Annotated in this window: 55 protein-coding genes (2 of these 55 only partly in view); 22 read left to right on the top strand and 33 right to left on the bottom strand. The window is 62.0% G+C overall.

Going from position 1 to position 56,577, the window contains the following annotated elements; genetic code table 11:
* From EB809_RS01915 to EB809_RS01900, 4 genes are all read right to left on the bottom strand, one after another.
* Positions 1–81 carry the 5' end (the start) of a hypothetical protein gene (locus EB809_RS01915; RefSeq protein ID WP_123632975.1) on the bottom strand. The gene continues 117 nt to the left of window position 1, outside the view, so 81 of the gene's 198 nt are visible here — the first part of the coding sequence; its start codon is at positions 79–81; the stop codon falls past the left edge of the window.
* A 25-nt stretch (positions 82–106) separates the two neighbouring features.
* Complete coding sequence (locus EB809_RS01910; protein WP_123632973.1) at positions 107–400, bottom strand: hypothetical protein; 294 nt, start codon at positions 398–400, stop codon at positions 107–109.
* Between the two features lie 217 nt (positions 401–617).
* Complete coding sequence (locus EB809_RS01905; RefSeq protein WP_123632971.1) at positions 618–1,124, bottom strand: DUF2244 domain-containing protein; 507 nt, start codon at positions 1,122–1,124, stop codon at positions 618–620.
* Between the two features lie 136 nt (positions 1,125–1,260).
* A complete protein-coding gene (locus tag EB809_RS01900; RefSeq protein WP_123632969.1) occupies positions 1,261–1,716 on the bottom strand; it encodes an aminoacyl-tRNA deacylase in 456 nt (151 codons plus the stop codon).
* A 257-nt stretch (positions 1,717–1,973) separates the two neighbouring features.
* Between EB809_RS01900 and EB809_RS01895 the strand changes: the two genes are divergently transcribed.
* The 3 genes from EB809_RS01895 to EB809_RS01885 all read left to right on the top strand — a co-directional run bounded on the left by EB809_RS01895 (position 1,974) and on the right by EB809_RS01885 (position 5,331).
* The gene (locus tag EB809_RS01895; RefSeq protein WP_123632968.1) at positions 1,974–2,861 is read left to right on the top strand and encodes a chemotaxis protein; all 888 of its coding nucleotides are present in this window, start codon (positions 1,974–1,976) and stop codon (positions 2,859–2,861) included.
* Between the two features lie 133 nt (positions 2,862–2,994).
* Complete coding sequence (locus EB809_RS01890; RefSeq protein ID WP_123632966.1) at positions 2,995–4,059, top strand: hypothetical protein; 1,065 nt, start codon at positions 2,995–2,997, stop codon at positions 4,057–4,059.
* A 207-nt stretch (positions 4,060–4,266) separates the two neighbouring features.
* The gene (locus EB809_RS01885; RefSeq protein WP_223807767.1) at positions 4,267–5,331 is read left to right on the top strand and encodes a hypothetical protein; all 1,065 of its coding nucleotides are present in this window, start codon (positions 4,267–4,269) and stop codon (positions 5,329–5,331) included.
* Positions 5,332–5,374: 43 nt separating this feature from the next.
* Here EB809_RS01885 and EB809_RS01880 read toward each other — a convergent pair whose 3' ends face one another.
* Both EB809_RS01880 and EB809_RS01875 read right to left on the bottom strand, forming a co-directional pair.
* On the bottom strand, positions 5,375–5,665 hold the full coding sequence (locus tag EB809_RS01880) for a DUF6482 family protein (RefSeq protein ID WP_123632964.1): 291 nt from the start codon (positions 5,663–5,665) through the stop codon (positions 5,375–5,377).
* Between the two features lie 176 nt (positions 5,666–5,841).
* Positions 5,842–6,459: a LysE family translocator gene (locus tag EB809_RS01875; protein ID WP_123632962.1), complete on the bottom strand. Its 618-nt coding sequence runs from the start codon at positions 6,457–6,459 to the stop codon at positions 5,842–5,844.
* A 146-nt stretch (positions 6,460–6,605) separates the two neighbouring features.
* On the opposite strand from EB809_RS01875, the gene EB809_RS01870 reads away from it, so the two are divergent.
* Positions 6,606–7,730: a patatin-like phospholipase family protein gene (locus EB809_RS01870; protein WP_123632960.1), complete on the top strand. Its 1,125-nt coding sequence runs from the start codon at positions 6,606–6,608 to the stop codon at positions 7,728–7,730.
* Between the two features lie 3 nt (positions 7,731–7,733).
* Here the strand turns inward: EB809_RS01870 and EB809_RS01865 are convergent, their stop codons facing one another.
* Both EB809_RS01865 and EB809_RS01860 read right to left on the bottom strand, forming a co-directional pair.
* Positions 7,734–8,363: a LysE family translocator gene (locus tag EB809_RS01865; RefSeq protein WP_223807766.1), complete on the bottom strand. Its 630-nt coding sequence runs from the start codon at positions 8,361–8,363 to the stop codon at positions 7,734–7,736.
* Positions 8,364–8,478: 115 nt separating this feature from the next.
* Positions 8,479–9,780, bottom strand: a complete 1,302-nt coding sequence (locus EB809_RS01860; protein ID WP_123632958.1) for an MFS transporter — start codon at positions 9,778–9,780, stop codon at positions 8,479–8,481.
* A gap of 116 nt (positions 9,781–9,896) precedes the next feature.
* On the opposite strand from EB809_RS01860, the gene EB809_RS01855 reads away from it, so the two are divergent.
* Positions 9,897–10,379: a hypothetical protein gene (locus EB809_RS01855; RefSeq protein ID WP_123632956.1), complete on the top strand. Its 483-nt coding sequence runs from the start codon at positions 9,897–9,899 to the stop codon at positions 10,377–10,379.
* On the opposite strand, the gene EB809_RS01850 is transcribed toward EB809_RS01855, so the two are convergent.
* The 5 genes from EB809_RS01850 to EB809_RS01830 form a co-directional block, all read right to left on the bottom strand.
* Complete coding sequence (locus EB809_RS01850; protein WP_123632954.1) at positions 10,368–11,132, bottom strand: carbon-nitrogen hydrolase family protein; 765 nt, start codon at positions 11,130–11,132, stop codon at positions 10,368–10,370. The two genes, EB809_RS01855 and EB809_RS01850, sit on opposite strands and share 12 nt — an antisense overlap.
* Positions 11,133–11,222: 90 nt before the next feature.
* Entirely contained in the window at positions 11,223–11,732 is a 510-nt protein-coding gene (locus tag EB809_RS01845) for a GNAT family N-acetyltransferase (RefSeq protein WP_123632952.1), read from the bottom strand.
* Between the two features lie 228 nt (positions 11,733–11,960).
* Positions 11,961–12,314, bottom strand: coding sequence for a n-acetylglutamate synthase (locus EB809_RS01840; RefSeq protein WP_223807765.1), 354 nt, complete (start codon positions 12,312–12,314; stop codon positions 11,961–11,963).
* A gap of 177 nt (positions 12,315–12,491) precedes the next feature.
* Positions 12,492–12,794 carry a type II toxin-antitoxin system RelE/ParE family toxin gene (locus tag EB809_RS01835; protein ID WP_123632950.1) on the bottom strand — a complete coding sequence of 101 codons (303 nt, stop codon included), beginning with the start codon at positions 12,792–12,794 and terminating at the stop codon, positions 12,492–12,494.
* Entirely contained in the window at positions 12,782–13,039 is a 258-nt protein-coding gene (locus tag EB809_RS01830; protein WP_123632948.1) for a type II toxin-antitoxin system Phd/YefM family antitoxin, read from the bottom strand. The genes EB809_RS01835 and EB809_RS01830 overlap by 13 nt, the downstream gene beginning before the upstream one ends.
* A gap of 245 nt (positions 13,040–13,284) precedes the next feature.
* Here EB809_RS01830 and EB809_RS01825 point away from each other — a divergent pair, with 245 nt between their 5' ends.
* The 5 genes from EB809_RS01825 to EB809_RS01805 all read left to right on the top strand — a co-directional run bounded on the left by EB809_RS01825 (position 13,285) and on the right by EB809_RS01805 (position 24,512).
* Positions 13,285–14,061, top strand: coding sequence for a CLCA_X family protein (locus EB809_RS01825; protein ID WP_123632946.1), 777 nt, complete (start codon positions 13,285–13,287; stop codon positions 14,059–14,061).
* A 353-nt stretch (positions 14,062–14,414) separates the two neighbouring features.
* Complete coding sequence (locus EB809_RS01820) at positions 14,415–17,741, top strand: alkaline phosphatase family protein (RefSeq protein WP_190294804.1); 3,327 nt, start codon at positions 14,415–14,417, stop codon at positions 17,739–17,741.
* A 117-nt stretch (positions 17,742–17,858) separates the two neighbouring features.
* Entirely contained in the window at positions 17,859–18,671 is an 813-nt protein-coding gene (locus EB809_RS01815; RefSeq protein WP_123632942.1) for a gamma-glutamylcyclotransferase family protein, read from the top strand.
* Positions 18,672–18,720: 49 nt separating this feature from the next.
* A complete protein-coding gene (locus tag EB809_RS01810) occupies positions 18,721–19,434 on the top strand; it encodes a hypothetical protein (protein WP_123632940.1) in 714 nt (237 codons plus the stop codon).
* Between the two features lie 32 nt (positions 19,435–19,466).
* A complete protein-coding gene (locus EB809_RS01805) occupies positions 19,467–24,512 on the top strand; it encodes a diguanylate cyclase domain-containing protein (RefSeq protein ID WP_123632938.1) in 5,046 nt (1,681 codons plus the stop codon).
* A gap of 29 nt (positions 24,513–24,541) precedes the next feature.
* Here EB809_RS01805 and EB809_RS01800 read toward each other — a convergent pair whose 3' ends face one another.
* Positions 24,542–25,036 (bottom strand): MarR family winged helix-turn-helix transcriptional regulator, encoded by a 495-nt coding sequence (locus tag EB809_RS01800; RefSeq protein ID WP_190294803.1) that lies wholly within the window; start codon positions 25,034–25,036, stop codon positions 24,542–24,544.
* Positions 25,037–25,297: 261 nt separating this feature from the next.
* Here EB809_RS01800 and EB809_RS01795 point away from each other — a divergent pair, with 261 nt between their 5' ends.
* Genes EB809_RS01795 through EB809_RS01785 form a run of 3 tightly spaced genes read left to right on the top strand, consistent with a single transcriptional unit; the run spans position 25,298 to position 28,606 of the window.
* Positions 25,298–26,863 (top strand): DHA2 family efflux MFS transporter permease subunit, encoded by a 1,566-nt coding sequence (locus EB809_RS01795; RefSeq protein ID WP_123632934.1) that lies wholly within the window; start codon positions 25,298–25,300, stop codon positions 26,861–26,863.
* A gap of 46 nt (positions 26,864–26,909) precedes the next feature.
* On the top strand, positions 26,910–28,115 hold the full coding sequence (locus EB809_RS01790; protein ID WP_223807764.1) for an HlyD family secretion protein: 1,206 nt from the start codon (positions 26,910–26,912) through the stop codon (positions 28,113–28,115).
* A gap of 56 nt (positions 28,116–28,171) precedes the next feature.
* Positions 28,172–28,606: a universal stress protein gene (locus EB809_RS01785; RefSeq protein WP_123632933.1), complete on the top strand. Its 435-nt coding sequence runs from the start codon at positions 28,172–28,174 to the stop codon at positions 28,604–28,606.
* Positions 28,607–28,648: 42 nt separating this feature from the next.
* Here EB809_RS01785 and EB809_RS01780 read toward each other — a convergent pair whose 3' ends face one another.
* Together EB809_RS01780 and EB809_RS01775 are read right to left on the bottom strand one after the other, a co-directional pair.
* Positions 28,649–29,860 (bottom strand): MFS transporter, encoded by a 1,212-nt coding sequence (locus EB809_RS01780; RefSeq protein ID WP_123632930.1) that lies wholly within the window; start codon positions 29,858–29,860, stop codon positions 28,649–28,651.
* Positions 29,861–30,037: 177 nt separating this feature from the next.
* Positions 30,038–32,473, bottom strand: a complete 2,436-nt coding sequence (locus EB809_RS01775) for a response regulator (protein WP_123632928.1) — start codon at positions 32,471–32,473, stop codon at positions 30,038–30,040.
* A gap of 186 nt (positions 32,474–32,659) precedes the next feature.
* Between EB809_RS01775 and EB809_RS21155 the strand changes: the two genes are divergently transcribed.
* Complete coding sequence (locus EB809_RS21155; protein WP_263316956.1) at positions 32,660–32,794, top strand: hypothetical protein; 135 nt, start codon at positions 32,660–32,662, stop codon at positions 32,792–32,794.
* 6 nt (positions 32,795–32,800) lie between these two features.
* Here EB809_RS21155 and EB809_RS01770 read toward each other — a convergent pair whose 3' ends face one another.
* Entirely contained in the window at positions 32,801–33,586 is a 786-nt protein-coding gene (locus EB809_RS01770) for a ZIP family metal transporter (RefSeq protein WP_123632926.1), read from the bottom strand.
* A gap of 290 nt (positions 33,587–33,876) precedes the next feature.
* Between EB809_RS01770 and EB809_RS01765 the strand changes: the two genes are divergently transcribed.
* Together EB809_RS01765 and EB809_RS01760 are read left to right on the top strand one after the other, a co-directional pair.
* A complete protein-coding gene (locus EB809_RS01765) occupies positions 33,877–34,542 on the top strand; it encodes a hypothetical protein (RefSeq protein WP_123632924.1) in 666 nt (221 codons plus the stop codon).
* A gap of 102 nt (positions 34,543–34,644) precedes the next feature.
* Entirely contained in the window at positions 34,645–35,304 is a 660-nt protein-coding gene (locus EB809_RS01760; protein ID WP_123632922.1) for a hypothetical protein, read from the top strand.
* A 6-nt stretch (positions 35,305–35,310) separates the two neighbouring features.
* Here the strand turns inward: EB809_RS01760 and EB809_RS01755 are convergent, their stop codons facing one another.
* From EB809_RS01755 to EB809_RS01745, 3 genes are all read right to left on the bottom strand, one after another.
* The gene (locus EB809_RS01755) at positions 35,311–36,129 is read right to left on the bottom strand and encodes a RimK family alpha-L-glutamate ligase (RefSeq protein ID WP_123632920.1); all 819 of its coding nucleotides are present in this window, start codon (positions 36,127–36,129) and stop codon (positions 35,311–35,313) included.
* An 83-nt stretch (positions 36,130–36,212) separates the two neighbouring features.
* On the bottom strand, positions 36,213–36,623 hold the full coding sequence (locus tag EB809_RS01750; RefSeq protein ID WP_123632918.1) for a DUF2721 domain-containing protein: 411 nt from the start codon (positions 36,621–36,623) through the stop codon (positions 36,213–36,215).
* A 75-nt stretch (positions 36,624–36,698) separates the two neighbouring features.
* Entirely contained in the window at positions 36,699–37,598 is a 900-nt protein-coding gene (locus EB809_RS01745; RefSeq protein ID WP_123632917.1) for a metal-dependent hydrolase, read from the bottom strand.
* Between the two features lie 138 nt (positions 37,599–37,736).
* Between EB809_RS01745 and EB809_RS01740 the strand changes: the two genes are divergently transcribed.
* Positions 37,737–38,201: a DUF1772 domain-containing protein gene (locus tag EB809_RS01740; protein ID WP_223807763.1), complete on the top strand. Its 465-nt coding sequence runs from the start codon at positions 37,737–37,739 to the stop codon at positions 38,199–38,201.
* Between the two features lie 360 nt (positions 38,202–38,561).
* On the opposite strand, the gene EB809_RS01735 is transcribed toward EB809_RS01740, so the two are convergent.
* Positions 38,562–39,356 (bottom strand): SDR family NAD(P)-dependent oxidoreductase, encoded by a 795-nt coding sequence (locus EB809_RS01735; RefSeq protein WP_123632915.1) that lies wholly within the window; start codon positions 39,354–39,356, stop codon positions 38,562–38,564.
* A 41-nt stretch (positions 39,357–39,397) separates the two neighbouring features.
* Positions 39,398–40,624 carry an MFS transporter gene (locus EB809_RS01730; protein WP_223807762.1) on the bottom strand — a complete coding sequence of 409 codons (1,227 nt, stop codon included), beginning with the start codon at positions 40,622–40,624 and terminating at the stop codon, positions 39,398–39,400.
* 117 nt (positions 40,625–40,741) lie between these two features.
* Here EB809_RS01730 and EB809_RS01725 point away from each other — a divergent pair, with 117 nt between their 5' ends.
* Entirely contained in the window at positions 40,742–41,653 is a 912-nt protein-coding gene (locus tag EB809_RS01725) for a LysR family transcriptional regulator (protein ID WP_123632913.1), read from the top strand.
* Between the two features lie 25 nt (positions 41,654–41,678).
* On the opposite strand, the gene alr is transcribed toward EB809_RS01725, so the two are convergent.
* From alr to EB809_RS01710, 3 genes are all read right to left on the bottom strand, one after another.
* A complete protein-coding gene (gene alr, locus EB809_RS01720; RefSeq protein WP_123632911.1) occupies positions 41,679–42,767 on the bottom strand; it encodes an alanine racemase in 1,089 nt (362 codons plus the stop codon).
* A gap of 42 nt (positions 42,768–42,809) precedes the next feature.
* Positions 42,810–44,069: a D-amino acid dehydrogenase gene (locus EB809_RS01715; protein WP_123632909.1), complete on the bottom strand. Its 1,260-nt coding sequence runs from the start codon at positions 44,067–44,069 to the stop codon at positions 42,810–42,812.
* A gap of 239 nt (positions 44,070–44,308) precedes the next feature.
* Positions 44,309–44,665, bottom strand: coding sequence for a RidA family protein (locus EB809_RS01710; RefSeq protein WP_123632907.1), 357 nt, complete (start codon positions 44,663–44,665; stop codon positions 44,309–44,311).
* A gap of 182 nt (positions 44,666–44,847) precedes the next feature.
* Here EB809_RS01710 and EB809_RS01705 point away from each other — a divergent pair, with 182 nt between their 5' ends.
* On the top strand, positions 44,848–45,336 hold the full coding sequence (locus EB809_RS01705) for a winged helix-turn-helix transcriptional regulator (protein WP_263316955.1): 489 nt from the start codon (positions 44,848–44,850) through the stop codon (positions 45,334–45,336).
* A 17-nt stretch (positions 45,337–45,353) separates the two neighbouring features.
* Here EB809_RS01705 and EB809_RS01700 read toward each other — a convergent pair whose 3' ends face one another.
* The 6 genes from EB809_RS01700 to egtB all read right to left on the bottom strand — a co-directional run bounded on the left by EB809_RS01700 (position 45,354) and on the right by egtB (position 52,343).
* Positions 45,354–46,397, bottom strand: coding sequence for an MBL fold metallo-hydrolase (locus EB809_RS01700; RefSeq protein WP_123632903.1), 1,044 nt, complete (start codon positions 46,395–46,397; stop codon positions 45,354–45,356).
* 103 nt (positions 46,398–46,500) lie between these two features.
* A complete protein-coding gene (locus EB809_RS01695) occupies positions 46,501–48,750 on the bottom strand; it encodes a hypothetical protein (protein ID WP_123632901.1) in 2,250 nt (749 codons plus the stop codon).
* On the bottom strand, positions 48,747–49,499 hold the full coding sequence (locus EB809_RS01690; protein WP_123632899.1) for a TVP38/TMEM64 family protein: 753 nt from the start codon (positions 49,497–49,499) through the stop codon (positions 48,747–48,749). Before EB809_RS01690 ends, EB809_RS01695 begins: the two co-directional genes overlap by 4 nt.
* 46 nt (positions 49,500–49,545) lie before the next feature.
* Entirely contained in the window at positions 49,546–49,890 is a 345-nt protein-coding gene (locus tag EB809_RS01685) for an EF-hand domain-containing protein (protein ID WP_190294802.1), read from the bottom strand.
* A gap of 170 nt (positions 49,891–50,060) precedes the next feature.
* Entirely contained in the window at positions 50,061–51,044 is a 984-nt protein-coding gene (gene egtD / locus EB809_RS01680) for an L-histidine N(alpha)-methyltransferase (protein WP_123632896.1), read from the bottom strand.
* Positions 51,045–51,047: 3 nt separating this feature from the next.
* Positions 51,048–52,343 (bottom strand): ergothioneine biosynthesis protein EgtB, encoded by a 1,296-nt coding sequence (egtB, locus tag EB809_RS01675; protein ID WP_123632894.1) that lies wholly within the window; start codon positions 52,341–52,343, stop codon positions 51,048–51,050.
* A gap of 225 nt (positions 52,344–52,568) precedes the next feature.
* On the opposite strand from egtB, the gene EB809_RS20905 reads away from it, so the two are divergent.
* Complete coding sequence (locus tag EB809_RS20905; RefSeq protein ID WP_190294801.1) at positions 52,569–52,739, top strand: hypothetical protein; 171 nt, start codon at positions 52,569–52,571, stop codon at positions 52,737–52,739.
* A gap of 8 nt (positions 52,740–52,747) precedes the next feature.
* Here the strand turns inward: EB809_RS20905 and EB809_RS01670 are convergent, their stop codons facing one another.
* Positions 52,748–53,839 (bottom strand): DUF2156 domain-containing protein, encoded by a 1,092-nt coding sequence (locus EB809_RS01670; protein WP_123632892.1) that lies wholly within the window; start codon positions 53,837–53,839, stop codon positions 52,748–52,750.
* A gap of 300 nt (positions 53,840–54,139) precedes the next feature.
* Here EB809_RS01670 and EB809_RS01665 point away from each other — a divergent pair, with 300 nt between their 5' ends.
* Both EB809_RS01665 and EB809_RS01660 read left to right on the top strand, forming a co-directional pair.
* Positions 54,140–54,772, top strand: coding sequence for a hypothetical protein (locus EB809_RS01665; protein WP_123632890.1), 633 nt, complete (start codon positions 54,140–54,142; stop codon positions 54,770–54,772).
* Positions 54,721–55,794, top strand: a complete 1,074-nt coding sequence (locus EB809_RS01660; RefSeq protein ID WP_123632887.1) for a murein L,D-transpeptidase — start codon at positions 54,721–54,723, stop codon at positions 55,792–55,794. The genes EB809_RS01665 and EB809_RS01660 overlap by 52 nt, the downstream gene beginning before the upstream one ends.
* 12 nt (positions 55,795–55,806) lie before the next feature.
* Here EB809_RS01660 and EB809_RS01655 read toward each other — a convergent pair whose 3' ends face one another.
* Positions 55,807–56,577, bottom strand: partial view of an MFS transporter gene (locus tag EB809_RS01655; RefSeq protein ID WP_123632885.1) — the 3' portion only. 435 nt of this gene lie beyond the right edge of the window; only the last 771 of its 1,206 coding nucleotides appear in the window; its start codon lies beyond the right edge, outside the window; the stop codon is at positions 55,807–55,809.

Genomic DNA, 56,577 nt, shown 5'->3' with positions numbered 1-56,577 from the left:
TTCCGTGTGCGGCCCGGTGTGCTTGGCCATCCAAAGTCCCTTGGCTGGCTTGATCTTGATCATCGATTGCGAAGTATCCAAAAGATCTCCTCTGGTTGGTTGAACGTCAATGAACCTCGTGATCGGCGGTTCGCAGATGCCCCATGGTCCAGATCGAGCTGGCAAACAGGACAACGATGCTGGTCGGTAACAACCACAGCTTGTGTTCGTAAGGCAGCGGCTGACCGAGATGCTGTGCCAGACCCGGCAGGATGTCCTGCAGGTTGAGCATGACGAGCACGGCAGCCGACAGGCAGGCCGTTGTGATGCCCGTGGCTATCGCCAGATTGTCCGGATAGACGGGGCGTGAGGGGGAGGCTGGGAAATAGTCCTCCGCATCCGCGGCTTCGAAACGTTCCATGATTTCATCCTCTTCCGTGAGTTTTTGGTGTACACAAAAAATCAGGTACAGAATGCTCTTGAAACCCATGCGGTTATGAGGCGTCGACCGCATTGTTTCTCGATATGGGGACGAACTGAGCAAATTCAACCGTTTCCCCACTCTTGAATGGTTGCGTCCTATCTGTACGCAACCCTATGGGAGCTGGATCACTGCATCGTTATCATCGACACCCGCCTCAGAACCACACGCCCTGATCCGGTTGCCGCCGTTCGGCGCAGAGACCCTGGCCTTCCAGGATGTCCACCAGAAGTCGGGTGTCATCCATATTCAGGAAAGGCGCCAGTGCGATTTCCAGCTCCTGGTGCAACAGGAACAGCCGGGGCGGCGTCCAGGGGTGCCGGGCCGCCACCAGGTGAATGCGGGTGGCACGACGAGGCAGGGTCCACTCCGTCTCCTTGTGGAAAATGCCTTTCTCCAGCCGCAACAGTTCCGGTGCGATCAACAACAGCTCCTGACGCCGACACTGGCGGGCGGTCAGGTAGAACCCGAGGGCCAGGGCCGCCAGTTCCAGTCCGGCAAACGGCAGGATAACCCAGGCGCCGGCGAGCCACATGCCGGTGTTGATGCCGGCCATAATGATCAGCAACCCCAGCCAGACATGGATATTGCCACGCCAGCTCAGGGAACGGTTGGGCGACAGCCGCAGCTGGTTGCCCTGGTCATTCACGAGGTGTTCCACCATGGCCATGGTCGGATGCGAGAGCTGTCAGGATTGAGTATAGATCATCCGTCAACGTGGCAAGTGGCTGCGGTGGTAGCGCATAGGGGATGAAAAGGAGGGCCGGTGCTGCAGCCGGGCACCGGCCCCGGACGGTGCATCAGAAGTGCAGGACGTGAGGCCGAACCAGTCGGTCGTAGTCCTGATAGCTCATATGCATGACCTCGTCATGACTGCCGGCGTTGAAGGCGATGTGATCGTCTTCCCGCAGGTGCTCGCTGACAAAGACATCCATATCGTAGAGATTCCCGAAAGGCGGCATGGCGCCCAGTTCGCAGTCCGGGAAGGCTTTGGTGATGTCGTCTTCGCTGGCCAGCTCCATGTCCAGGGTGCCCATGGCCTGTTTCAGCTGATCCAGGTGGACCTGGTCGGTGGACGGCAGAACCGTCATGAACAGGCGGCCACCGGATTTGATGACGACGGTCTTGGCGAATTCCCGGCCGCGGACATGCGCCGATTGGGCCGTACGGGACGAACCGATGGTCGGTTCGTGCAACTGGGTGCGGTAATGCACCGAATTGCTCTCAAGGTAGTTGCGGAGTTTGTCACTGATCATGGCGTTAACCTCCTTCACCGAAGTGAACGTTCCATGATGCTCCCGATCGGGAGACCCGGTGTCCGGCAGGACCGTTCCGGGTGACCGTATTTTACCACGGACGTTGATGCAGGACGTGACGAGACACAAACGGAAATTGAACCATTCGTCCTGGCGGTTTAAGTTCAACAGTATTCATTAACGATAGGTTGACCCGCTGCCGACGGCCCACGCCGTCCGCAGCCGGACCACACGCTGACCAGGGATCGCTGAACACGATGTCCAATCCAAGCCATCAAGCCCAGAAACTGTTGTTGTTCGGCCTGTCCGGCCAGAAATCGTTTGCCATCGGTACCCTGAAGATCCGGGAAATCATGCCGTTGCCGCAGCTCACCAAGCTGCCTCACAGTCATCCGTCGGTGATCGGCACCACCACGTTTCGCGGGTCCGCCGTCCCGGTCATCGACATGGGCGCGGCGGTGGGCTATCCGCCCCTGACGCGCGAGGAATTGCAGCAGAGCTCCGTGATCGTGACCGATATCCAGCGCAAGGAAATCGGCTTCGTGGTGCGCAGCGTGCGCAAGATCATCGAAGCGGACTGGAAGCAGGTGAAGACCCCGCCCTCGGCCCTGGGCAAGCGGGCGTTCGTCACGGGACTGCTGGACATCGAGGGCGAGGTCATCCAGTTGATGGATGTGGAGTTGCTGCTGTCGATGGTCTACCCCAGCGCGGTGGCCGCGGACGAGGTCGTGCTGACCGATGTCCAGCGGGAGACCCTGAAGTCCCTCAATATCCTGCTGGTGGACGATTCCCAGGTGGCGCGCAAACAGCTGTCCGACGTGCTCGACAGCAAGGACATTCCCTATTTCGTGACCACCAACGGCGACGAGGCGCTGCAGATCCTGCTCAACGCCGGTACCGAGGGGCGGCCCATCGATATCCTGGTGAGCGACATCGAGATGCCCGGTCTGGACGGCTACGAACTGGCGTTCCAGGTCCGTGACAACGGTTCCCTCAGGCAGCCCTACATTATTCTCCACACGTCGCTGAACAGCGAAATGAGTGTCAGCTACGCCAACCAGGTGGGCGCCAACGAGGCCCTGACCAAGTTTGATGCCGAAGAGCTGCTGCAAGCGATGCTGCGGGGGGCCGAGCAGAGTCAGTGAATGTGACGGCCATCACAGGCAATTCGACAACTGGGGCTGCAAATTGAACAGTAACGGTTTGTAAGCCAATCCGTGGGTGTGTACGTTTTAACCAATAACAACAAGACAACGAGACACATCAACGGAGTGGTCAATGCACTGGCGTGGCCCGCTTTTCATTCTGGCCTGTGTCGGCACCGCGGCCGGCATTGGCTTTGCCTTGTCACAGGTCCCCGATGACGGAGACCCGCGCGCCCTTGCGGCTGTAACCGCGCAGGCCAAGGCGACACCCCAGGCGCAGACCGTCCCCCGGCCGGCGCCAGCGCAGCGCTCGACGCCCAAGCCACCCGCGGGCGACAGTCCCATCCGTTTCATGCTGGCGCAGGTGGCCGACCAGTACGAGGCGGCGTCTCGCTATCCCGCTTATTCCGTACCCATCTCGCCCGATCAGGCGAAAGCCTACGCGGGCAATCAATACCAGGCGGTCACCCTGCCGCTGGCCGATGACGGGCGCTTCACCGTCAACCTGGAAAAGTACCGCTTTACCCGCGGCGAAACGATCCTGGTGGTCGCCAGCCTGGAAGGGCCGATGGTAGTCGGCCAGCGGGTCGAAGCCCGTCTCGAAGCGACGGGGGAGCAATCGGGCACGCAGACCGGCACCACGCTGACCCGAACCCCGGAAGGGATCTACCAGGGCGAGCTGGACAGCGACCGCGAGCCCGGCGAATACCGGCTGATCGTGTCCGCCCGGGTGGACGGCCAGACCGTGCGCCATGTCTCGACCCTCTCGATCGAACCCCATCTGGGCGATTTCGGTGGCGTGGGCACGACTCGCATCGAGAACAACAATCTGGTGATCCCGGTCGAGTTCGAGCCCGACGAAGCCGGCTTCTATGCCTTGAGCGCCAATCTCTACGTCAATGGCCAGCCGGTGGCGCATCTGAGCCACGAGCAGCGCCTGGATGGCTCCAAAGCTGATATTGAACTGCGGGCCCACGGCTCTGTGATGGCCGGCCGCCGTGGCACGCTCCAGCTCAAGGGGCTTCAGATCCGACGCTTGCCCGCGCGACCGGGTGACCGGACCGATTACGCCTTCGGCCCTGAGGACGGCTTTGATGTCGACGCCTCGGGGCTGGATCGCCTGGAAGACATCCCCGCGAGGGATCCCGAATCAGAGCAACGGGCCGCAATATTGAGAAAGATGGCAACCGGAGCCTGATCGACCGTCGAGTCCGCCCTGAGGTCGCACCGCCTGAAGGTGCAGTGGCGCAGTGGCCCGCCGGACGAGACCGGAGTGATACCCGGTCAACGCAACCTTCCCGTATCAGAGGCCGTTGTCTGTCGACGGTGGCACCGTCATGTCTGAAGGCGGTTCGGGAAGGCGCAGTGAGGAAAAACAACAACATCGACTCACACGGAGCACATCATGAAGAAAACAACGATAGCGGTCGCCCTGATGGCCGCAACCTGCTCGACAGGCGCGCTGGCGCAGCTGGCCGGACACAACGTCATCCTGGTTCACGGCTTCCAGCAGGAAGACCTGGCGTCGCCACCGGCGGATATGGATGCGGTCAAAGCCAACGGCGAGGATTACTGGCGCACCTTCTGGCTCTCCCGGTCCGAAGCCCGGATCGACTGGGCCAGTGATGGCCGCGTCGAAGGCAAGATCGCCCAGCAGGCCTACCAGCAAGTGAAGGCGATTGCCCAGGAAGGGCTGTGCAACGATTACTGCATCGTCGTTTCCCATTCCACCGGCGACCTGGTGACCCGTTACCTGCTGGACAACCAGGCCCGCTGGCTCGCAGCAGACGGCCTGCCGCCGCTGAAAATACTGGCTTCGCTGGACTTCTCCGGCGCCGGTGGCGGCACGGACCTGGCGGATCTGGCGGTGAGCGTGGCCTACAACGACAGCTGGTATCTGGCGCCGGTCAAGGCGGCCGTGAAGCTGTTCACCGGCATTGACCCGCAGCCCGGCAAACTGGGCGTGGTCAACGACCTGCAAACCAACGTGGCGCGCAACCTGGCCGTCAGCCCCAACCGCATTCCTCGCCTGCGATTCGTGGCGGGCGGTGCGTCCTACGGCGGCGTCACCAAACCGTTTATCGACGGCACGGACGATGGCGTGGTGCCGACCCATTCGTCCTGCGGTTCGGCGTCATCCAATGCCATCGACTCCTGCGTGTCCAACCTGAGCCTGGCCGGCAAGGTCTCCAGCCAGGACGCGCCCTCGAGTCTCTACTACAATCACTACCCGATCCTGATGAACGAGGGCGCCACCCACAGTGGCGTACTGGGTAGCGAAGTGGGGAACATTTCGGTACCGGTGGTGAACAACACCGCGCTCAACGGCCTGCTGGTGGACTTCGCCAGCCGCACCTACAACAAACGCGCGTGGTGGCAGCTGTGGGGCAGTGGGGATCGGTACATCGAGGTGCCGGGCTCCGACAATACCGATATGTCCACGCTCGTTTACACTACCCTCAACGACTGACCGCCCGGGCCCCGGCCATCCGTCGGGGCCCATTCCACACCGTCTAAAACCGTACCCGCATTTCCGTCACCGAATCGCTGGTCATGCCGACCATTTCGTCAGTTCCAGACGGCGGGATGATCTCGATCTGATGGATGTGGAAGTGGTGGAATGCGTCCCGGGCGTCACACGTGCTGGTGAAGAGCACCGGTCGTTGCTCCCGATTGACGAGAATGAAGGCGTCCTCGCCAATATAAAAGCGCGCCATGTAGTAGCGCCCTTCCATGGAAACGAGTTCGAGCAGGTCGATGTGGGTTTCCGGTCTGAGACGGGCCTCGGTCATGGTGATGTTCATTGCCGTTCTCCAGTGAGGATCACGAAAATGGATACGACCGCACGGGTATGGGGGATTCTTTTTTGTCGATCCCTGCTGCAGCATAGGCGGGATCGGTCATCAAAGGAAAGAGGTGGGTGGTAATCCGAATCTTCCGGGGCGATACGCCTGCCACTCGCCCCGGGCCGGTGTCGATGTCAGTGGCGCAGTATACCCAGGACCAGCCGACCCGCCAGCCCCACCAGGATGGCGCCGAACAGGCGCTCGAACCAGACGGTGTGGTGCTGCAACCGGGACAGCCAGCGCGGGTTGGAAAACAGCCAGGCGACGATCAGGTACCAGCCGCCGTCAATCACCATCGCCGTGGCGGCGTAACCGAGTTTGGCCACGAAGGAGGTGTCCACGCCCACCACCTGACTGAACAGGGCGATGAAGAACACCGCAATCTTGGGGTTCAGGAATACCACCAGAAAGCCATCCCGCGCCGCACTGGAGGTGGTCGGAACCTCCGGCAGATTGCCGTTCTCACGGCGTTTTGAGGTGAGGCCTTTCATCCCCAGCCAGGCCAGGTAGAGCGCGCCACCCCATTGCAGCAGCCCGAAGGCTACCGGCGACGCCTTGATCACGGCCGCCAGGCCGATGATGCTCAGCAGCGCATACAACCCCACGCCCAGACCGTGCAGCAGGGCCGCGGCCACACCGTTGCGCCGGCCACCGGCCAGGGTCTGCTTGAGCACCACCGCCAGTGACGGCCCCGGCGACATGGCGCCCAGAACACAGATGGTGACAACCGTTAGCCAGGTGGCGAGCGTCATAGTGAATTCCCGGAATCAGAAGGGTGAGCAGAGGCGCCCCAGTTTAGCGTCGGAGGTGGCCTGAGTCATCCGGTCGCCGGAACCGCCAAGGGCTTCGACTATCCTATGGGAACGGTTAACCGATTCGGGCGGAACAGGAGTGGGTGATGCAGACGGGCGTGGTCCTCACCGGTGGCGGCGCGCGGGCCGCCTATCAGGTCGGCGTGCTGAAGGCGATATCGGAGATGTATCCGGACTGGGCGCACCCTTTCCGGGTCATTACCGGCACGTCGGCCGGCGCTATCAATGCGGTGGCCATTGCCAGCGGTGGCGGCGTGTTCCGGCATAACATCGCGCGCCTGGAAGGCATCTGGTCCGAGTTGACGATCGACCAGATCTACAAGAGCCACAGTTATGACATCCTGCGAAACGTCAGCGACGTCGCACGACGGCTGATCACCGACAGCACCGGTGAAAAACCCATGTCATTGCTCAACAACAGCCCGCTGCGTGCCTTGCTGGAAAAAGAGGTGGATTTCGGTGCCCTGAAAACGGCGATCGACGAGGATCGACTCAGCGCCGTGGGCATCAACGCCTGCGGCTATACGACCGGGCAGAACGTGTGTTTTTTCCAGGCGGGCAAGGACAAGGCCAATTGGACCACAGGGCAGCGGGCCGGAGCGCGGACCAATCTGACGCTGGACCACATCATGGCGTCATCGGCGATTCCTACCGTGTTTCGCCCCGTGAAGATCAACCGCGAGTACTTCGGGGATGGCGTCACCCGGCAGATGGCCCATATCAGCCCGGCGCTGCGCCTGGGGGCGGAACGGGTGATTGTGGTGGGGGTCAGTGCCAACCACGTGTGTTTTCCCGGTCGCCCCAAGCAGCCACCGATGCCGGGGTTCAGTCAGGTGCTGGCCCACGTTTTTAATGGCATGTTCCTGGACACGTTGGACTACGACATCGACCGGCTGCGGCTGATCAACCAACTGCTGGAACTGGTGCCGAAGAAAAAGCTGGAAGAGTCCGGACTGGACCTGCGCCCGGTGCATCTGCTGGAAATTTCCCCCAGCGAGGACATTGGCGAAATCGCCACCCGTCACCTGGACAACATGCCGCTGGTGTTGCGGAAACTGGCGGGCGCGAGCAGCGAGGCGTACACGCCCGGCTCCAGTCTGGCGAGTTACCTGATGTTCGATCACCGCTTCTGCCGGGAGTTGATCAGCCTGGGCTACAAGGACGCGCAGACCCAGGCCAGACAGATCGAACAGTTCTTTCGGGAGGCATGAAGATCAGCCCAGTGCCAGCCAGGCGGCCACGCCCATCATCAGGGTGCCCGCCACGCGATTGACCGTGCGCACGCCGCCACCGCGACGTAGCGCCTGGCTCAGCTTGCGACCGCCGTGGGCGTAGATCTGAAGGCAGATGAATTCCAGACCCAGGATAATCAGGATCAGCGTCGTCAGCTGCGGTGCCATGGGCAGCTTGCTGTCGATAAATGGGGGCAGCAGGGCAATAAAGAACGCCCAGCCCTTGGGATTGGCAATCGCCGTCACGAAACCCTGCGTCGCCAGCTGCCAGGGGGAAGCCGCCGGTGCCGGCTTATCCTGATCCCCGAGCGCCAGCTTGCCGCGCGAGCGCCACATCTGGATGCCCAGCCAGGCCAGATAGACGCCCCCCGCATACTTGAACAGGGCAAACGCGGTCGGGTACTCGAGCATAAATGTCGCCACACCCACCGCGGCCGCCGTCGCCACCAGACCCACGCCCAGCAGCTCGCCCACCATCATCCACATCGCACGGCGCACGCCGATGGTAATCCCCAACGACAGGGACAACGTCATGCACATTCCCGGCGTCAGCGACACTAGGAAAAAGGTGGGAATAAAGGCGGAGAGCAGATGCATGTTCAGTGACGCCACGGTATACGTCTCACGTTAATCGTACGGAACCGTCCATCATAGAACGGTGTCTACGGGCTGAACACCCACAGGCCGATCCGTATAAACACGTAGCAAAACCGGCGGGCGCAATGGCCTAGCCGGCCTCGCGCCGCTCGCCGGATTCCTCCTCGACCGGTTCCTCGGTCGTTTCGGCCGGGTGCTCCTCGAAATCTGGATTCCGCGGATCGAGGTCCGCCATCGCGATGGCCACCTCAGGCGTGGTCATGTAGTAGTCTTCCTGCTCCTCCACACTCGGATGCTTGCGGCGTCCGGGGCCGACCACCATGAACAGCATCAGCAGGCCCAGAATGGTGGCGTTGCTGACAAACAGCCCCGCCGGGCCCATCAGTTCCATCGCTGCCGCGCTGACCACAGGCCCGATGCAGCTGCCGATCCCATAGCTGAGGAGCAGGGCGGTACTGGCGGCGGTGATCTGGTGGCTGTCCATCAGGTCGTTACTGATGGCCACGGCGATCGGGTAGAGCGTCGCGCTGATGCCCATGTACAGTCCCACGAAAAGCACCAGCACCCAGGCACTCATGCCCCCAATAAAGGCCGCTGCCAGACTGCAGCCAGCGGCGATCAGCGCCGTCACCACCATCACGCGATAGCGGTCGAACCGGTCGCACAAACGGCCCACCGGCCACGCCATGATCATCGCGGCGATGATGGCGGAGGCCATGAAGTTAGAGACCTGGCCCACATCCAATCCAATGCGGTTGGCATACACCGGCCCCATGGCATAGAAGGCGCTGATCAGCAGCCCGGCCACCAGTGAGCCCAGGGTGCCGACCGGCGACTTGCCATACAGGCGGCGCAACGACATGCGTTCGCCCTGGACGATGGTTGGCGATTCACGGCGGGTCAGCGACAGCGGCACCACCGCAAGCGCGACCAGGATGGCCGCCAGGGAGAACGGAATGTAGCCGGCCGGATCCCCCAGCCGGATCAGGACTTGGCCGCCGGCGGTCGAGAGGAAGAACACGATCTGGTAGATCGCGAACAGGCTGGCCCGGTTCTGGTTGTCCGCCTTGCTGCTGAACCAGCTCTCCATGACGATCATCAGACCGGCCATCACAAAGCCACCGACCGCGCGCAATCCACCCCACAGGCCGGCCTGCACCGCCATCGGATAGATCAGGATGGACGCCGCCAGGATGGCCGCGAACACGGCAAACGCACGGATGTGCCCAACCCGCTCGATGATGCGCCCGGCGAAGAGCGTCCCGGCCACGAAGCCGAAGGAATAGAACACCAGGATCCAGCCGATGACGCCCGGACTGACGCCCTCGATACTCAGTCGCAGGCCCAGTAGAGTCATCAGGAAGGCATTGCCGCCGATCAGCAGGATGATGCTGAAAATGAGCGAAGACAGCGTCTTTGCGGTTCGGGTCATGAGCGTCTCCCGGCCAGATTCGATGAGTGTCCTCTTTCAATGATTCCAGTATGGTAAAGACTTAACGCCCTGCCACAGCAATCCGCAATAACTGGTATATCGACACGGAGACATTAATGACGATCGCACGCACGACTTCCAAAACGCCCCGGTTGCGACACCTGATGCTGGTTGCCCTGCTGGGCGTCGTACCCGTGGCAGCAAGCGCCGATGAGGCCCAGCAGCCACCCACCATGGAAGAGCTGAAACACGACACCGAGAACCTGATCGACAAGCTGGGCAACTACTCTGCCGAGCAACGGGACGAAGCTGCCGCATCGATCAAGGAATCGCTGGACGAGCTCGATCAGCGCATCGACGTGCTGGAAAGGCGCCTGGACGAGAACTGGGACGACATGAGTGAAGCCAGCCGCGAGAAAACCCAGCAAAGCCTGGACGCCCTGCGCGCCCAGCGGGAAAAGGTCGGGGATTGGTACGAACGCCTCAAGGGCAGTTCAGCCAACGCCTGGGAGGATGTGAAAGACGGCTTCACCCGAGCCTATGACAATCTCTCCGATGCCTGGAAGGACACCGAGGAGTCGATGTCATCAGGAAATTAATCTGGCGCCTGATGACAACGCCACAACCTCAGACCGCCAATGGCCATCGATCTGCTGCGAAATCACCAGAGCTTTGGTGCTCTCGCTGGCGACGGCAAGGCAGCCGCCGTGGTCCCAGGCAGCGCTTTTGCCAATTGGCTTCCAGTTGCCCGTTGGTTGGTTATGGTTAGCCATGGTTACGAGCATCTTGTGCTCCCTGGCATAGCTGGAGAGTTTTTCGGTATCCGCCACGTAGCCATCGCCGCCGATTAAAGCGCCGGCAACATAAACTGAGGCACCTTTGTCGGCGCACGCACGGGCATGCAACGGTGAGTTGGTGTCAGCACAAATCGCTAACGCGACGCTCTGGTTTTGAATGTCCAGTAGTTTGATCTCATTTCCAGGCCTGAAATAATGCTCCTCGCCGGGATGAAGGTGCATCTTTGCATAGCTGTCTGTTTGTCCATTGGAGTAAAAGATGATGGCGCCAATTTCAGGCCGATCGTCGGATTTCAGAGGGGCGCCGATAACCACGCAGATACGGTGCTGGATGGCCATATCACGAAACGGCTGTAGTCTTGCATCACTTACCTTGATTGCCAATCTGCCGGCCAACTGGGGCTCGTAACCGGTGAGGGACAGCTCCGGGAACACGATCATGGAGACGGCGTGGGCACTGGCGCACTCAACGGCTTCGATGTGGGTTTGAATATTTTCTTCGATGCGCCCTTTAACCGACGGTATTTGGGCGACTGCGATTTTGAAGTTTTGCACGCTACTGGACCTGGAACATCAAATGGAACGCCGCCAACGACCCATCAGGGGACGCTGTCTGCTGTAGGGCTGCGTTTCGAGTATGAGTGGTTAGCTGATACGGCGCCGATAGCGAAGCGCCTTAACGCTGGTGCCGCCGATTTCAATTCCTCTACAGGAGTCTGGCTCTAATACAAATCCCGCACGCTCGTAGAACCGAATCGCCCTGGCATTGTTCGCGAGAACCCACAAACTGACTGACTCAAATCCTTCCGCCACCAAGCGCTTCAATGCCTGATGCCATAGTAGGCGACCCGTTCCCTTAGACCACGATGCGACGTAGACATAAATGGCCCAAATCTCGGCCCGGTTGTTTGGGGCGTCTTCGTCACGGGAAGGCCCGAAGGCAATGAATCCATCGATATCAGTGGTCGCACGGGCCACCAGTAACTGGCCTGGATGCCGCTGAACCAAACGATGCCACATAGCTTCCTTTTTAGACACCGATAGTGCGTCGAGATAGTGTTCCGGCAATATGTCACGGTAGGCGTGCTGCCATGCCTGAACCTGTAACTCTGCGATTGCCCGGCAATCCTGGGAGGTGGCGATCTGAATTTTCATCGGGGCTTGAGCGTATAAGTTGAGTCGTTCATTGTGGACGGCTTTGACGGGGCCGATGTTCAAACTGCAGCAAGCGCTCGTGCCGAGCCTCAGCAGGGTGATCAGAGGATTCAGGGACCTTTGTTGGAAGTCCCTGAATACTTCTGGTTAAGGCATCCCCGCGGTGTCGGAGATAGCCTACGTTTTAATGCCAGTGAGAAATGGTCGCGGGAATGTGGCGCTCACTAGTCAGGCATGACCTGTGATCTCCTCTACTTCAGAATAACCGGATGTCCGATCTCCGGTAAGCCACTGCCAATGCTCTTTAAGCACGAGATGACCGGCCTTGTCCTGGCTTGGCGTTGAGAAGCATTTGCCGGCCATCAGTTCACCGTCGACATTTTCATGGTGGTAAACAAACTCCAGGCTACCGTCGGCATGGACTTTTCCCTGGAGGTGCCCGCTGACTATGTCGCCGCCGCTGTATGTCGCCCAAACCCGGTCTTCACTTTGCCGATAATGAAACGTGGTTTGACCTCCGACTTCACCATTTTCGGAATTCGTCCTGCCTCGAAAAATGCGATGGTCGTAATTCACATCCATTCCTTGCGCCCGGGCTGTTGGAAGCATTTCTAATGCGTCGTTTACGGGAGTAACGCGAAAGCCACAATGAATTTGATGGCGACACTCGCAGCGATACCGAAAACGATGATGGCGTAAGGTTCCGAATTCACGACTGATCGAAGCCGAGATACATGCTCCCGCGTGATGGGCCCCTGGTTAGCTATTGCCAAGCATATACGCGCGAAGCTGCCGCTCCTCTCGCATGACATAGAGAATCAGAACGCGATTCCCATCCTCACGATAAAAAATGCGACAGGGTGGAACCACTAACTCCCGGTATACTGAATTAGGGAGCTCTGGAGGAATCCGTCCGGATTGGGGGAAATCTTCCAAACGCTCGGTCTTATCGAAAACGTCCTTGACCAGATGGCCTGCGGCAGCAGGCTTATCCAGGGCAATATATTCGGCGATTGAGTCCAACTCTTGAAGGGCTGGTTCCGTCCAGACTACTTCAGCCATTTACTCATTTTCTCTCTGGCTTCGCTTTGGCTGTACGTTCGTCCCTCAAGTACAGCACGCTCTCCCCGTGAGAGCCCCTCAAGCAACTCAAGTCGACGCTGCATGAACTCGTAATCCTGAACATCGACAAGGTAGGCGGATGGCTGACCATGTTCCGTGATCAGTATCGGCTCCTTGGTCAAATGCAGGTCGGCAAGAATCTTCGTTGCCTGGCGCTTTAAATTGGTAACAAGCTCAACTTTCATGGGCTCACCCTGAACCAGAATAATAGTGACACAATAGTATCACTGTTAAGCTCCAAACGAATATTGCGAGCCTGCATCGTAACCCGAGCAAGATCGTCCTTTGGACTGCTGTGATTCAGCATTTTTATAATTTAAACAGTATCTTAGTGTCGATTCGTTTGCTCCGCCATGCCATCGTTTGACTTCTTCCTTTCGTGATTTCAATATGGCTGTATATTTAAACAGTATTCACGAAGTCCCTGTCTATGCCCCGAACCTTCTACCGCCGCGGCCCGGATCATCGTTCCGGCTCTGCCGTGTCTTTCCTCGATGTGCGCCGTCGCTTCCAGTTCCGCTCGGTGGAGATCGGGCGTTGGGTGACGGAGCCGGAGAAGGCGCGTAGCGCCGGGCTGTTCTATGACGCGCTCTGCGATCTGATGACGATTCTGGGTGGGACGGAGTCGCTGATTTCCCTGCGTGGGACCCTGGGGCTGCAATATGGCATCGGCGGGCAGCGGGGCGTGTCGGCGCATTACACACCGGCGACGCGGAGTTTTTCGCTGGCCAAAAATGCGGGGCCGGGCAGTATTGCCCATGAGTGGTTCCATGCTTTCGATCACTACATCTGCGACAAGCTTTATGCCGGCAGTCCGCCCGGGGCGTTTGCGTCCAAGCGATGGCTGGGCAAGGAGAAGGGCGATGAGCATCCCCTGAACCAGCGCCTTCAGGCCTGCTTTGCGGCGGTGATGCTGGATGAGAGCGGGGAGGCGCCCAGCGATCTGTTCCGGCAGTCGGTGACGGCGGACAAGGCGGCGGGCACATTGTATTTCAGCCTGCCGGAGGAGTTGTGTGCCCGCGCGTTCGAGGCCTTCGTGCAGGACGCCGACTGCAAGAATGCGTTCCTGGTCCGCGGTACGCGGGAAACGGACGAGGCGAAAATGGGCCTGTATCCGCGAGATGAGGAGCGGGCACGTATGAACCGCGCGTTCGCGACCTACTTTGGCACATTGGGCAAGGCGTTGCAGCGGGCTGAAGCGTCGTGATCGTTACGGGCTGAAGACGGAATCCCCATTAAATCCCGGCGCTTCATGCTGGCGGCCTCTGGCAACCCCATCTACGCTTTATCCAGTTCCGCTCTGCGGCGGACCAGCCGGCGTGTTGTTTGACGTTGCGCCAGGTTATGACTCCTGCGAATAACCAGTCCATGCGAGCCAATCCGAGACCGGAGGCATCCAGCCCACACCGGGACCCGGGCTTTGGCTTGTAAGAGTCTGGTGCTTCCAGGCAAAGGCTCCATCCGCAGATTGGATCGTGGACGTCCAGAAGCCCCATCAGGCGCGGTATGCCGTCGCGTATCGCACCCCGTATTGTAAATGCCGCTATCGAGGAGTCGGTTTTGCTGAATCAAGAAACGGAAGTCAGGCGTACGAGTGTCGATATTGGGTTGGGATACGACCACGAGATCGAAGGTCTGTTTCAGTTCGGCGATGATGGCCCCTCACTGGAAGATGCGATCACCTTTGTATTCAGCCAGACCCTGCAACGCGACGGCTATTTCGGTTCCTGGGCCCAGGCGTATCGCAACGGGAATGGCCAATACCGGCTGAAGATGACCAGTCCCTGCGATGACATGACCCCCTACGAAACGCTGGTGCCTCATTACATTGCGGCAGGCCGGGAGGCGCAGGCCAGCTACTACGGGAATATTCCCTATTCGGCACGTGAAGGCTGGGAATTCCTGTTGCCGTTCGGGCTGGCGATGGCGAACGTGAAGTCGGTCCAGCTGCTGCACTTCCCGCCGCTGGAGACGTTTACTTACCGCGATTACCTGTATTCCCCAACCAACCGGCGTTGGGAATGTCTGCTGGCGCAAAACGGGTTTAACGGTGCCCATAACCACCAGGTCGAACGCATTGTGGATGTGGCGCCGGTCGCCGCTCCCGGCGGCGCAGGCGAGGAACTGGAGGATTACAACGAAGACTTTATTCCCTACGCCAAGGCGCAGTTGCGTAACTTCCTGCGCCCACTGAGCGAGACGGGCAATACCCGGACCCAACCCGTGGTCGCCTATGGCGAGCCCGTCCACAGCTGGCTCACGCAGGCGTTTCATCTCGAGCAGACGCCCGCCGTTCTGGACATCGTTGAGCTGTCGATTCTGCCGACGGAGGAGGGCCAGCCCGCGGCGAAAACCTGGGTACTGTGCGCCAATCACCCCAGCGAGTACCTCTACGATACGGACCTGCCGCTCAGTGATGCCTTTAAGCCCAATGGCGACTATCCGCCCCCGATCACCGTTATGTGCCAGGATTTGATCGCCGCTGGCTGGCAGGCCCACATGGCAGAGCACCCCGATCACGATCCGCACCGGGTGCTGGCCGGCTTCGCAGAAAAATGGGGCTGGGATGCGAGCACCGGTACGGTCAAAAAGGACAAGGCCGATGCCATCCTGGCGATCATGAAAGAGCAGAACCAGGCGTTCGGCTACGACAACAACAGCTTCACCCCGACCGAGGCGCAGTCCCGGGCCACGGCGTTCGTCCTGCAGCGCCAGGCCGATGCGGATCGTTACGCCGCCTACGCCTTCGAACCCGGCGCCGATCAACCCTTCAGTCAGATTGCTATGGCCGATCACGCCCGTTTCCCGGCCCGCGACCGGCTGACGCAGGTTGGGGGCTACCTGCTGGCCTGGACGCCGCCAACCGCGGATGATGACGCCATCCATTACCGCCTGCTGAAGTACGACCGGGACAGCGGCAACCCGCTGGCGGAAAAAACGCTGGCCTATGGCACCTGGGGCCGTGAAAAGTTCTTCGGCGACTACCGCCCGAATTTCGGCGCCTCATTCGAACAGATCGAACTGATTGGGTTGCCGGGTTACGTGCTGAGCATCATTCCCGCGGCCGGGCGGCGCACCTACCAACTGTGGCACTTTGACCCCCAGGCGGAATACGACTGCCTGTCCGCGGGTGAATTCAAGAGCGGCGGCTTCCGGGACATTGCGGCGGACCGGGAGCTCCATCCCATCGGCAACACCATGCTGGATCGCAAGGGAGCGGACTACCGGATCTGGAGCATCGATCCGCAGTCCAACCCGCCGCTGGCATTGCCCACGGTGCAGGCTGGCACCTGGACGGCGATTGACGAGCACGATGCCATGGCCGTTGTTGGGGAGCACGTGGTCACCTGGAAGCCCGGCGATCTGTCTGCCGGATGTCGCATCTGGCGCTTTGATGCCCGCCGCGAGAACCCATTAGGGAACGAGCCGGAAAATACCGCTGCCTTGCCGCCTGGCTTTGACGGCCAGTCAACCCTGTTCGGCGCGTTGCCCAGCCAGCCGGTCGATGCCTTCCGGCAGAAAACCCCCGGCACCATCGAGTTCATGCGCCGGGAGATAGAACACGTCGTTTACTACATGCTGGAGAGCCGTTCCTTCGACAACGTGCTGGGCTGGCTGTATGAACGCGGCCGCCAGGACGGTTTGAACTGGGTCGGCCCCGATGCCGAAGGCTTCCGCGGGCTGGATATGTCCATGAGCAACCCGATGCCGGACGGGACGCCGGCATTCGTCAGCCAGTACCAGAACGGCGAACTGAGTGACCGGTTTGTGCTCGGCGGTCCGGCCCAGGACCCCTGGCACGACAACAGTGACGGGCTGATGCAGATGTTCCATGGCTACGAGGGCTACGCGAAGCGCGACGCACCGACCATGAACGGCTTTGCCTGGAACCAGGACAGTGCAGCGGTGTTGTCCAGCTTCACGCCGCATCAACTCTCGGTACTCAATGGCCTGGCCAAGGCGTTTGCCGTGAGCGACGACTGGTTCAGTTCCATTCCCGGCGGTACCGACGTCAATCGGGGGTTCTCAGTCAGCGGTTCCGCCTATAACCGCCTGGGTTCCTGGGAAGGGGGCAACGCCTATGAGGATTGGCCCGACGAGGCGCACCGACAGTCGCTCTGGAAAACCCTGTGGAGCCACGGCCACCAGGACTGGAAGATCTACTACAGCATTCTCTGGGACCAGGCGGTCTTCACCTATCAACTCTACCTCAAGGGCCAGATTCCCGAGGTGGATGCCGCCTGGGCCAAAGCGGTTCTGGAGGCAAAAGGTGGAAGCAATCTGCCCAGCTCGCGCTGGATCGCACCGCTCCAACAGTTCTTTGATGACGTGAAGGACGACAACCTGCCGCGATTCAGTTATCTGGAGCCGGCGTGGGTCGGGGAGGCGTGCACCTCCTATCACCCGGGATCGTCATCGAGCGGGATTGACTCGGTGGTGCCCGCAGAGCGGGCGCTCAACCAGATCTATGAGGCCCTGCGCAGTCGTCCGGAGGTGTGGTCGAAAACCCTGCTGGTAGTGACCTTCGACAAGAACGGTGGCCTGTTCGATCACGTGGCGCCGCCCTATGCCCGTAAGCCGTGGCCCAACGACCGGGCGGACGGCTTTGAATTCGACCTGATGGGCCCGCGGGTGCCGGCGATCTTCGCGTCTCCCTGGATTCAGTCGCAGACGGTTCTGCGCAGCCCGAACGGGGAGGGCTTCGACTCGACGTCCTTCGCCGCGACCCTGCTCAACTGGTTCGGCATTACGCCGCCAACCTGGGGCCTGGGAGATCGCATCCGGAACGTACCGACCTTCGAATCGGTGTTCACCCGGAGCCAGCCCAGGGAGACAGCGCCCACACTCTCGGTGCCATTTGACAAGAATTTTCCCAGGAATGCGTGAACCGTCGTGTTCCCGGACCTATTGTGTATGGATAACAGTCAATCGTGAGGGTAATCTTTGCACTTTCAAACGATCCCGATGATGGTTTTGATCGCAACCGGATAGTCGCCCGTTTTTATGTTTCATTACTTTGGCTTCGGTTCCAATATGAGCAGGCTCTCGCTGAAAGCCAAGGGCGTGGAGCCGCTGTCATCGAGACGGGCCGAATTGTCCGGCTGGCGTTTGCGCTTCAACGTACGGCACTTTTTTCGCCACGAGGGTGGCGTCGGCAATATCGAACGAACCGGCCATCCGGGCGATCGCGTGCTTGGCGTGCTTCATGAATGTCCGGATGACGCGTTGGACCTGCTGGATGCGGCCGAGGCCTGTGGTTATGGCTACGACCGGATCGAGGTGGCCGTCAAGCCGCAGCAACGGGCAGACGACAGCAGCCATGCGGTGTCGGCGCTGACGTATGTAGGCACGCCGGCGTTTATCGACGACCGCTGCCGGCCCAGTCGCCGCTACCTGAATATCGTGCTGGACGGCGCCCGCCAGGCGGAGTTGGACGAGGGCTACATCCGGGCGCTGGCCCGTCAGCCCACTCATGTGGTGGATGACTATCCCGAATTCACGCCACCGCCGGGCTCGTATCCGACCTTTACCCGGGACACGCTGGCCGCGCAGCCGCTCTTCACGGCGCTGTATGGTGCGGTGTTCGATATGACCGAAGCCCGGCACCAGCATGAGTTTCTGAAGGGCTTTTTCGGGGGGCGGGACATGACGCTGTTCCACCTCAAACGGCTGGACAGCAGCCGGGCTGAAGAAACGATGGAAGACATTCGCAATGGCCATCTGAATGCGGTCCAGAGGCAATACCTCAATGCCTATCTGAACGAATACGCTCGAGAGTATCGCTACGTCGGTCGCTATGACTATCGACAGGACTGAACCGCTATCAACCCGATCGAACGACGATCAACTAGACCGAGGAATCTGCATGTCGTCTTTCCCGAGTGCCCTGGCTCACAGCGCCATCCAAGCGGCTTTTACCGACGTGTTTGTCGTTAGCGGTGCCATGGAAACCGTACTGATGGACCTGGACTGGCAGTTCAGCCGCAACATGACCATCGTCCGGGATGGTGAGCGCCTGATCCTGATCAACACCGTGCGACTGGATGACGCCGGTCTAGCCGAACTCGATCAGCTGGGCCAGGTCACCGATGTCATTCGCCTCGGTGCATTGCATGGGCGGGACGATGCCTTCTACGTGGATCGCTATAACGCCCGCTACTGGGTGATGCCGGGCCTGGAGTCGGATAACGACGACGCCACGCAGACCCTGAGCGAGTCCTCGCCGCTGCCGATCAGCGATGCTTCCCTGTTCCGGTTTGAAACCTCCAACGTTCCCGAGGGCATCATCCACCTGGACCGCGACGGCGGGATCCTGATTGCCTGCGATGCCCTGCAGAACTGGTTGGGGCCGGATGAGCACTTCTGCGATGCATCCCGCGAGCGTATGGAAGGCATGGGCTTTTTTGCACCGGCCAACGTCGGCCCGGTCTGGATGCAGGCCGCCGAACCGGAAGCCCGGGATTTCCAGCGCCTGCAGACGCTCAGTTTCCGACACGCCCTGTGCGGCCACGGCGAACCGCTGTGTGACACGGCCCGGGAGTCGTTCAGCGCGACGTTCGACCGTCTGTTCCCGGGTTGAGCCAGCCCCTCATCGAGAGCGAGACGTCCCCGATGCTGAGCCATCTGCAACTGCCCGGATATCGCACCCTCTCATGCCTGTGGCGCCACTCGGGGAGAGTCGCCTTTGGCGCGCAGCGTTTATCGGACGGGGTGGACGTCACCATCGAGACGCTGGACACCGACTACCCGGACCGAAAGCAGGTGGCCGCGCTTCACTATGAAGCCCGCATTGCCACCCGGTTGGCGGGGGTGGGCGGCGTGCGCAGCATCAACGAGGTGCTGCCCTATGGCAGCGGCAACCTGGCGCTCGTTTCGGATCCCTACGATCGCTCGCTGGCCTCGATACTGGCTCGGCGTGACGACCGGCGCCTGCCTGTGGGTGAGGTGCTCGACATCGCCCAGAAGCTGGCCCGTATCCTGGGCGATATCCACGGACAGGATATGGTGCACAAGGCGCTGTCTCCCAATAATGTCCTGGTCGATACGCGTCGCGACGTGCTCGCACTCATCGGCTTTGGCGTCGCCTCAGAGCTGGGGCAGGAGCCGCAGACCACCGATCTGTTCAGCCAGCTGGAGGGGCTGTTGCCCTACATGTCACCGGAGCAGACCGGGCGCATGAACCGGAGCCTGGATTACCGCTCCGATTACTATTCCCTTGGGGTCCTGCTGTTCGAGTTGCTGACTGGCGAGACGCCCTTTACCGCCGACAACACCCTGGAATGGGTGCATGGCCATATCAGCCGTCTGCCGCCATCCCCCATGGAGTTACGGTCGGACATCCCCGAGCCGCTGGCCGCCATCATCCTGAAGTTGCTATCCAAGTCACCGGAAGAGCGCTACCAGAGTAGCCATGGTCTTTTGCACGACCTCTCTCGCTGCGTCACCGCGATCCGCCAGGGCGAATCGCCCGCGACCTTTACCCTGGGGGAGCAAGACCACCGTCAGAAATTCCTGGTTCACCAGGCCCTGTATGGCCGGGATCAGGAGCTGCACGCGCTGCTGGATCTGTTCGAACAGGTGGTGAACGGTCATACCCGATTCTGTCTGGTGCATGGCTATTCGGGTGTCGGTAAGTCTGCCCTGGTGAATGAGCTCGATCGCTATCAGATTCGCGAACGGGGCTTTCTGGTACAAAGCAAGTTTGATCAGTTCCAGCACGGCGAAGCCTATTCGGCCCTGGCCGCCACCTTTCGGGCTCTGGTTCAGCAGGTGTTGCTGGAGCCGGAGGAAAAACTGGCAGAGTGGCGGGCACGGCTGGTTGAGGCGCTCGGGCCGAACGGTGCCCTGGTGATCGACCTGGTTCCCGAGCTGACGCTGATCATTGGCGAGCAACCGCCGGTGGTCGAGTTGCCACCGGCGAAAAGCCGCAACCGGTTGCAGCTGGTGTTGAGTGCGTTTCTGCGTGTATTTGCCGGGCGCGGGCATCCGGTCGTGCTGTTCCTCGACGACCTTCAGTGGAGCGATACACCCACGCTTGAGCTGCTGCGCCGGATTGTCACCGCCAAGGATCAGAGCCATCTGCTGCTGATCGGGGCCTATCGCAGCAACGAAGTGGGGCCAGGGCATCCGTTGCGGGGGCTGCTGGACGAGCTGGGCAGCCACCAGCGCATCCATCAGATCCCGGTCGGTCCGCTGGACAAGTCCTCGGTGGAGCAGTTGGTAGCGGCGACCCTGCGATGCGATGTCAGCGCCAGTCAGGACCTGAGTGATATGCTCTATCACCGGGCGCTGGGCAATCCCTTCTTCACCAATGAGTTGTTGCGTGAGCTGCATGCCCAGGGCGCGATCTGGGCGGATTTGGCCAGCGGGCAGTGGCATTGGCAACTCGACCGGGCCAGTTGGGAGGATGCCAGCCAGGATGTGGTCGAGTTCATGCTGGACAGCCTGCGGCAGCTGCCCGCCGAGACGCAGCAGGCGCTGCAACTGGCGGCCTGCATCGGCAACACCTTCACGCTCGAGACACTCGCCACCATCTACGAGCATTCGGTGGCGGACACCGCCCGGGCGCTGCTGCCCGCCTTGAGGCAGTACACGATCGTGCCCCTGCACGGCGATTACCGGCTTGCCAGCCAGGCGGATGAGGGGCTGTCGATCAACCCCAGCTACCGTTTCCAGCACGACCGGGTCCAGCAGGCCGCCTACCAACTCGTCGAGCCGGAAGATCTCCCCGGCAAGCACCTGATGATCGGCCGCCTGATGTTGCGCCACGGAGGAGGGCGGGCCGCCGACGATCAACTGATCGATATCGTCAACCACCTCAACCAGGGGCGAACGCTGATCGATGCGGACGATGAGCGCCTGCGGCTGGCGGAATTCAATCTCCGCGCGGGTCGCCGCGCCCGTGAAGCCTCGGCCTACGAATCCGCACTGGGCTATCTCAAGGTGGCGGCTGACCTGTTGTCGGACGACGCCTGGACACGCCACCCGTCACTGATGGGCCCGCTGGCCACCGAAATGCAGTTGTGTCTCTACTTGACCGGGCGTACCGACGACGCCGATCACTGGCTGGCCATCCTGCTGGATCACGCGCAATCCGATCTGGAGCGCGCCGATGTACTGGCCACGCGAACCCGACAGAACGCCACGCTGGGCCGGATGAATGCGTCGATACAGGCCGCCATTGAGGGGCTGGCGCTGCTGGGTGTTGATTTCACCGAGCATCCCGGCCAGGCGGACATCGACCGGGAGCGTCAGCTCGTGGATCACTACCTGGCCGGCCGGGCTATTGCCGACCTGGTCGACGCGCCGACTATCGATGATCCGGCCACCCTGACGGCCATGCGCCTGTTGATGGAAATTTTCGCCGCCGCGTTCCTGTCCGGCAGCACGCTGTTCAGTTACCTGGTGCTCAAGGCGGTGAACCTGGCGCTGCACCGGGGTAACTGTCCGGAATCCGCATTCGCCTACGCCGCCTACGGCATGCTGCTGTGTGGCGAACTGGACGAGCCGGCCCTTGGCTACCAGTACGGTAAAGTGGGATTGGCGATCAACGAGAAGCTGGATGATCTCAGCCTGAGGGCTCGGGTCATCTATGTGTACGCCATGTTCGTCCACCACTGGAGTAATCACTGGGCCACACTCACGCCCTGGTTTCGCAAAGGGATTGAGGCGGGCTACCAGTCCGGTGACCTGCTGTACCTCGCCTACAGTGCCCAGGACTGCGTGATCTGGGATCCGGGCATGGATCTGGAAACCGCCCGACAGCTCCATGAGGATAACCTCGAGATCGTCCGTGAGTGCGCGTATCAGGATTCCCTCGACTCCGGCACGCTGTTCCTGCAACTGCAGCGCAACTTTCTGGGTGACACCGAAGCGCCGTCCAGCCTGAGCAGTGAGGACTTCGACGAGCAGCAGTGCCTGGCGGCCATGAACGAGCGCCGGTTCCTGACGGGCATTGCCAACCACACTATCTACAGCGCCGAAATCAACCTGCTGTATGGCCATTACGAACGGGCGCTGAGCTTCATCGAAAAGCAGGACGCGCTGATCAAATCCTCGATGTCGCTGCCGCAGCTGGTGCGGTTTTACATCGTGGCCAACCTCACGCTCTCGACGCTGTATCCGGAAATGGATCGGGCCAACCAGCAGGTCACCCGGGAACGGCTCGAGCGCGATCTGGCACGCATGACCCGCTGGGCCGATAACTGCGAAGCCAATTTCCGCCATTTGCAGTGGCTGATGACCGCGGAGCTCGCCCGCCTTGACGGTGATAACGACGCCGCGCTGGCCGGTTACGACGCGGCCATTGATGCCGCCCGCAATGGCGGATTCCTGCGCGACGAGGCCACCGCTTACGAGCGGGCCGCCCGACATCTGCTGGCGCAAGGCAAGGGCCGGGCGGCGGAAGGCTACCTGCGGGGGGCCTACGGTATGTACAACCGCTGGGGCGCCCAGCGCAAGATGGCGCACCTGGAAGCGGAATTTCCGGTGCTGGGCGAACTGGGACAGACCCCCGTCAAAGCCCTGGGGAGTGACCTGTCCGACCTGGACCTGGCGTCGGTCATGCGGGCCTCCCGGGAGATTTCCGGCGAGATGGTGCTGGACCAGCTTCTCCAGAAAACCCTCGCCATCCTGCTGCAGAATGCCGGCGGTCAGTGGGGCTGTCTGATCGTGCGCACTGAAGGGCAATGGGTCGTCGAGGCGGCCATCTTGCCGGAGCAGCGTCCTTCGCACGCCAATATCCCGCCCGCGTTCCTGTTGAGCGATCCTCAAGGCGTTGATATACCCGTACCAATGAGCCTGATCAGTCAGGTGTTCCAGCGCGACGAGGCGACGGTCCTGCACAACGCGTCCATTCAGGGTTCGTTCGTGAACGACCCTTACATGCTCCAACTTCAGCCCCGTTCCGTGCTGTGTGTGCCGATCAAGCGGGAACGTTTCGAGGCGGCTGTGTATATGGAGAACAATCTTGCCGATGGCGTCTTCACCGAGGCCCGGGTGGAACTGATTCAACTGCTGGCCGCCCAGGCTTCTGTGGCGATTGAAAACGCCGGGCTGTACGCCCAGGTCCAGGATTATTCCCATCGCCTGGAGGAAAAGGTGGCGGAACGCACCGCCGAGCTGGAATTGCTCAATGAAGAGTTGCAGCGGTTGGCGGATCGCGACGGCCTGACCGGCGTCGCCAACCGGCGCTCCGGCGATGCCTATCTGCGGGATACCTGGCTGCGGCAGCGGCGCAAACCGCAGCCGATGTCTGTGATCATGCTGGATGTGGACTACTTCAAACCCTTCAATGACGCTTATGGCCATCAGCGAGGGGACGATTGCCTGATCCAGGTGGCAGCGGCGCTGACCGGGGAATTACGTCGGTCGAGCGACATGGTCGTGCGCTACGGGGGCGAGGAGTTCATGCTGATCCTGCCGGAAACGGACCGTGACGGCGCCACGCAGGTGGCTGAAAATGCCCGTCTGGCGGTTGAGGCGTTGGGTATCGAACACAGCCAGTGCCCGTCTGGCGACCGCGTGACGGTCAGCGTGGGCAGCGCGACTACGATTCCCCGGGAAAATGGTAGCGTCGAAGCGTTGGTGTACGCGGCGGACCAGGCGCTCTATAAAGCCAAACAGAACGGTCGCAACCGCATCAGTATCGCCTCCTGACCCGGCCTTGCCGGGGGCGACGCCGGTCACTAAAGCTTATTTTCGTCCAGCATCCGGCACAGCCCTTCGTTGAGATCCCCGAGGGCGCGCACCAGTGCCTGCTGTTTGTCATCCGGCCAGTCGGCCACCATGGCGTCGACTTTCTCTTCCCGCATGCGACGCATCCGGGTTGCTTCCTCATGACCCAGCGCGGTCGCACACACCATACCGCCACGCCGGTCGCCGGGGTTGGGTTGCTTGCAGACCAGCCCGCGTGTCGTCATCACCGAGACCTGCCGGGTCACCGTTGACGCGTCCAGGCGCAGGCGTTCGGCGAGGCGGCTGACGTTCTGCGGACCGTCGCTCATCAGCAGGAGCAGCATCAGGTAGTGGGCCCGTTCCAGCGGATACTGCTGGTCGCGCTTGGTGGCTTCGAGCCAGCGCACCAGGAAGGCGAGTTCCTGTTCCAGGGTGGCCGGTGTGCTGGGAATGGCCGGCGCGCCGGTGCGTTGTGGGGTGGCTGTTCGGTCAGTCTCGCGCGACATGGCCGCTGTCCTTCGGTGGCTGTAGGTCCGGTCGGTGATTATCCGGGCCTGTACCGAACAATCAAATGACAAATATCGGTGCATGATACACAAATGTGACTTAGTCATCCATTGCTTTGAAAAGAGCGGCTATAGGCAAGGAGGCTCTTTAAATAAAGGGTATCAGTTGTCCCTGGATGATCAGAGGCATCCTTCGGTTCATTTACGGTTTGGCAATAATTTGTATAATACACAATCTTTGCCATTCATTGCCGGGGGCCCATGTCACAGCTTGAACAACTTTCCGAGCGTTACGGGGCCAGCTACCGGTGGCTGGTGACCCTGACCGTCCTGTTGGGACTGGTCGCGCTGGGGATGTCGATCACCATCGTTAACGTGGCGACGCCTTACATCAAAGGCGCCTTCGGCATGAGTTCGGATCAGGTGCAGTGGCTGTCCACCGGCTTTCTGGCGGCCACTACGGTATCGCTACTGATTGCGCCCTGGACGAGCCGTGCGTTCGGGCAGCGGGCGACCTACATGGGCGTGCTGCTGATCTTTATCGGGGCGTCTTTCCTGGGCGGTATGGCCACCAGCATGGAGGCCATCATTGCCGCGCGGATCATCCAGGGAGCCATGACGGGCCTGGTGCGGCCGGTGGCGCTGGAGGCGTTGTTCTCCGTGTACCCGCCGGAGCAACGGGGCATGGCGACCGCCATGTACGGCATGAGTCTGGGCCTGCCGCTGACGCTGGCCACGGTGGTCGGCGGCTGGCTGGTGGACGTCTACAACTGGCGCTACGTGTTCTTTATCGTCTCGCCGGTCTGCGTGGCCGCGATTGTGATGGGCTACTTCTTCCTGCCCGGGCGGGAAGAGACCGGGCCGCGGCCGCCGTTTGACTGGTTTGGCGCCGGCTCCCTGTTCGTCGCGATTTTCACCCTGCTGACTGCACTGTCCAACGGCCAGCGCTGGGGCTGGCATAGCGAAGCCGTAGTGGGGCTGCTGGTGTTCTCGATGGCGCTGGGGGCGCTGTTTGTCTGGTGGGAGCGCCGCACCGACAAGCCGCTGCTGGACCTGGCGATTTTTGGCCACAAGGGTTTCGTGATGGGCGCGCTGGCCCTGTTCCTGTTCGGGGGTGTGTTCTACGCCATCATGTACCTGTTGCCGCAGTTCGTGCAGGTGATCCTGCATTACGACCCGATCAGGGTGGGCGAGCTGTACCTGCCGTCGACCCTGGTCATGGCCATCCTGGTACCGATGGTGGGCAGGCTGAGCGACCGCTGGAAGCCCCATTACCTGACCCTGCCGGGGCTGTTCTTCGCGACCTGGGCGGTGGTGCGTATGGCGCAGGCGGATTGGCACACTTCCTTCGAGTCGCTGGCGATTTCCATGGCGCTGCTGAGCGTGGGCATGGCGGCCTTCCCGCCGCCGACGCTATCCCGGGGCATCGCGTCGTTGCCGCCTCACCTGATCGGTTTCGGGTCCGGGGCCATCAACTTTGCGCTGCAACTTGGCGGCGCCTTTGGTACGGCCGCGCTGGTCACCCTGCTCGACCAACGCACGCTGTTCCATTCGGATCACCTGACGGCCGGATTGAACGCCGGCAACAGCGTCGCCCTGCAGGCCTATTCGCAGCTTCAGCACGCCTACGATCAGGTGGGGACGCCGGATGCCTACCAGTCTTCGGCCGCCGCGGGCTTTCTGGCGAAAATGGATGCGATCTGGGCCCAGATCTATGCCTACCAGGACGGGTTCCTGATGATTGTCGTGGCGCTGGTGATTGTGGCGGTACCGTCCATCCTGCTCAGCCGCTGGTCCGGCTGGTCGGGCAAGACGCAGTCGTCCTGATCGCGCTCTAACGTTTTCTTTTCACTCTATTCGGACTTTCAAGACTATGGCAGAGACAAGCACTTCAGCAGACGGCCGGAACGAGACGCCAGCGGCAAAGAGCGCCGGGCGCGGCGGTCCTGGCCGCTGGATCAAACTGGGCATTGCGTTGCTGGTCGTCATCGCCCTGGTGGTCTGGATCGGGAAATGGTTCTACCACCAGCACACCCATGTCAGCGGTGACGATGCCCGGGTGATGACCCACCAGATTACCGTCAGCAGCCGGCTGGACGGCCGGGTCACGGATTTCTCCCTGATCGTGGGTGACAAGCTGGCCCAGGACGATGTGGTGGCGCGTTTGTACGATCGTCCTGACCAACTGCTGCTGGACAAACTCGAAGCCAAGGTGCGCCAGGTGCAGGCCCAGATGGATCTGGAAGAGCAGCAGATTGACCTGTCGACCCATCAGCTTAGCGGCGGCATCAAGGAAACCGAAGGCCAGCTGGACACTGACCTGGCAGCGGCCGACGCGGCCAAGGCGTCGATGGAAAAGGCCAAGCGAACCTACGAGCGCTCCAACCGGCTCTACAAAACCGGCACCGTCTCGGTCCAGAAGAAGGACGAGGATTACTACACCTACGAGGCTGCAAAAGCCGAATACCAGCGTGCTCAGCGCCAGGTGGCCGTTGATCGCAGCTCGCTGAGCAACGCCCGCAACGGCATGATGTCCGGCACCGCCATGACGCTGCAGAATCCGGAACTGCTCAAGGCCCAGTTGAATGTCACTCGTCAGTCGCTGGCCGAAGCCAAGGCGGAGCTGGGTCACCAACAGTTGCAGGTGGACGATCTGGTGGTGGACAGTCCGATCGACGGCATCGTCGACAAGACCTTCGTGGAGCAGGGCGAATACGTGTCGGCCGGTCAGCCGCTGCTGATGATGCACGCGCCGGACAACGTCTGGGTGGAAGCCAATATCAAGGAAACCAAGGTGCGCGACCTGCACCCCGGCCAGCCGGTCGAGATCGCTGTGGACGCCTACCCGGATATGCACTTCCAGGGGCATGTGCAGGTCATCGGTCATGCGGCCACCAGTCAGTTTGCGTTGCTGCCCAACCCCAACCCGTCCGGCAACTTCACCAAGATTACCCAACGCATCCCGGTGCGTATTGCCATCGACAAGGGGCCGCTCAAGCAGCTCAGTCCGGGCATGATGGTGGTGGTTGATATCGACATCAGCGGCAACGGTTCAGCAGCGCAAACCGCAAGCCGCTAGACTGGTATCAAAGACCCGGGAAACGGGCGATCAACCACAGGCGAAGGAGTGAGGGGATGTACCAGCGTATTGTCCTGGCATTTGACGGTTCGGTGGAGGGACGTGCGGCGCTGGCCGAGGGTATGGCCCTGGCCGCGTTGTGCGATGCGAAGGTCCATTTGTTGTCGGTGCTGGAGCTGACCGGCTCCGCCGGATTCGGCGAGGGCATTCACCCGATCGACGACTTCGACGACGATCAGTTGGGCTACCTGCGCAAACTGGTGGATGAAGGCCTGGAACAGTTGCGCGCCTCGGATGTCCACGACCCGGAAGGGCACGTGGCATTCGGCGATCCGGTGGAACACATCGCCGGCCTGGCCAAGGAGATCAAGGCGGACCTGGTTGTGGTCGGCCACCGTCACCAGGGCTTGTTGGCGCGCTGGTGGCAGGGTTCACTCAGCCGGGCGCTGCTGGATGAAGTGGACTGCAGTATTCTGGTGGCGATGAACTGAAGCCCCTCGGCCCGGGCTGGCGAGGGGTGAGGAGACAGGCCGCTAGTCTGACTTCTGCAGCTCGCCCGTTTCCTGAACCCGCGGCTCGGTGAGCCAGAACAGCACGCCGGTGGCCCCCAGTGCCATACCCAATGCACAGGCGCCGGTCCAACCGGCGAATTGGAACAGATAAGCGGCGCCCGCCGAACCGGCGCCGCCGCCCAGGAAGTAACAGGTCATGTAGGCCGTCGTGATGCGGCTGCGGGCTTCCGGGCGGATCTGGTAGATGGCACTCTGGTTGAGGATCTGGTTCCCCTGGACCCCCAGGTCGAGCACGATGATGCCGATGATGATCGCCGTCAGACTCTCCGGCAGCACCGCCATCAGCACAAACGACAGCCCCATCAGCGCCTGGAACAGACCGGTGCCGATCCGGGAATAGCCTTTGTCGTGAAGACTGCCCGCCAGGTTGGCGCACAGAGCTCCCGCCACGCCCAGCAAACCGAACAGCCCGATGACCGAATCGGGAGAGTGATACGGCGCTTGTGCCAGCAGGAACGGAATCGTCGTCCAGAACGCGCTGAACGACGCAAAGCCCAGCGCGCCGTAGATAATGCGCCGGCGCAGCAGGGCTTCCTCCTGCATCAGCGTGATCACCGACAGCAGCAGCCGACCGTAGGGCATCTTCGACTGGGGCGGTTCTTCCGGCAGCAGACGACGCAGTGCCAGGGCCTGCAGCAGCATGATGCCCGCGCCGATCCAGTAAACCGTGCGCCACCCCAGCAGGTCGGCGATACCACCGGACACCACCCGGGCCAACAGGATGCCCAGCAGCAAGCCGGTCATGACCCGGCCCACGACGCGCCCGCGCTCGGCATCGCTGGCCATGTGTGCGGCGAACGGCACCAGAATCTGAGCCACCACAGCGGTGATCCCGGTGATCAGGGCCGCCAGGATGAACAGGCTGCTGGTGGGCGCCAGAGCCATGCCGATCAGCGACAACACCGTCACGCCGGTAATCACCGTAATCAGTCGACGCCGTTCCAGCAGGTCGCCCAGCGGGACCAGCAGCATCAGCCCGGCGGCGTAGCCGAGTTGGGTCATGGTGATGATGATGCCGGCGGTGCCGCGGCTGATGTCGAAATCCCGGGCCAGGGTGTCCAGCAACGGCTGCGCGTAATAGATGTTGGCCACGGCCAGGCCACAGGCCACGGCCATGACGAAGGTCAGCAGATCATTGGGACGCAGGCTCGGAACGGCCGGATTCTCGGACATGTCGGTCAGTCTTCCCTGGCAGAAGCAGTGGGTAAATTCGGAAACAGGATTGCAGCGGGCCGGCGCCGGCTGTGGGATTACCGCCACGGCAGGCGGCCGCCCAGTATACCGCAGTTACGGTCTGGGCGGGCGGACCGCTCACGTTGCCGGGATCATGGAATGAGGGGCAGGGTGAACTCAGGTAGCCGCGGAGTACTGCATGGTCAGCCCCGGCTTCTGGATAAAGTAGCCCTGGAAATAGCGGATGCCGCGCTCCCAGAAGCGGGATAGAACCCGCGCATCCTCGACACCAGTCACGATGATGGGCACCGTCGTTCCCAGGAAGCTCCGCAGCTCATCGATAAAGGCATCCAGTTCCGCCGTTTGCTCGCTGTGGCGGCCCAGTTCGGAGTTGAGTTTCACGAAGTCCACCGGCCCCACGTCACGCAGCATCTGGATGATGTTGCTGCCCGGCGTCACGTGCTCGATGATCACGCCACAGCCCATTTCCTGGAGTGTCCGGAACAGCTTGCGGGCGCGCGGTACGTCCTTGATCACGATGGGCAGGGAAAAGGCAAAGTAGATGCGGCGCTGGCCCTTGATGCGCGAGCCACGGATGACGTTGGTGATGAACGGCTGCATCCGCTCCACATCTTCCAGCGGCGAGGACAGCTTGACGATCACCGCCTGGGACGCAGACGCCTTGCCTTCGAGTTGCACGAGGCTGGAAATGGCATTCTGGATGACCCAACGGTCCAGTTCGTAGAAGTTGCTGCGGTTGCCCGAGGGTAACCAGGGCAGGAACTGGTGCGGCATGTAGACCACCTGATCGTCGTCCACCAACCGGACCAGGGCTTCGGACAGGGTTTCCTCGTTGTCCATGTTCATCACCGGCTGGAAATGCAGGGTGAAGGCCCGGGCATCGATCAGGTTACGGATCTGGTCCGTCAGCCCGTTGTGTCCGGGGGCGGCCTCCTCGCGATGCCATTCCAGGCCGCCGCTTCCCGCCTTGAGCGCGCGGGCGCAGGCGGATTCGACATGGGCCAGGACCTGATCCAGGTCCCGGGCATGATCCAGGTGCATCACGCCCATGGAAAGCGTTACCGGTTTGCCGCCCTGGCCGGGAGACCAACGCTGACGGTTCAGTTCGGTATGGAACTGCTCGAGGGCGCTGTCCGCGGACTGGCCTTCCGGTACATCGAACAGCAGCAGGAAATAGCCTCCGCCCAGGTTGCAGCCCCGGCCGTGGATCCGCGAGTGGCCGGCCACATAGGATTCCAGCCGGCCATTGAGGTTGAGCATCGCGCGCATGCCATGGCGGGCCTTGAGGTATTCCTCGTTGTCGATGGCCAACTGGATCAGGTAATACGGATGTGCCGCACCTTCGGCATCCAGCGTGGCCATGCGCTGTTCCAGCCGGTTGATGAAATAGTCCTGGTTTTGCAGGCCGCTGGGGGCGTGGCGCTGGCTGAGCAGGTCGATGCGGGCGCCAATCAGCTGGGCGCGAACGATCTGGGACTGCAGACCGTGCAGGAAGTCCTCGTCATCCAGCGGCTTCTGGAAATAGGCGTTGCCGACGATGCTGTCCTGGCCGTGCCGTGCCTGCAGATCCTCGGACGCCGAGACGAAAATCAGCGGAATGGTCATGTAGCGAGGATCCTGGCGCAGGATGCGGGCCAGTTCGAAACCGTTGCAGCCGGGCATCTGGTAGTCCAGCACGACGACGTCCGGCTCGAACTGCTCGATCCGTTCCAGCAGGCGCACCGACTGGGACAGGACATCCACTTCATAACCGCGGTTGGTGAGCAGGTCCTGGTAGTAGCCCAGCAGATCCTTGTCGTCGTCGACCCAGAGTACGCGAGGCCGGACGTGACAGGTCGCCTCGTGAATCTGGTCGATGCGCCGGGCCAGGAAGTTCATGTCCAGTGGCTTGGTCAGGAACACGTCGGCGCCGGCCTGCAGGGCGCGCATGCGGGCCACCATATCCGTGCGTGCCGACATGATGGCAACCGGCACCTTCGAGCCCACATGGCCTCGCAACCGCTCCAGCCAGGCGAGGCCTTCCAGCGGCCCCTGCGGAAAGCCGACGTCCAGCAGGATCATCTGGTAGACGCGCTCCCTGGCGTGCTCGGAGTAGGCTTCGGGATCGGCAAAGGTGTGTACGGTGTAGCCAAGATCGGTGAGGCCCCGGTCCAACTGCGCCGCCTGGTCCGCATCATCCTCGATGACCGCAATATGAAACGCTCCGCGGTCGCCCGGACGGTTGGTCGCGGTGGCGGCCGGTTCGGCCGCGTCCTCGCTGGCTACCGCCTCGTCAACGGCCTGCTCCAGACGGGCCAGGGCGTCGGTAATGTGCTGACGTTCCAGGGCGTTGGCTTCCAGGTGAAGCTGGACATCCACCAGCCGCTTTTCCAGCGCGCCGGCGGTCAGGGTGATGGCCGGGAAACGGAATGTGGTACCGCTGCCGGTCAGCTTGTGGACGGCATGCACCATGTAATTCAGCACTTTGGAATCCCAGCTGACGTGGCGCAGTCGATCCCAGGCCGTTCGAATCTGACGGATTCGTTGCGGTAACCCCTGGATGTACTGTTGTCTGAGCTGAAGAAATTTCTGGTCGGCGTTACTATCAGCCATCGAGCCTGTTTCCTGCCTTACGGTGTTCTGATCGGGTCGGAGGCGTTGAACGAACTGCGAACGCGTTCACAGTCAGACCATACTAGAAAACGTCCGTGAATGAGCGAATCTTTCACAGAGTTAATCCGGTACGGGAACGTAACGGTCCAATCATCCTTCGATGCTACGCATCAGAGAGTCCGCCGGATGCAGCGGGAGTTCCTGTCCCACGGGGCACCGGCAGTCCGTCAGGGCCGAATGACGTCGAGTGATCGGCCGGGGCTGGGCGTCGAACCGGCCATCGGCCGGTTGGGCAAACTCCTGCGGCAATGGTTGGTGTGATTGGCGTCAGCCGAGCGTCGCGTCGAGGAACATCATCACCGCGAAACCGCCCAGTAGGGAAAACGTCGCCAGCGTGCGGTAATCATTGCGGTGGGTTTCCGGGATGATCTCGTCACTGATGATGAACAGCATGGCGCCGGCGGCGAAGCCCAGCGTCCAGGGCATGATGGGTTCGGCCAGCCAGACCATGCCGGCGCCGAAAATGCCGCCGATAGGTTCCACCAGACCGGTCAGCACGGCCAGACAGAAGGCCTGTAACCGGGAATGCTGGATGGTCAGTAACGAGACTGCCACCGCGAGGCCTTCCGGGATGTTCTGCAAGCCGATGCCGATCGCCAGCACAATCCCGTTGTTGAGATTGCCACCACCGAAACCGACGCCCACCGCCATGCCTTCTGGGAAGTTGTGCAGGGTAATGGCAATGATGAACAGCCAGATGCGCTTGATCCTGGCCCCTTCCGGCCCTTCGCGGCCCAACGCGAAGTGTTCGTGGGGCAGTCGCTGGTGAATCTGGTAAAGCAGCAGGGCGCCCATCAGGATGCCGGCGATCACCAGCAGGGCAGCGATCCAGGTGTGACCGGTGAGTTTTTCGCCGTATTCCAGGCCCGGCAGGAGCAGGGAAAAGAAAGAAGCGGCCAGCATCACGCCGGCGGCGGCACTGAGCAGGCTGTCCTGCAGCCGGTCGGACAGGCGTCGCACCAGAAACACACCGGCTGCGCCCAATGCGGTGCCGTTGCCGGCCAGAAAACTGGCGATGGATCCCTGCCAGACGATGCTCAGGTCCGTAAACATGTGACTCCCAGAATTTGTGGAACGGCGTTACTGCTTGGGTACGACGGAGTATGGCATTTCGGGTCGCCTACCGGCGCCTATCGCCTCGATAGGACCCGTGAGGCAGGCGGTTGATCTTCCCTCAAGGGCTGGTCATTACCTCCTGTTACGTCCTGCAACCAAATCATCACAGATTTCATTCAAACAGCTGCCTATTTTTTGAACATGCCTCGCCCAGTCTCCCTCCGGCGAAGCTCCCCAAGGACAATAAAACAGGACCGCGCCCCCCCAGGTTCTCAGGAGGCTATGGAATGGAAACACCGGTTGATGACCTGGACCAACGGCTCCAGGATGCCAGCGACCCGCTCACGGACATTATGCCCGCCGCGATCACCCTGGCGATGATGTGCCGCCACCGAACCATGGCCAACTGGCTGCGGACGGAATTCGACGGTTATCACGTCGGGAATCAGTTGCCGCCTTACCGGATCGGGTTACCCGGTCACATCGTGGCCCGTTCCCCCCAGTACGGCTGGATCCCGGCGCCGATCGACGACGACCAGAAAGAGACCCTGGGCCAGCAGGATCTGCACGACGGTGTGAAGTCGCTGGAAAAAATCTGCCTGGCCTGCAAGAAGGGCAGTGGCCACCGCATCGCCTACGATCCCGAGGTGTTGGCCGATCTGCAAAGCCGCATCAATCTGAGCGCTGAACTGGCGATCACCGTCTCCCGAGACACGTACTCTGACCTGTTGCGAGTGATCCGTTCGACGATCTATCTCTGGACCCAGTCCCTGATGGAGGCGGGCCTTGGCGGCGCCCACAATTCCCTGTCCAAAGAGGAGCGCGAACAGGTCGCCCACCTGGACGATCCCACTCTGTATTGGCGTCGGGCGATGACCGAAGTGGACAGCCTGCCGGTACCCGGCGTGCGGAATGTGGGCTTCCTGGAACGGTTGTTTGGTGGGGCGGGATAAACGGTCGGTCTTCGTTCAAAAGTCCGGTTAAGCAGCCGAATCAATCCAGGCTTCCCGTGGGTGCGCCATGGCGATTTAAAGCGATCGTGCTAGATTAACCCCATGCGATTCCGGATCACCCACAGGCGCATTACCTTTGCTCTGCAGCTTGTGCTGGCGGCGGAGGCGGCTTTTGCCCTCTGGGAAATGCATTGGCTGACCGCCGGCTTCACGTTGCTGATCATCGGCATCACGTTTTTCCCCGCGTTGCTGGAACGACGGTTCCGGATCTTCGTGCCGCCCCAGCTCCAGCTTTTGGCCATCCTGTTCGTGTTTGCCTCGCTGTTCCTCGGGGAAGTGCGGGGCTACTACATGCGCTACTGGTGGTGGGACGTGGCGCTGCACACCAGCTCCGGCTTCCTGCTGGGCATCGTCGGTTTCCTGCTGGTGCATATACTCAATGAGATCGAACGGATCGACATGCACCTCAAGCCGGGCTTTGTGGCGTTTTTCGCGTTCATGTTTGCGGTGGGGTGTGGTGCGCTTTGGGAAATCTTCGAATTCAGCATGGATCAGTTCTTCGACACCAACATGCAGAAGGCCATGCTGGGCGATCCGTCCGGCCTGACGGACACCATGTGGGACCTGATCGTCGATACCATCGGCGCGTTGGTGATTGCCGTGCTGGGCTGGCATTTCCTCAAGCACGGCCGACAGGAGTCGTTCCTGGAGCGCTGGATCAACGCCTTTATCGAGCGTAATCCGCGCTTCTTCGGGAACTGATCGGTTTCAGACGGCTTTCGGCAACGGCGGCACCGGATCCAGTGGCGTGTCCGGGTCCTTGGGGGTGTCGCACTCGCGGAGATAGCCGAGAATGGCTTCCTGCAGGGCGGTACCCCGGTTAAGGCCCAGGTTGCCAAACAGGCGGTTGAATTCCAGCACGTAGGGGTGGTTGCCCACCATCGCAATATCGAAGCCGGCGTGGTCGACGCCCAGATCCCGTGCCAGCGAAAGCGCCAGGTCGACGGCGGCGGCCGGCACGTCGGCCGTGTCGATGCGTCCCCCGCGAGCCACGTTGTTGTAGAAACCCTGCGCCGCCTGATGTCGCCAGTAGGCCGTCACCACCTTGTCTCCCACGATGACCACGCGGATGTCCCGGTCGATGGGCAGGTATTCCTGCGCGTAGAGGACCGTCGCCACCTCACAGTAACGCTGCCAGTCGGCGCGGTTTTCGATCAGCCACACGCCTTCGCCCATGCTGGCCTTGGGTGCTTTGGCGACAAAAGGCTGGGGCATCGAATCCCAGATCAGATCCCGTTCCTGGGGGCCATTGGGCTCGATCATCGTCCACGGGGTGTGGGCCGGTGCCACGGTCTGGAAGGCGCGGGTCATCTCGACCTTGTCATGGCCGATGCGGTAACTGGCTTCACTGGGAAACACGCGACAGCCCAGCCCATACACCAGGGCGTTGAGTTGCCAGTATTCCGGGAACAGGACCCAGTCGGCTTCGCTGAGCGCGTCCTTGTGTTTCAGGAAATGCTCCGGCTTGATCACTGTCGTGTCGGGAAAGCCCAGCGTGCGGAAAACATCGAATGAGAGACAGCGCATTGCCGTAAAGCCGGAAGCCAGAGTTGGGCGCATTTTAACCAGAATGCGGCAAAAGGGAAGCGCGTTTTTATCCGTATTCTGGCTCAGGAAGGGGTGGACGTGGAGCGATGTCGCGCCTCGAAATCCTCCAGTTCCACATTGATAGCGTTGGTGGAAATGATGATCTCGTACAGCGAGTAGAGCAGCGACAGCGACAGCAGCACCAGACTGATGCCGAAGCAGACCACACCCAGCCAGTGGGCGCCCATGAACAGCGCGAACATGGAAATGGTGCATAGCAGGAAACTGAGTACCCCGCAGGTCTGCATGCGTTTGGTCAATGTGATGCGCTTGCGCAATCCACCGATCTGGCGCGCCAGGATTTCATATTCCCGCTCGGTCTCCATCTGCTTCAGTTGGCGAATCAGCTGCGCCAGCACGAGAAACCGGTTGGTGTAGGCCAGAAGCAGCAGGGAAATGGCGGGAAACAGCAGCGCAGGCGTCGTCAGTGACAAGGCGGGCTCCTTGCTTGGGTGAAAAGGGATTGCCCGCTCATAGTGTAAGAATTTCCCGGTCCCGTCGAGAGGGACTCAGGCTGCCTGCTTCAACGGGTAGTGCGCCAACACCGCCAGGGCCTGTTGGGTATCGCCTTCCGACTCCGGGTGAAACCCCGGACGCATCCAGCGCAATGTGCCCTGAACCAGGGTACTGAAGGTGGGCACCCGCCGGCTTTGACGGCCGACTTTTTCGACTTCCCAGAGCACGCGCAGGAGAGAGGCTCGCCCCAAGCGCGCATTCCGATCCTCAGCATCCTGGCGGGCGAGGCCGCGGTAGCCATCCACCAGGAAATGCACGAATAGGGGAAACACAATCGCCATCAGCGCCTGGCGGCTGACGTAGAAGCCCAGCTGACTCTCGCACAGGTGAGCGTAGAGATCGTAGGCGACGCTGCGATGTTCGACTTCCTCGGCCAGGTGCCAGCGGAAGAGTGCCGTCACATCAGGGTCGCCATTGTCCCAACCGTCCGTGTTGAGGCTCCAGTCACCCAGCAGGCCGGTAAAATGCTCGATGGCAGCGACCAACCCAACGCGCAGTATCAGCCAGCGCTTTTCCAGGGAGGGGCGCTTCAGGCGCGTCACTCCCAGCGGTGTGTCGCCAAGCAACCGGTTGAAAAGCCAGTGGACCCGCTTCAATATCAGATCCACGTCGTATCCATTGTCGGCCAGCACTGCCTGACCGGCATCGTGAGCGCGCGCGTGGGAGGCTTCCTGGCGGATAAAGCCCTGAACCTCCTCGCGCAGCCGGTCGTCGGTGACCAGGGGCAGGGCCTTGTTGAAGACCCGGCAGAACCAGAGTTCGCCGGCAGGCAGCAGGAGATGGACGCCGTTGATCATCTGTGACGAGAAAGGATCGTCCGGGAGCCAGTGGACCGGACTGTCCTGCAGATCAAAGGTAACCTGTCGAGCTTTGAGCGTGTGTGGCGCGTTCATGGTGCATCTCCTGCAGACGTCATTGACGGGGTCTAATCTACGCCGGAGTCTCGGCAGGACCGTACGCGCCGCAGGACAGACTGTTGGGAGATCGGGACGACTCCACGTCCCGATGGGAGGAATCAGGGAGGAGCTATTGTGTCGTTCGTTATAGGGCTGACGGTGGTGACGGCGATGGGCTGCGGCCTGATTGCCGGCCTGTTTTTCGCGTTTTCCGTCGCCGTGATGGATGCCCTGGGCCAATTGGCCCCATCCGACGGCGTGGCGGCGATGCAGCGGATCAACCGGGTGATCGTGAATCCGGTTTTCCTGGGGGTGTTTTTCGGGACCGGCGCCCTTTGTCTGGCGCTGATGATGATCGCCGTACCCTGGCGGGGCGATACGGTGTGGCTGGTGCTCGGGGGCGTGCTGTACCTGGTGGGCAGCCTGGGCATCACGCTGATTTGCAACGTGCCGTTGAACAACCGCCTGGCGCGGGTTCCGGCCGATTCCCTGGAAGCCGATATCGTCTGGGCCGACTATCGCGCCCGCTGGACCCGGTGGAACCACGTGCGCACCGTGTCGTCGCTGCTGGCGTCGGCGTCGCTGGTGTTGGGGGTCTAGTGTCCCGTCTGGGTAATTCGTTGACCTACTGCGTACCGCTGACGTCTCTGGCCAAGGCGCCAGCCCGCCGGTGTGGTGGTTCCACATCCAGGGTTGGCAACGCAGGTCCAGAGGCGTCAGCGGTGCGCCCTTCGGGAGCGCCTGAACGCTTTGATAGCGGTGTTGCGGCAGCTCGATTTGGAACCACCGGAGCGCCGGCCGCCAAACCTTCGCTACCGCGCCTTGCTCTCAAAGCGTTCAGGCGCTCAGTAGATCAGCGAATTACCCAGACGGGACACTCGTGTCCCATCAGTTTAAAGAATGAACTCGATGGGACGCGGCCACTTTCCGTCCTGCAGGGCAGAAAGTGGCCGGGTTTCATCAGGCGATCGAGTCCACGACGCCGCCATCCACCCGCAGGGCCGCGCCCGTGGTGGCAGACGACAAGGGCGAGGCCACATACACCACCAGGTTGGCGACTTCATCCACCTCTGCCGGGCGCTGGATGATGGAACTGGGGCGCTCGGCCTTGACGAAGTCGATGGCGGTTTCCTGAACGCTCTTGCCGGACTTCTCGGCTGCCTCCTTGAGCATGCCTTCCACGCCTTCGGACATCGTGGGCCCGGGCAGTACCGAGTTCACAGTGACACCGGTGCCCGCCATGCGCTTGGCCAGTCCGCGGGACACCGACAGGTTGGCGGTCTTGGTGAAACCGTAGTGGATCATGTCCGCCGGAATGTTCAGCGCCGATTCCGAGGACAGGAAAATCACCCGACCCCAGCCTTTCTTCTCCATACCTGGCAGGTAGGCCCGTGACAGGCGCACGCCGGACATCACGTTGACGTCGAAAAACCGCTGCCACTCGTCGTCGGGCGTGTCGAAGAAGTCCTGAGGGCCGAAGATGCCCACGTTGTTGACCAGGATATCGGCGGTCGGCTCGGCTTCCACCAGCGCCTGGCAGCCTTCGGCGGTGCCCAGGTCGGCCGCCACCCCACGGACTTCGGCGCCGGGCGCGCTTTCCTGAACCTTCGCCACGGCGGCATCCACCGCCGCCTGTTTGCGACCGTTGACCACAACCGTGGCCCCACTGCCTGCCAGGCCCTTGGCGATGGCCAGACCGATGCCCTGTGTGGAACCGGTGACGATGGCGACTTTGCCCAGAAGATCAATGTTCATAGCAGACTCCTTTCAGGTTGGTGTTCAGGTTTCAGGGTGAATCAATCACTCGGACAGGCCGAGTCGAATGAAAGTTCGGGGCTCGTCCGGCGGCTCTCCTGGCGTAGGCTGAACAGGGCCGTCGCCACCGCAGCCAGCGGGATGATCGCGGCGACCCAGGGCAGTGCCGCCAGGCCCGGTCCCTGATCGATGACGGCGGCGCCCAGCCAGGCACCCAGGGCATTACCCAGGTTGAAGGCGGCAATGTTGACACTGGAGACCATACTCTGACCGGCCCCTTCGGCTTTTGACAACACCCACATCTGCAGTGGTGCGACGGTGGCGAAAGCGGTCACGCCCATCAGGCCCACGAAGAGTACGGTCAGCCATGGACTCTGGATGGCATAGGTCATCAGGCCCAGTGTGGCGGCAAGCGCCAGCAGGCTGCCGAGTACTGTGGCGACCAGGTGGCGGTCGGCCAGACGCCCTCCCAACAGGTTACCGATGATCAGGCCGCCACCAAAGACCAGCAGGATGGGGGAGACGGTCGAGGCTGCAAACCCGGTGATCTGCGTCAGGATCGGGGCGATGTAGGTGAACACCGCGAATACACCGCCAAAGCCCAGCACCGTGGTGAGCAACCCCAGCACGACCGGCGGTCGGCTCAGGGCACGTAGGTCGGCCCGCCAATCAGGTGTTTCCGGGGCTTCCCGGTCTTTCGGGACGAAGAGGGCAATGACGGCGAGCGCGGCGACGCCCACCAGGGTGACGGCCCAGAAGGTGGCGCGCCAGTCGATGGTCTGGCCCAGCCAGGTGCCGAACGGTACGCCCAGGATGTTGGCCACCGTCAGGCCGGTAAACATGACCGCGATGGCCGACGCCTTACGTTCCGGTGCGACCAGCCCGGTGGCCACGATCGATCCGACGCCGAAGAAGGTGCCGTGGGCAAACGCCGTGATGACGCGGGCCACCATCAGGACTTCGTAGTTGGGCGCCAAGGCGCAGGCCGCGTTGCCCAGGGTGAAGACCACCATCAGGATCAACAGGGTCAGCTTGCGCGGCCAGGCGGCCGTGAGCGTGGTCATCACCGGTGCGCCGACGACCACACCCAGGGCGTAGCCGGAAATCAGCAGGCCGGCGGAAGAGATCGTGACGTCCAGGTCGGTGCTGACGTCCATCAGCAGACCCATGATGACGAATTCGGTGACGCCAATGCCGAAAGCGCCGACGGTGAGAGCCAGCAACGCAATAGGCAGGCGCGGGGATGGTGTGTAGGGGTTAGAGGTCATGGTGTGCTTATCCGTGTCCTTCGCAATGCGCAATGAATGATGAACGCTATTGTCTTGGCTGGAAGGGCGTCTGATAATTGGGGTAATCGATAAAACACTTTCAAACAGAATTTGAAAATGACCAATCTTGGAGATCTGAGACTGTTCGTGGAGGCGGCCCGGCTGGGCTCGCTCAGCGCGGCGGCCCGCAACCTGGAACGCTCGCCCGCAGCCGCCAGTGCCAGCCTCAAACGGCTGGAGGCGGAGCTGGGTGTGCGGCTGGTGGCGCGCAACACACGTAACCTGCGCCTGACGCCGGAAGGGCTGCTGTTTCGCGAACGGGTGGCGCCGGGGCTCACGTTGATCGACGAGGCGCGGCATTCGGTGAGTCATGACTGCGCCGAAATCAGCGGTGAAATCCGCTTTACGGCGCCGGTGGATTTTGCCCGGCAGTGGCTGCGTCCGCTGATGGATGAATTCCGGGGCCTGCATTCGCAGGTGCGTTTTATCCTGCAGGCGGGGGATTCCATGCGGGATCTGGTGTCCGAGCCGCTGGATCTGGCCATTCGCTACGGGGAGCTGCCGGACTCCGCCCTGGTTGCCCGTCGTCTGCTGGACAACCGCCGCATCGTGGTGGGGTCGCCGGACTACTTTGCCCGCCATGGCCGGCCCAGCCATCCGCAGGATCTGGCCCATCACAACTGCGTCACCTATTTTTTCGGCGGCAGCGCCTATCGGCGCTGGTCGTTCCGGCGCGGCAGCGACACCGTGGTGGTGGAGGTGAGCGGTGACTGCACCAGCAACGATGGTTCCATCGTGCGGGACTGGGCACTGGATGGCGTCGGCCTGGCTTACAAGAGCGAGCTGGACGTCAAGGCAGACCTGCTGGCGGGTCGCCTGGAACCGGCCTTCCGCGACTGGCGCGGCGACTCGGTTCCCCTTAACGCCGTGTATCCGGGAACCGGTCCACGGCCCGTGCGGGTACGCCAGTTTGTGGATTTCCTGCGGGAACGACTCAAGGCCCAGCAGGCGACAGGGCCCGGCACCTGACGGACTGGTGCGGCGGGAGCCTCCGTCAATCGCCCCGGTACACCCGCGGCACCCGCCGGGTGACGCCGGTGAACAGATGATAGGCAATGGTGTCGCAGCAGGCCGCCACCTCGTTGGCGCTCAGGTGTTTGCCCCAGAGCTCCACATCACTGCCGGTGCCGGTCTCTGGCAGGTCGGTCAGGTCCACGGTCAGCATGTCCATGGACACCCGACCCGCCAGTGCGGCGCGCTTTCCGTCGATCAGGATCGGCGTGCCTTCGATCGCCTGGCGCGGATAGCCGTCGGCGTAGCCCATTGCCACCGTGCCAATGCGGCAGCGTCGGGTGGCCACGAAACGCGCGCCATAACCGACCTGTTCGCCCGGTTCGACCCAACGGGTGGCAATGACCCGGCTTTTCAGCGTCATCGCGGCCTGGAGCTGGCGGCTGTGGCCGTTGTCCTGCTCCAGGGGCGATGCGCCATAGAGCATGATGCCCGGCCGCTGCCAGGTCCGCCGGGCCGGTTCGTGATCCAGCAGTCCGGCGGAGTTGGCCACGCTGGTTTCCACCCCTGGCGCTCTCAATGCCGCCGGCAATCGCTCGATCTGACTGGCCACAGAAATCCCCCGGGAGGCCATCAGATCGGCGTTGGCCAGGTGGCTCATCACCACGACGCGCCCGACCTGGGGTAGCGACTGCAGGCGCTGATAGGCGGCGACGGCCCGATCGGGTGTGAATCCCAGACGGTGCATCCCGGTATCCACCTTCAGCCAGACCGTCAGCGGCATCGAAACTGAGGCGAGCTCAATCTGGTCCAGTTGTTCCGCGCTGTGGACGGCGGTCCAGAACCCCTCACGGGCGATGACGTCCAGTTCGCCGGCTTCGAAGAAGCCTTCCAGCAGCAGGATCGGGTGTCGGATACCGGCCTGGCGGAGTGCGACGGCTTCCTCAATGGAGGCCACGGCAAACGCTTTGGTCTGATCTGCCAGGCTGTGGGCGACCCGGGTGGCGCCGTGACCATAGGCGTCGGCTTTGACGACGGCCAGCGTGTTGCTGTCCGGCGCCAGTGAGGCGGCCAGGCGGAAGTTGGCGCGGATGCTGTCCAGGTCGATCTCGGCAACGGCCGGTCTGGCCATGGGATTACCTCAATGGTTCGATGAGTGTTGGATGCGACGGCCTTAAGACAGATAACGCTGGATGGTCAGACCGTCCGTCGCGATATCCGGAGTCCGTCCGTTCACGATGTCGGCGACCAGCCGGGCCGATCCCTGCGACATGGTCCAGCCCAGGGTGCCGTGGCCGGTGTTCATGTACAGGTTGCGCAGGGGCGTCTCGCCGATGACCGGCACGCTGTCCGGCGTCATCGGGCGCAGGCCGCACCAGAAACGTGCGTTGTCCAGATCGCCGGCTCCCGGGAACAGGTCGTTCACGACGAAAGCGGTCGGCTTACGGCGTTTTTCCTGGAGGCTGAGATCGAAGTCCGCAATCTCGGCGGTACCGCCCACCCGGATGCGGTCATCGAAGCGGGTGACGGCCACCTTGAACGCTTCGTCCATCACGGTGGATTGTGGGGCACGATCGGCGTCCAGAATCGGCAGCGTCAGGGAATAGCCCTTGATGGGATAAATCGGCAGGCGGAAGCCCAGTGGGTTCAGCAACAGCGGGGAGTAGCTCCCCAGCGCCATCACAAAGGCATCGGCCTGGATCGTTCCGTGGGAGGTGCGTACGCCGCTGATGCGATCACCATCGGTTTCCAGGGCCTCGATGGTGGTGTTGAACCGGAACTCAACACCGGCCTCAGCGCAGTGCCGGGCCAGCCCCTTGGTGAATTTGTTGCAGTCGCCCGTGCCGTCCTGCGGAAAGCGCAGTCCGCCCACGAACTTGTCGGGTACGTTGGCCAGGGCGGGTTCATGGCGAATGCAGCCGGCATGATCGATCACCTCGTGTTCCACACCGCAGGCCCGCAACGACGCCAGATCGGCGCCGATGGAATCCATTTTCTGCTGATCGCGGAATAATTCGATCGTGCCGCGGTTGCGGTGATCGAAGTCCAGCGGGACCTGTTGGGTCAGCTCGGCCAGGCAGGTCCGGCTGTACTCGGAAATGCGCAGCATCCGCTGCTTGTTGATCTGGTAGGCCTGCTCGTTGCATTGCCCCAGCATGCGGAACAGCCAGCCGGCGGTACGCGGATTGAGGGAGCTTTTGCTGACCAGGATGGGCGCCATGTCCTGCATCATCCATTTCATCGCCTTGAACGGCACACCGGGCGCGGCCCAGGGGCTGGTGTAGCCGAAGGACAGCATGCCGGCATTGCCGAAGCTGGTTTCGTCCGCCACCGTCTCACGCCGCTCGACGACCGTCACCTCATGCCCGGATTGAGCCAGGTACCAGGCCGTGGATACGCCCGCTACGCCGCCTCCCAGAACCGCAATTTTCATCGCCCATGCACTCCCATCGTTGTCCTGATAGCAACCTGGTTGCCGTGTCTTTAACGGAATTCTAATGGAAGTGTTGGATGAAAAAGCTTCAAAAAAAGTTATTTTGCAGTGCTATTAACTGGAAAAAATAATTTTATTAGTTGATAGCGCTTTTGGGTTAGAGGGAAGGACAAGGCAGACGCACAGAGGGCAGGCAAGCCGCCTACCCTTGGGCAGGCGGTGGGCGCTGAAGAGGGGGCTTAGCTGTTCTCGGCAGCAACGACCGACATTTCCACCAGAATCGGCGGCCGTGCCATGTGCGCTTCGACACAGGCGCGGGCGGGTTTGGGCAGGTCGGCAAACCAGGCATCCCACACCTCATTCATGGCAGCAAAGTCGGCCATGTCGCGGATGTAGATGGTGACGGACAGCATCCGGTCGACGCCGCTGTTGGCCTCTTCGAGCAGGTCCCGGATCTTGCCCAGACAGCGTTCCGTCTGCTCGCGGATGTCCCAGGCCTCGTCTCCGGCGGTCTGGCCGCACAGGTAGACGACACCCTGGTGCTTGACGATGCGGCTCATACGCTCGGTGGAGTGGATGCGTTCGATCTCGGACATGGTGGGCTCCTCTCAATCATTGGGGATAGGGTTGGCCCTATTCTAGTACAGGTAACGGCATGAAAATGCCGGATAAACCGAACCGGTCCAGTGAAATCATCTGCTATCGGTTATGATGGCAGGCGAAACCTCCGGGTAATCGTCTTTACCCCGGGCCAATGCCTACCCTCTGGAGTCAAGCTGTGCCGACGGATAAGAAAAAACGCACCCTCGATCGTCTGGATCGTCGCATTCTCGCCGCCTTGCAGGACGATGGCCGCCTGAGCTATGTCGACCTGGCCGAGCGGGTCGGACTCAGCTCAACGCCCTGTATCGAGCGGGTTCGCCGGCTTGAGAAAGACGGCTATATCGAAGGCTATTACGCCCGCCTCAATCCGGACCTGCTGGGATTCTCGATGCTGGTGTTCGTGGAGATCTCGTTGTCCTACCAATCCCGGGACGCCTTCGAGAAATTCAACGAAGCGGTGGAAAAACTGCCGTTCATGCTGGAGTGTCACCTGGTTTCCGGGGACGCGGACTACCTGATCAAGGCCCGGATCAGCGATATGTCCGAGTACCGGGCCTTGCTGGGGGAAATGCTGCTGGTCCTGCCGGGGGTGAAGAACTCCAAGAGCTACATCGTCATGGAAGAAGTGCAGGAGTCGATGCGTTTGCCGATTGACGTCAGCTGACGAGCACGGCGCCGCGATCAGGCTGCGCCATCGGCCAGTGTTCCGGTCTCACGATCCTGATTGACCTCGGCCGGAAACGCATGCGTCTCCCCATGCTGCATAACACGGAAATCCGCCTCGGCGACGCCTTGGCCCTCCAGGGCCTGCTGCAGGCGGCGAGGCGGTTCATCCATGGGCTCATCGGTCAGCACGAACGTACCCCAGTGCATGGCGACGGACTGTTGAGCGCCGATGTCCTTGTGGATATGCACCGCCTCTTCCGGTGACACATGGACTGGCGACATGAACCAGCGTGGCTCATAGGCACCGATCGGCAGCAGCGCCAGGTCGATCGGTGCGAACAGATCGCCAATCTGGCGGAAGACACCGCCGTACCCGGTGTCGCCGCCGAAATACAGCCGGTAACCGTCTATCTCGATCAGCCAGCTGCCCCACAGCGTGGCGTTGCCATCCCGTGGCCCGCGACCGCTGAAGTGCTGGGTGGGGAGAAAGAACACCTCGTCGTCGTCCGATAGCACCCGGGACTCCCACCAGCCCAGTTCCACCAGGTTTTGGATGCCGCGTTTCTCGAACCAGGGACGCAAACCGGTCGGAATGCAGAAGCACAGGGCGTCGCCGAAGCGGCGGTGCAGCTGGCGCACCGTGTTTTCGTCCAGGTGGTCGTAATGGTTGTGGGAAATGAGTACGCGATGGATGGTGGGCAGGGCAGCCACGTCCAGCGGCGGTGGTGTGTAGCGCTTGGGGCCGACAAAGGTGAACGGACTGGCGCGCTCGGACAAAACCGGATCGGTCAGCACATTAATCCCGCCGTACTGGAACAGGAACGAAGCGTGCCCCAGCCAAGTCAGTTGGGGCGCTTCTGGCGGCTGGTTGAGGCGGTGGGCGTCCGGACGCAGCACGTTGTAACGCTTGCCCTTGGGAAAGCGGCGGCCGGGGCCCAGTTGCCAGCGCAGGAAGTCGCCCAGACCATGGCTCACCGTGGGTTCAATATTGCGGAAACGGTGACCTGTCGGGCCATGTTGGGCGGCCAGAGCGGCCAGTTTCTCACGATCAATGGGCATGGTCTGGTTCCTGAGTGCGACCGGCATGATTCTGCGAGCTTGCGTGACGTGGCCGGGCAATGCAACGGGTCAGCTCGCCCCCGGTTCAATCTGGCTGGCCCGCTCAGGCCGGTTGCCCTTGGCGGTCCAGGTGAACCGAACCCGCCCCGGCCGGAACCAGCACCGGATGATGTTGAGGCATCTCCACTGCCATTTCCGGTGCCTCGTCGTGCCAGTCGGCGGTCCAGCTGACCCGGGGCCTGCCGTCCCCCGGCTCGATCCGGATGGTGATTGCGCCAAAACGTGTGGGTGCCGGACCAAACCGGATCGGCTGCGACTGCTCAAGCCAGCGCGACGGGATGCCGGCGCACAGGATCAGCCGGTCGCCTTCTTCCCGCATGAAGCAGTTGCGGACCATCAACACCCATTCGGCCGAGGCCCAGACGTGATGGCCATCCCCCATGCAACCGCCGCCGGTGCCGGGGTGGATGGCTTCGGGCCACTGTCCGGTGGGTGAGGCCAGGTCGGCGACGGTGTCCATCAGGTCCAGGTAACGGGGATCGCCGGCCCTCAGCAGCACCTGTGCCACATGCAGGGTGAGATAGGCGTTCAGCCCGGAGTGAATCATGTCCTGGTAAAAGGCGCCGTTGACGAAGCAGCGCTCCAGCAGGAATTCCACACAATCCAGCAGGCGGGGATCATCCGGCTCGCAAAGCTGGGTCGGATAGCCCAGCGCCAGCGAGCCGATCGCTCCCGCATCCAGGCGACGATAGGGCGAAGCCGGCATGCCCAGGCGACCCAACCGGTTCTGGCAACGTACCAGGCTGCGGTCCACCGCGCGCGTGAAATCGTCAGCGCCCTGACGGAAAGAGTGGCTGTCCTCCGGGGCGCGCTCGGCGGTCAGCTCGGCCGCCGCCTGCAGCCCGGCAATGCCCCAGAAATCATCCCAGAAGTAATAGTCGTTGGGCCCCAGGTGTTCGGCACTGAAACCGGCGGGCAACAGACCGGCATGGGGCGCGTCCAGGTTGTCGTCCAGGCGTTTGCGGATGATCCATTGGGCGCCGCGGCGTATCGGGTCCAGCCAGTGGGCGTCAGGCTTCTGGCCGGTCAGGTCGAAATACTGCTTGAGGATCCACAGCACCTCGCCGTTGGCGTCCCATTCGCCTTCCTGGGAGCGGAAATAGCCCCGTGGCGTCTGGCGCTCCGGGAAGCGGGCCAGCGCCCGTTCGGCGCGCCGGGTCAGGCCCAGGTTGAGCAAGGCATTGATGATGAACGCGGCATCCCGGAACCAGAAGCGCTTGTAGGTGAAGGGGCCGGGGTAGACGTCGTCCGGTGAATGCAGGATCAGCGACGCGACGGCGGCGTCATAGAGGAACTGGTAGCGGGGTTCCGGGCACTCCAGCCGGGCGTGATCTTCCCGTTCCTCGCGCCAGGCGTGAAGGGAAGGCAGGCGGGCGGTCTGATCGGTCAGTGGGACGCTGGCCGTGACTTCGGTGGTTTCGCCCGCCTTGACCGGAAACAGGGCGGCGGCGGTCACCATGCCCACGTCGCACACGCCGCGGGTCTGGTCATCCCGGTCCTCCAGGTGGATATGCACATCCCCCTGCCGGTAATCGGACACGTGGTGCGTGTTGGCCGGCTTGCTGAACGTGACGTGACGCTTGCCGTCGACGATCCAGGCATTGCGGTCGTCTGAGAGCTGTACCTTGTGGATGAAGCTGATCCCCTCGGGATTATAAGGGCGCAGGGACAGGACCAGGCTGGTATCGCAGTCGGCATGGGCCCGCAGGCGCAACTTGCACACCGGTACGCCGTTTTCGACGGTCACCCAGGCGTGGCTGGTCAGGCGCAGGCCATTCAGGGCGCTGTCGGTGGTCACGCTGACGCCGTCGTCCAGGGATTGCCACTGTTTGCAGTCCCTCAGGCGGGACGGCAACAGGCAGCGCCCGTCTTTCGCCAGCAGCCAGCCGTCCAGGGACCAGCTGTCGAAAAAGGGCGTCAGCAGGCCGCGGGGATCGACGACTGGCAGCTCGTCGCAGTCCGGATGACCGATAGCGGTCCAGTTGCGATGCGTCAGGTTGATGTGGGTGATGGAAAAGGCGCGCGGCACGAACGAGGCATCCAGCGGGTCGAATTGACGCTCGATCCAGTAAGGCCAGACCCAATCGAGGTTGTGTTGCACGACGCGGCTGTTGATCAGCCCCCGGGCATGGAAGACCACGCCGGCCCGAAGCAGCTCGATCGGTTCGCCGACTTCGGAAGGTTGCGCGAATTTGTGCAGGCGCGCCAGCAGGCCAATCGGGTCCAGGAAACCATGCTTGCGGGCCACGTAGCGCACCACGAAGCGCCAGGGAAGCCATTTGAGCCAACTCACGGGGTGTCCTCCACGATCTCTTCCTGTTCGGTATAGCGGGCCAGGGCGCGGCGGGCCAGCCGATTGAGGTAGATGACGGCGATCACCGTGCCGACGAAGCCGGCGCCGTAGATCGACCATTCCAGCGGGGTGCGCCCGGTCTCCCGAACGCCCAGCGTCGTCAGGTCGGCGGCCAGCGAGCCGAGATACACGTTATGCAGCGAGAAGGGGATGTAGCCCAGCAGACAACCGAAGAAGAAACCGCGGAACGAGAAATGAGTCAGCCCGAAAAAGAAGTTGGACAGCTTACTGGGAAAGAATGGAATCAGCCGCGTCAGCAGGACGATCTTCCAGCCGTTGGGTGTCATTTCGTCGCTCATCACCCGCAAGTGTGCCCGGGTCATGACGAATTGACGCGCCCGTTCACCAAACAGGTAGCGGGCGATCAGGAACGCCAGGCAGGCGCCCAGCACCGTGCCGGCGACCACGTAGACCGTGCCCTTGAAGACGCCGAACACAAAACCGGCGCCGGTGGTGAACAGGACCCCGGGCAACAGCAGGACCATCACCGCGGCCATGATCAGGATGAACAGAAGCGGTGCCCAGGCGCCCTGGGCGTCGAACCATTGCAGCAGATCCACCACCCGTTCATGGATACCCAGGGCGTACAGGATCGCCAGCAGGATCGCGACAAACACGATGCTCGCCGCAATCCCCAGCAACGGGGACTTCTTCCAACCGGCCCGTCGTTCCAGTTCAGCCTGTTCCATGTGTGTGGGCACCTCCCGGCAAGCTCTGCTCTGGGCCGCTCTGCGGTTATTTGTCGCCGTTAAACTCTTCGCGGGTGACCACCCCGTCGTCGTTGCTGTCGTGTTTCTCCAGCAGCGAGGAGGGGGCATCGCCGGAAGACGTCTTCGCTCCGCCGGCCGCACTCTCGCCATAAGGCGTCAGCTCATCGCCGCTGAGCACGCCGTCGTCGTTGGTGTCCAGTTGTTCGAAGGTGGTCTGGTCCAGTGCGCCGCGATCCATGCCCAGCCCCCAGATGTGGGAGTTGCTTTCCTGCGCCGGTTCGCCGGTGGCGGCGTCACCGGCGCCCAGAGCCGGCATCGCCAGCAGGCTCGCTGTGAATGCCAGGGCAAGGGTCGTTAATGAGATCTTCATAAGCACCCCCTTCGTGAGATCGTCGAACCGAGGACGCGACAACGTCCTCTGAAAAAAGACTCTCTGACTATCACTGTGGTGCAGGATCGGGCTTGTCTCAACCCGTCTTACGGAATGGCAATGGCCCACGCGGATCTCCGCCGGCATCCGCGCAGGCCATCCCGTCCCTGTCAGAGCGGCATAGCCCGGCAGAAGTAGACCGAGAACAGGGACTGGGCATCGCTCCACTCGGATTCCACCCGGAACCCGGTGGTCCGCGCCAGCCGGTCGAACTGGTCGTGGGTGTATTTGTAGGAGTTTTCCGAATGGATGGTTTCCCCCTCGCGAAAGGTGATGGCCTCGCCGGCGCAATGGACCATCTGGTCGCACTCGCTGCGCAGATGCATCTCGATCCGTCGCGCGTCCGTGTTGTAGAACGCCCGGTGACTGAACCGGTTCGTGTCGAAGTCGGCGGGCAGGATGCGGTTCAGGTGGGTCAGGGCATTGAGGTTGAACGCCGCGGTGACGCCGGCCTGGTCGTTGTAGGCGGCATCCAGTATGCGGGTGTCCTTGTGCCGGTCCACCCCGATCAGCAGGCCGCCGTCGTCGCCCACCAGATGCCGCACCGCAGACAAAAAGCGTTGTGCCATGGCGGGACTGAAATTGCCCAGCGTCGATCCCGGGAAGAAGACAACCCGGCGACCTGAGCTGTCGGGCAAAGGCAACTTATCCAGCTGCGAAAAGTCGGCGCACACCGCCTGGATATCCAGGTCCGGAAAGGCCTGGGCGACTTCTCCGGCCGAGTTCAGCAGGAAGTCGGCGGAAATATCCATCGCCAGGTAGTGGGCCGGTTGCAGGACATCCAGTAACAGGCGGACTTTCTCGCAGCTGCCGCAGCCGGGCTCGATCAGCGTCGCATCCGGCCCCAGATGATCGGCAATTTCGCCGGCCTTGTTGCGCAGCACCATGCGCTCGCTGCGGGTGGGGTAGTACTCCGGCTGCTCCGTAATGGCCTCGAAAAGCTGCGAGCCCTGCTCGTCGTAGAAGAACTTCGGGCTCAGGGTTTTCTGGGGTTGGTTGAAGCCGCTCAGTACCTCGGCAACCAGATCGTGCCGGGGCGGGTGCATGTTGGTGTAGGTAATGCGCGGGTCGATAGCGGTGGCGGTATTGGGCACGGTTCAGCCTCCATTCCGGGCCAGACGTAAACCGCTGAACTGCCAGCGATCCGGTGGGTAGAAGAAGTTTCGATAGCTGGAGCGCACCTGGCGCCGATCGGTGACGCAGGAGCCGCCGCGAAGCACCAGCTGGTTGCACATGAACTTGCCGTTGTACTCACCGATGGCCCTGGGAGCCGGCTGGTAGCCGGGATAGGGACCGTAGGCGCTGCTGGTCCACTGCCAGATGCTCCCGAACAGGGTGTGAATGTCGGCCCGGCCCGGGTGATAGCGGCCCCGCTCGACGAAGTGGGCCGTGTCGCGGGCGGCGTCGGCTTCTTCCTGTGCCGCATACTCCCATTCGAACTCCGTGGGCAGGCGGGCCCCGAACCAGCGGGCAATCGCATCCGCCTCGTAACCGCTCAGGTGGCAGGCGATGCCGTCCGGGTCGAGCGGTTGCAGGCCATGCAGCGTGAACTCGAACCAGGCGTCGTCCTGGCGGACCCAGTAGAGCGGCTGCGTGGTGCCGGTGGTCTGGATGTGGGCCCAGCCGTCGGCCAGCCAGAGAGACGACTGGTGATAACCGCCGTCGCGCATGAAGGCCAGTACGTCGGCGTTGGTCACGGGTCGACTGGCCAGTTGGAAGGGCTCGAGGAAGACCCGGTGACGCGGCGTCTCGTTGTCGAAGCAGAAGCCATCCTGTGGTGTCGTCCCGATCTGGCGAATACCGCCGGAAAACGAATGCCAGGCGAGTTCCGCTGCCGGAGAGGCATCCTCAACGGCCGGCGCCTCGGTATACGTCGGAAACAGCGGATTACGGGCGAGGTTGTACTTGAGGTCGGTGAAAAACAGTTCCTGGTGCTGCATCTCATGTTGCAGGCCCAGTTCCGTGCGCGCCGCAACGGTGGCACGGTCCGGGAGGTCGCGGCTCAGGAGCTCGTGCATCGCGGTATCGACGGCATGCCGGTAGGCATAGACCTCCTTTACCGTGGGCCGCGACAGCAAGCCGCGCTGCGGCCGGGGAAACGGATCGCCCACGCCGTTGTAATAGGAGTTGAACAGATACTCGAAGCGCGGATGGAACGGCGTGTAGTTGGGGAGGAAGGGCTTGAGCAGGAAAGTTTCGAAGAACCAGGTGGTGTGGGCCAGGTGCCATTTGGCGGGGCTGGTTTCCGGCACGGCCTGGAGGCCGTAGTCTTCGATTTCGAGTGGCGCACAATAGCGCTCAAAGCGACTGCGGACATCATCGTATTCGGCGTGCAGCGCATTCTGGAGCCGGGTAGAGATCTCCCGATCAGCAAGCTCGCTGTGTGTCGGCATGGTGCACTCCTTTGCAGGGGCATCGTGGGGTAAATGAGGTTATGTCATTAACCGTCGCCGACATGGCATTCGCATGACAGACCAAGCCGGCGAGTCTTCCCGACTGCCGTGTTGCAGGAAAACACTTGAGGACATCTACCCAGCATAGCTGGGCTGGCGGCGTTCAGCCGTTCCGACCAGTCTACTCACGTCCCTGGTTCTTTAAAGTTACGCAGCCGTCAGGTCATGGATCTTTTTCGGGATGGAACGGTTAGAGGCGGGGAGAGCCGGGATGCCCGGAGCGGCCGGGTGTGCGTCGATGCCGGGCTCAGCGACACCATGCGGGTCTGGCTTCTGCTCGCTGCGTTTGCGGACATTGCACCGGCCCGGGGCGAGGCCCGGACCGGCTGTGATTGAATAATCCGTCAGAGTCTCAGGGCCGTGTCGCTGGCCCATTGGGTCGACAGGGACAGCACACCGGTGCCCTGCAGGATCGACCAGGCGATACCCAGTACCGAGCTGCTGTCGGTCGCGATGTACCACTTGGCTTCGCGAGCCCGGTAACGGCTCTTGTGGTAACCCAGCGCGCGGAAGGCATAAAGCCGGTTGCCGCGGTTGTAGAGGAATTGGGCGACCCGGCGGATCATGGGGCGGTCATGGCTCATTGCCTCGATGTTGTAGAGCGGGGCAATGCCCAGTGAGACTTCGTTGACGCCTTCCTCACGAAAACGCTCCATGGCCTGCAGGATGATGTAGTCGAGCAGGCCGGTCGGGGCCCGTTCCAGATCCTGGCGCAGGATGTTGGCGGTGTAGCCGGCCACACGGCCGTCGCGGAAATAGGGGTCGAAGAACACATAGCCCGCCAGTTTGCCGTCCAGGTAACCGTAGAACTTGCGGACCCCCCATTCCTCGCTCATGACTGGCGGGCGTGTCAGCAAGCTGAGTTCCCGGGTTCCCACGGCCTTGGTGCTGCGCCACTGGCTGGAAATGGTCGCAACCTGGTAGGCGTCCACTTCGTCCCAGGCCTGTTCCTGAACCGTCACCGGACTGCGTTTATGAAGGTTGGCGGCATGGCGCAACTGCTTTTTGTGCTTGCCGGCCAGTGAGAATTCGGTCAGGTCGATGCTGAATTCGGTGCCGAACTCGTTGATGCGGAACCCCAACGTGGCAAGATCCCGGCTGACCGCGGCATCGATCCCCACGAACAGATGGCGGCCGGGCACCTGTTTCAGGAAACGGCCGAGCAGCCAGGAACGCGCTTTGGGATCGCAGACCGGATTGGCGAAAACGATATTGAACCGGAACCCGGGAATGCGCACGACCCGGTAGGCAATGAATCCGATGCTGCGTGCGCCGAAGCGCGGTGTGTCCTGTTGCAGTGTGAAATAGGCGCTGGACTGGCTGCCGTAACGGGCCAGCAGGGCCTGACAATCCGCCAGGGTCAGGTTGCCGTCGCAATCTTCGTTTGGCGAAAAGGCATCATGCAGTACCGTCGAAGAAGAAGGTAGCGAGGTCATGGACTTGAACTTCCTGTTTCGTGTTGGTCGTTTTTTGATCTTTTTCTTTATTTTTTACACCGGCCTGTTTCAGGCGTATACCTCCAATCCGTTCCGATTGCCGGATTCATGACCAGCCGCACACTATTGGATCAAATCACTGAAATATTAAGATTATTGATTGTTGGACAATAGGATTTAATCGATTGGCGAGCTTTAAGGGTCCCGCTATGCTGTAACGCAATGGCAAGATCCGGGCGGATGCCCGGTCAGGGACGACAGGCAACGGTAACCATGGGGGCCGGTAAACGGAGTTGTTGGATGTACAAAGGATTAACGGCAAGTGTTGTTGTGGTGCTGCTCATCGTGGGGCTGGTTCCACCGGCCGGGGCAGACGAGATGTTACGGCAGCGGCTGGAAGCGATTCAGGCGGGCTATACGGTGGCCGCCGGTGGTGAGCCCCTGGTTGCGACCGCCGCACTGAGCGATTTCTACGAATCTCGCGGCTACACCCCTGCCCGGACCCGGCCCGAGCTGCGAGACGACTGGATGAGCGTGCTGGCCGGTATCGCCGGCGACGGTCTGATGCCCGACGACTACCACGCCAGGGCACTGGCCGAGCTGCAACAGGACAGCGAGACAGAACACTCCCAGGAGGCCCTGGCGGATCGGGATTTGTTGCTTTCCGACAGCTTCCTGTTGCTGGCGTCGCACCTGCTCGATGGTAAAGTCGATCCGGAAACGACCGACCCCGAATGGCAGGCCGAAAGGCATCAGCGCGAGCTCTACCAGATGCTGTCCCAGGCTTTGGATAGCGGCAACCTGGTGGCCACCGTCGACGCCTTGAGACCGACCCAGACGGGCTACCAGGCCTTACGCAGTGCCCACGCCGATTGGCGGCCATGGCCAACATGGAGTGGCCGCCGATTCCCGCCGGACCGTCCATTGAGGTAGGGGATCGCGATGACCGTTTGCCCGTCATCCGGCAACGCCTGCGCCTACTGGGGGATCTCAGTGACGCGGAGGCGGACGAGCCGGTTGCGGATGTCTTTGGCGACCGGCTTGAACCGGTGATCCGCGCCTTCCAACGCCGGCATGGGCTGACGGACGACGGCATCATTGGCGGCAAGACCCTGGCGATGGTCAACCTGAGCCCGGCACAGCGGCTCGACCGGGTAGACCTCAATATGGAACGGTGGCGCTGGTTGCCGGACAGACTGGGGCTGCGTTACGTCCTGGTGAACATCGCAGCGTTCGAAATGGAAGTTGTGAAGGGCAATCAGGTGGTGATGCAAAAGCCGGTGATTGTCGGGCAGCCCTATCGGCGCACGCCGGTGTTCAGTGATCAGATCCGTTACCTGGTCCTGAACCCGACCTGGACCGTGCCCACCAAGCTGATTCTTCAGGACAAGCTGCCACAGATCCTGAAGGATCCGGGCTATCTGGAGCGTCTGGGGTTTGAAGTCTACGAAGGCTGGGGTGCCGACCGGCGCCGTGTGGATGCGGCAACCGTGGACTGGAGCCGGGTGTCCGCCCGGAACCTGCCGTATCAGCTGGTACAGGCGCCGGGGACGCAGAATGCGTTGGGGCAGGTGAAGTTCATGTTTCCCAACAAGTACGACGTGTACCTGCATGACACGCCCTCGCGGGAGCTGTTCCAGAGAACGGCGCGGACCTTCAGTTCCGGTTGCATTCGGCTCAAGGATCCGCTGGAACTGGCCGATCTGTTGCTGAAAGAAAAACCCGGGTGGGACGACGCTCGCATCGCCGCCGTGCTGGCATCCCGCAAGACCACGACGGTATTGCTCGACAACCCGATGCCGATACACCTGCAGTACTGGACGGCGTGGGTCGATGGTACCGGAACGCTGCAGTTCCGGCCGGACATCTACGACCGCGATCCGGCGGTGCTGGCCGCGCTGCACGAGTCACCGTCGGCAGGCACGGCCGCCCAGGCCCGACTGACCGGAGGCTGAGACGGCGACTGACTAGTCGGGTTCCGCCACCAGCTGCGCGCCGTTCTCATGGCGCCAGGCCATCATGAAGATGCCCAGCCCCGCAACGGCCATGACCGCACCGACGTAACCGGTGGACTGCCAGCCCAGACCGGCGGTAATCGCCATGCCGCCAAGCCAGGGGCCAAGGGCGTTGGCCACGTTGAATGCGGCGTGGTGAGACGCGGCCGCGAGCGTCTGGGCTTCATCGGCCACGTCCATCAGTCGCGTTTGCAGCGCCGGCCCGAGGGCGGACATCTGGGCGACCAGGAAGCAGATCAGCAGCAGACTCCACACCGATCCCGTGGCAAGCGGGAACAGCAACAGCATGCCGATGGCCCAGATCAGAAGCAGGCCCACGCAGCGGAACTGCAGGCGGTCAAACAGCCAGCCGCCGAGGATATTGCCGACAAAACCGCCCAACCCAAACACCGCCAGGGCGATGGGGATCCAGAACGGTTCCACCTTTGTCACGTTCAACAGGGTGGGCGCCAGGTAACTGAACACGCAGAACATACCGGCAAAGCCAATCGCGCCGATGGCGAGGGCGTACCAGAGCTGGGCGCCGCGGAAGGCCCGGACTTCATGCAGCGGGCTATTGCGCGGTTCGTCCCGGTTGAGGGGCAGGAAGAAAAACACCAGCACCGCGGTCAGGGCGGCGATGCCGCCGACAAACATGTAGGCGTAGCGCCAGTTCAGGGATTGGCCCAGCACCGTGGCCAGCGGGTTGCCGATCAACAACGCCAGCGTCAGCCCCATCATCAC

Source organism: Marinobacter sp. R17 (genome assembly GCF_003789045.1).
Classification (GTDB): domain Bacteria; phylum Pseudomonadota; class Gammaproteobacteria; order Pseudomonadales; family Oleiphilaceae; genus Marinobacter_A; species Marinobacter_A mangrovi.
Note: the sequence above shows the minus strand (reverse complement) of the source record. Positions and strands in the feature narration are given on the sequence as shown.

What these genes read in the sequence shown, in the direction of transcription:
- EB809_RS01835 (WP_123632950.1), bottom strand. Translation starts at nt 12,794, where the DNA reads ATGGCTGAAGTAGTCTGGACGGAACCAGCCCTTCAAGAGTTGGACTCA.
- EB809_RS01810 (WP_123632940.1), top strand. Translation starts at nt 18,721, where the DNA reads ATGTCGTCTTTCCCGAGTGCCCTGGCTCACAGCGCCATCCAAGCGGCT.
- EB809_RS01880 (WP_123632964.1), bottom strand. Translation starts at nt 5,665, where the DNA reads ATGAACATCACCATGACCGAGGCCCGTCTCAGACCGGAAACCCACATC.
- EB809_RS01735 (WP_123632915.1), bottom strand. Translation starts at nt 39,356, where the DNA reads ATGAACATTGATCTTCTGGGCAAAGTCGCCATCGTCACCGGTTCCACA.
- EB809_RS01685 (WP_190294802.1), bottom strand. Translation starts at nt 49,890, where the DNA reads ATGAAGATCTCATTAACGACCCTTGCCCTGGCATTCACAGCGAGCCTG.
- EB809_RS01890 (WP_123632966.1), top strand. Translation starts at nt 2,995, where the DNA reads ATGCACTGGCGTGGCCCGCTTTTCATTCTGGCCTGTGTCGGCACCGCG.
- EB809_RS01700 (WP_123632903.1), bottom strand. Translation starts at nt 46,397, where the DNA reads ATGCCCATTGATCGTGAGAAACTGGCCGCTCTGGCCGCCCAACATGGC.
- EB809_RS01730 (WP_223807762.1), bottom strand. Translation starts at nt 40,624, where the DNA reads ATGACCTCTAACCCCTACACACCATCCCCGCGCCTGCCTATTGCGTTG.
- EB809_RS01855 (WP_123632956.1), top strand. Translation starts at nt 9,897, where the DNA reads ATGACGATCGCACGCACGACTTCCAAAACGCCCCGGTTGCGACACCTG.
- EB809_RS01910 (WP_123632973.1), bottom strand. Translation starts at nt 400, where the DNA reads ATGGAACGTTTCGAAGCCGCGGATGCGGAGGACTATTTCCCAGCCTCC.
- EB809_RS01830 (WP_123632948.1), bottom strand. Translation starts at nt 13,039, where the DNA reads ATGAAAGTTGAGCTTGTTACCAATTTAAAGCGCCAGGCAACGAAGATT.
- egtB (WP_123632894.1), bottom strand. Translation starts at nt 52,343, where the DNA reads ATGCCGACACACAGCGAGCTTGCTGATCGGGAGATCTCTACCCGGCTC.
- EB809_RS01670 (WP_123632892.1), bottom strand. Translation starts at nt 53,839, where the DNA reads ATGACCTCGCTACCTTCTTCTTCGACGGTACTGCATGATGCCTTTTCG.
- EB809_RS01710 (WP_123632907.1), bottom strand. Translation starts at nt 44,665, where the DNA reads ATGTCCGAGATCGAACGCATCCACTCCACCGAGCGTATGAGCCGCATC.
- EB809_RS01805 (WP_123632938.1), top strand. Translation starts at nt 19,467, where the DNA reads ATGCTGAGCCATCTGCAACTGCCCGGATATCGCACCCTCTCATGCCTG.
- EB809_RS01870 (WP_123632960.1), top strand. Translation starts at nt 6,606, where the DNA reads ATGCAGACGGGCGTGGTCCTCACCGGTGGCGGCGCGCGGGCCGCCTAT.
- EB809_RS01825 (WP_123632946.1), top strand. Translation starts at nt 13,285, where the DNA reads ATGCCCCGAACCTTCTACCGCCGCGGCCCGGATCATCGTTCCGGCTCT.
- EB809_RS01790 (WP_223807764.1), top strand. Translation starts at nt 26,910, where the DNA reads ATGGCAGAGACAAGCACTTCAGCAGACGGCCGGAACGAGACGCCAGCG.
- alr (WP_123632911.1), bottom strand. Translation starts at nt 42,767, where the DNA reads ATGGCCAGACCGGCCGTTGCCGAGATCGACCTGGACAGCATCCGCGCC.
- EB809_RS01885 (WP_223807767.1), top strand. Translation starts at nt 4,267, where the DNA reads ATGAAGAAAACAACGATAGCGGTCGCCCTGATGGCCGCAACCTGCTCG.
- EB809_RS01795 (WP_123632934.1), top strand. Translation starts at nt 25,298, where the DNA reads ATGTCACAGCTTGAACAACTTTCCGAGCGTTACGGGGCCAGCTACCGG.
- EB809_RS21155 (WP_263316956.1), top strand. Translation starts at nt 32,660, where the DNA reads ATGCAGCGGGAGTTCCTGTCCCACGGGGCACCGGCAGTCCGTCAGGGC.
- EB809_RS01715 (WP_123632909.1), bottom strand. Translation starts at nt 44,069, where the DNA reads ATGAAAATTGCGGTTCTGGGAGGCGGCGTAGCGGGCGTATCCACGGCC.
- EB809_RS01905 (WP_123632971.1), bottom strand. Translation starts at nt 1,124, where the DNA reads ATGGTGGAACACCTCGTGAATGACCAGGGCAACCAGCTGCGGCTGTCG.
- EB809_RS01840 (WP_223807765.1), bottom strand. Translation starts at nt 12,314, where the DNA reads ATGGATGTGAATTACGACCATCGCATTTTTCGAGGCAGGACGAATTCC.
- EB809_RS01765 (WP_123632924.1), top strand. Translation starts at nt 33,877, where the DNA reads ATGGAAACACCGGTTGATGACCTGGACCAACGGCTCCAGGATGCCAGC.
- EB809_RS01745 (WP_123632917.1), bottom strand. Translation starts at nt 37,598, where the DNA reads ATGAACGCGCCACACACGCTCAAAGCTCGACAGGTTACCTTTGATCTG.
- EB809_RS01690 (WP_123632899.1), bottom strand. Translation starts at nt 49,499, where the DNA reads ATGGAACAGGCTGAACTGGAACGACGGGCCGGTTGGAAGAAGTCCCCG.
- EB809_RS01815 (WP_123632942.1), top strand. Translation starts at nt 17,859, where the DNA reads ATGTTTCATTACTTTGGCTTCGGTTCCAATATGAGCAGGCTCTCGCTG.
- EB809_RS01665 (WP_123632890.1), top strand. Translation starts at nt 54,140, where the DNA reads ATGTACAAAGGATTAACGGCAAGTGTTGTTGTGGTGCTGCTCATCGTG.
- EB809_RS01800 (WP_190294803.1), bottom strand. Translation starts at nt 25,036, where the DNA reads ATGTCGCGCGAGACTGACCGAACAGCCACCCCACAACGCACCGGCGCG.
- EB809_RS01725 (WP_123632913.1), top strand. Translation starts at nt 40,742, where the DNA reads ATGACCAATCTTGGAGATCTGAGACTGTTCGTGGAGGCGGCCCGGCTG.
- EB809_RS20905 (WP_190294801.1), top strand. Translation starts at nt 52,569, where the DNA reads ATGGATCTTTTTCGGGATGGAACGGTTAGAGGCGGGGAGAGCCGGGAT.
- EB809_RS01780 (WP_123632930.1), bottom strand. Translation starts at nt 29,860, where the DNA reads ATGTCCGAGAATCCGGCCGTTCCGAGCCTGCGTCCCAATGATCTGCTG.
- EB809_RS01900 (WP_123632969.1), bottom strand. Translation starts at nt 1,716, where the DNA reads ATGATCAGTGACAAACTCCGCAACTACCTTGAGAGCAATTCGGTGCAT.
- EB809_RS01785 (WP_123632933.1), top strand. Translation starts at nt 28,172, where the DNA reads ATGTACCAGCGTATTGTCCTGGCATTTGACGGTTCGGTGGAGGGACGT.
- EB809_RS01875 (WP_123632962.1), bottom strand. Translation starts at nt 6,459, where the DNA reads ATGACGCTCGCCACCTGGCTAACGGTTGTCACCATCTGTGTTCTGGGC.
- EB809_RS01770 (WP_123632926.1), bottom strand. Translation starts at nt 33,586, where the DNA reads ATGTTTACGGACCTGAGCATCGTCTGGCAGGGATCCATCGCCAGTTTT.
- EB809_RS01660 (WP_123632887.1), top strand. Translation starts at nt 54,721, where the DNA reads ATGGCCAACATGGAGTGGCCGCCGATTCCCGCCGGACCGTCCATTGAG.
- EB809_RS01895 (WP_123632968.1), top strand. Translation starts at nt 1,974, where the DNA reads ATGTCCAATCCAAGCCATCAAGCCCAGAAACTGTTGTTGTTCGGCCTG.
- EB809_RS01760 (WP_123632922.1), top strand. Translation starts at nt 34,645, where the DNA reads ATGCGATTCCGGATCACCCACAGGCGCATTACCTTTGCTCTGCAGCTT.
- EB809_RS01860 (WP_123632958.1), bottom strand. Translation starts at nt 9,780, where the DNA reads ATGACCCGAACCGCAAAGACGCTGTCTTCGCTCATTTTCAGCATCATC.
- EB809_RS01775 (WP_123632928.1), bottom strand. Translation starts at nt 32,473, where the DNA reads ATGGCTGATAGTAACGCCGACCAGAAATTTCTTCAGCTCAGACAACAG.
- EB809_RS01845 (WP_123632952.1), bottom strand. Translation starts at nt 11,732, where the DNA reads ATGAAAATTCAGATCGCCACCTCCCAGGATTGCCGGGCAATCGCAGAG.
- EB809_RS01755 (WP_123632920.1), bottom strand. Translation starts at nt 36,129, where the DNA reads ATGCGCTGTCTCTCATTCGATGTTTTCCGCACGCTGGGCTTTCCCGAC.